Origin of the sequence: Streptantibioticus cattleyicolor NRRL 8057 = DSM 46488, from assembly GCF_000240165.1 — a bacterium.
GTDB classification, from domain to species: Bacteria; Actinomycetota; Actinomycetes; order Streptomycetales; family Streptomycetaceae; genus Streptantibioticus; species Streptantibioticus cattleyicolor.
In genome coordinates, this window is record NC_017586.1 from 910,722 (window position 1) to 964,729 (window position 54,008).

The following is a 54,008-nucleotide window of genomic DNA, read 5'->3' on the forward strand; positions in this document are numbered from 1 at the left end:
CGTCAGTGGCTCGAACGGCCCGGACAGCGCGCGCTCCCGTGCCGGCCGAGGTCCACATCGGCACGCCGGTACAGAAGCGGATCACGCGACATAGCGTCACAGTGACGATTCCAGGCGGTGCCCGTCAAGCGTCCCCCGTGATGTGGGACGGGGATCACCGCGTCCGCCACCGGCCCCGGCGGGCGGCGACGTACCGCGGCCGGGACCGCGCGCACGACCGTGACCGGCCGCGTCGTGGCTGGTAAGGGGGTCACCACCGGCTCACCGCCGGGCTCGCGGCGCCGGGCGGTCACGGGCCGACCGCCGCGCCGAGGGCGGCGATGACGTCGGCCTTCCGCGGTTGCCCGGCGGCCCGCCGGACGACCGCTCCGCCGCCGTCGAGGACGAGCACGGTCGGGGTCTTCTCCACCGCGAGGCGGCGGACGAGGTCGAGGCGGTCCTCGGCGTCGATCTCCACATGGGCCACCCCCCGCACCATGGCGGCGACTTCGCCGAGCACCCGCCGGGTGGCCCGGCAGGGGGCGCAGAAGGCCGTGGAGAACTGCACCAGGGTGGCCCGCTCCCCCAGCGGGCCGCCGATGTCCGCGGCCGTCAGCCGCCCTGCCGTCGCCGTCATGTCTCCTCCCGGTGAGTGCAGCGCCGGCGGACCGCCGTTTGATTCCCGGCTCCCCCACCGCGTCCCCCTTGCGGTGCCGGAGTGACGAGGATCTCGTCGCAAAGCGGGCACGCCGGGTGACAGCGGGCGCGTTGTCGGGGCACGATCCTGCGACGGCCGGAAGCTACGGCCGCGTAACTTCCCGCTAAGAGGTGTCCCGTCGTGGCTGAACTCGTCTATCCGCCGGTCATCGGTTTTGCCCGGTCCATGTTCCAGGTACAGGGGCTGCGCTTCGACATGGAGGGCACCGAGCACGTGCCGCGCCGCGGCGGCGCGGTGCTGGTGAGCAACCACATCAGCTATCTCGACTTCGTCTTCTGCGGGTTGGCCGCCCGGCCGGCCAAGCGCCTGGTGCGTTTCATGGCCAAGGAGGCGGTCTTCCGGCACAAGGTGGCCGGGCCGCTGATGCGGGCGATGAAGCACATACCGGTGGACCGCGCGCAGGGGGAGCACGCCTACGAGCGGGCGTTGGGGGCGCTGCGCTCCGGCGAGGTGGTGGGCGTCTTCCCGGAGGCCACCATCTCCCGGTCGTTCACGCTGAAGACGTTCAAGTCGGGCGCGGCCAGGCTCGCGCAGGAGGCCGGGGTGCCGCTGCTGCCGATGGCGTTGTGGGGCACCCAGCGGATGTGGACCAAGGGCCGGCGGCGGCAGTTGGGGCGCCACCGGTTCCCGGTGACCATCCGGGTGGGGGCGCCGCTGGAGTCCGGCCCGCACGAGCACGCCGAGTCGCTGACCGAGCGACTGCGGGCCCGGGTGCAGGAGTTGCTGGAGGCGGCGCAGAGCGCCTACCCGGGGCGCCCGGCCGGCCCGCACGACCGCTGGTGGCTCCCGGCCCACCTCGGCGGCACCGCGCCGACCCCGCAGGAGGCGGCCGAACTGGACGCGGCCCGGCGCTGAACGCGGACGGGGTGTCCCGGGGCGCGGCCCGGAACACCCCTGACGACACCGCCTAGCGGGCCATCTCCTCGGCGATCGCCGCGGCGAAGGCGTCCACGTCCTGCTCGGTGGTGTCGAACGAGCACATCCAGCGCACCTCGCCGGTCGGCTCGTCCCAGACGTAGAAGCGGTAGCGCTTCTGCAGCCGCTCGGTGACGTCCTTGGGGAGCACCGCGAAGACCTGGTTGGCCTGGACGGGGCGGACGACGCGTACGCCGTCGATGCCGCGGACCGCCTCGGCGAGCCGGGTGGCCATCGCGTTGGCGTGCGCGGCGCTGCGCAGCCACAGGTCACCGGCGAGCAGCGCCTCGAACTGCACCGAGACGAAGCGCATCTTGGAGGCGAGCTGCATCGACAGCTTGCGCAGGTGCTTCATGGCGTGCACCCGGTCCGGGTCGAGGACGACCACGCACTCGCCGAACAGCAGGCCGTTCTTGGTGCCGCCGAAGGAGACGATGTCCACCCCGGCGTCGGTGGTGAACGCGGCGAGCGGCAGCCCCAGGGTGGCGGCGGCGTTGGCCAGCCGGGCGCCGTCGAGGTGGACCGCAAGGCCGTGCTCGTGGGCCCGGTCGCTGATCGCCCGGATCTCCTCGGGGGTGTAGCAGGTGCCCAGTTCGGTGGTCTGGGTGATGGAGACCGCCTGCGGCTGGGCGCGGTGCTCGTCGTCGAAGCCCCACGCCTCCCGGTCCAGCAGTTCGGGGGTGAGCTTGCCGTCCTCGGTGGCCACGGCGAGCAGCTTGAGGCCGGCCACCCGCTCCGGGGCGCCGCCCTCGTCCACGTTGATGTGGGCGGAGGCGGCGCAGATCACCGAGCCCCAGCGGTGGGTGACCGCCTGGAGGGAGGTGACGTTGGCGCCGGTGCCGTTGAAGACCGGGTACGCCTGGGCGCGCGGTCCGAAGTGGCGGCGGACGATCTCCTGGAGGTGCTCGGTGTAGACGTCCTCGCCGTAGGCGATCTGGTGGCCGCCGTTGGCCAGCGCCAGCGCGGCGAGCACCTCGGGGTGGGCGCCGGCGTAGTTGTCGCTGGCGAAGCTGCGGACGTCCGGGTCGTGGCGCCGTACGGCGTCGGTGGCGGACGGGGCGGACAGCGGGTCGGTCAGGGGCGGGGCGTCAGCCACAGGCGGTTTCCGTTCACTTCCTCGGCAGGCCGGTCCCAGACGCCGGCGATGGTCTCGGCCAACTCGCCGACGTCGGTGAACCCGGCGAATTTGGCGTTCGGGCGCTCCCGGCGCATCTCGTCGTGCACCAGGGCCTTCACCACGACGATCGTAGCCGCGGCGCCCGGGCCCGACTCGCCGCCCGCCTTGCGGAAGGAGTCCGCGAGCGCCAGCGTCCACGCCTCGGCGGCGGCCTTGGCGGCGGAGTAGGCGGCGTTGCCCGCGGTGGGCTTGGTGGCGCCGGCCGCGCTGACCAGGACGAAGCGGCCCCGGTCGCTGCGCAGCAGGGCGTCGTGGAAGGCGAGCGAGGTGTGCTGGACGGTCTGGATCAGCAGCTTGTGCAGGATGGTCCAGTCGGCCGCGAGGTCGGTCTCCGGGAAGGAGGGCGAGCCGCGCCAGCCGCCGACCAGGTGGACCAGTCCGTCCACCCGGCCGTGGTTCTTCTCTACGCGGTCCGCCCACGCGCGGGTGGCGGCCGGGTCGAGCAGGTCGACGATGTCGCCGGTGACGTCGGCGCCGCCGGCCGCGTAACGGGCGGCGTCCACCGATTCGGCGAGGCGTTCGGCGCTGGAGTCGGCGCCCACCACGCGGGCCCCGGCCTCGGCGAGGGTGCGCAGCACCGCCCGGCCCGCCGGTCCGCCCGCGCCGGCCACCGCGATCACGGCACCGTCCAGCGCATCGGTCATCGCCTTCGCCTCCTGTTGTCTCTCGTGGCTCACGCGGCCACCTGTGTGGTGTCGTCGGCGGTGATGCCCTTGGTCGAGGCGATCACACTGCGCAACTTCTTCGCAAGGGCCTCGTAGAACATGCTGAGCGGGAACTCGTCCGGCAGCACGTCGTCCACGAGCTTGCGCGGCGGCTGGGTCAGGTCGAGGGCGTCGGGGCCCTTGGCCCAGCGGGACCCCGGGTGCGGGGCGAGGTAGCCGGCGACGAGGTCGTAGGCGGCGAACCAGTGCACCAGCTTGGGGCGGTCGATGCCGTCGCGGTAGAGCTGCTCGATCTCGGCGCACAGCCGCTCGGTGACCTCGGTGGCCCGGGCCCAGTCGATGCGCAGGGTGTTGTCGGTCCAGCGCAGCGCGTCGTGCTTGTGCAGGTAGGCGAAGAGCAGCTGGCCGCCGAGGCCGTCGTAGTTGCGGACCCGGTCGCCGGTGACGGGGAAGCGGAAGAGCCGGTCGAAGAGGATCGCATACTGCACGTGGCGGCCCTGCTCGTACCCTTCGGCCTCCAGTTTGACGGCCTCCTTGAAGGCGGTCAGGTCGCAGCGCAGCTCTTCGAGGCCGTACATCCAGAACGGCGCCCGCTGCTTGATCATGAAGGGGTCGAACGGCAGGTCGCCGTGGCTGTGGGTGCGGTCGTGGATCAGGTCCCACAGGACGAAGGTCTGCTGGGCGAGCTGCTGGTCGGCGACGAGGCGGGCGGCCTCCTCGGGCAGTTCGAGGCCGAGGGTGTCCACCGCGGCCTCGGTGACCTTGCGGAAGCGGGCCGCCTCCCGGTCGCAGAAGATCGCGCCCCAGGTGAAACGTTCCGGCACCTCGCGTACGGCGACGGTCTCCGGGAAGAGCACCGCGGAGTTGGTGTCGTACCCGCTGGTGAAGTCCTGGAAGGTGATCGGCACGAACATCGGGTTGTCGTACCGCGTGCGCTCCAGCTCCGCCAGCCACTCCGGCCACACCACGCGCAGCGCGACGGCCTCGAAGTTGCGGGCCGGGTTGCCGTTCTGGGTGTACATGGGGAAGACGACCAGGTGCTCCAGGCCGTCCCGGCGGTCGGCGGCCGGCTGGAAGGCGAGCAGCGAGTCGAGGAAGTCGGGCACCCCGAAGCCCTCGGCGGCCCAGCGGCGCAGGTCGGCGACGAGCGCCTCGTGGTAGGCCGCGTCGTGCGGCAGCAGCGGGGCGATGTCCCGCACCGCCGCGATCATCCGCTCCAGCTCCACCTCGACATCGGCGCGGCCGGGCGCGTCCTCGGCGGAGAAGTCGATGGAACCGTCCTTCGCCTGCCACGGTCGGATCACCTCGACGGCGTCCTTCAGCACGGCCCACGACGGGTGGAGCGCGACAGCTTCGGCGCCCCCCGTCGCCACAGACAGAAGGTTTTCCCTCATGACCCCTCCTCGACCGGAGATCCTTGCGTTAAGGCACCGTATCCGCGAGACCTTCCACGCCACAAGGGCCGTCTCGCACATTTATCCTGCCCCATCTCGAAGCGCACCGCGATTTTTCCTGTGCCGGGTGGCCTTGACGGAGGATTCTTTCCCGCGCCCGGCGGATTACGTCCGCTCGGCCGGGCGAAGGCGGCCGTGGCGGACGGCACCGCCTACTCTGGCGGGACGGATCCCCAGCAGGACGAGGCGAGCGAGGCGGCAGCGTGTCCTTCTTCACCATCGGCCACCGCGGCGTCATGGGCGTCGAGCCGGAGAACACCGTGCGGTCCTTCGTACGGGCGGCCCGCGAAGGGCTCGACGGCATCGAACTCGACCTCCACCTCAGCAAGGACGGCGAGTTGGTGGTGATGCACGACGCCACCGTGGACCGCACCACCGACGGCGGCGGCCCGGTCGGCGACCTCACCCTGGCCGAACTGCGCACGCTGGACGCCGGACGCGGCGAACGGGTGCCGGTCTTCGAGGAGGTGCTGGACGCAGTCCCCGGCCTGCCGGTGCAGGCCGAGATCAAGGACGTCGCGGCGGCCCGGGTGCTCGCCGGGGTGCTGCGTGAGCGCGGGCTGCTGGACCGGGTGAGCGTGCTCTCCTTCCACGACGAGGCGCTGCGCGAGATCCGCCAACTGCTGCCCTCGGTACGCACCGTGCTCGTCGCCGGACGGGCCGGCGCCGACATCGTGCGGCGCGCCGAGGCCGTCGGCGCCCGGCTGGTCAGCCTGGAGCTGCGCAAGCTCAGCCTGGACGTGGTCGAACGCTGCGGCGCGGCCGGGATCGACGTCATGGCGTGGACCGTCAACACCCCGCGCGACCTCGCCCTGGCCCACGCCCTCGGCCTGGTCGGCTGGGTGACGGACCTTCCGGGGACCAAGCGGGCCGCGGCGCGGCTCGGCCCGGCGCCGTCCGGTCGGCCGTAACACCCCGGCCGGCGGCGCGAAACACCACGTCAACAAAGGTCCACCATCCGGAACACGGGGCCGGACGTCTGGACAGTGCGCGCGCCGTGCTGCCACTCTCCCGCCATGCGTCCCGCCATCACCGCCCGCCGTTCCCGACTCGCCGTACTCGGCGCCGCCGCGGCGCTCGCCCTCGCCGCCGGCTGCGCCCCGCAACCGGAGGCCGACGGCGCCCAGGCCTCCGGAACGGGGACGGCGGCGGCCTCGTGCGCGCCCGGGGCGCTGCCCACCCACACCCGGGGCACCCTCACCATCGGCACCGACAAACCCGCCTACGCCCCGTGGTTCTCCGGCGACGACCCGGCCAACGGCAAGGGTTTCGAGTCCGCGGTGGCCTACGCGGTGGCCCAGCGGCTCGGCTACTCGCCGAAGCAGGTCACCTGGCGGACGGTTCCGTTCAACAACGCCATCACGCCTGGCGCCAAGTCGTTCGACTTCGATCTCAACCAGATCTCCATCAGTGACGAACGCCGTCGCGCGGTCGACTTCTCCTCGGGCTACTACGACGTGCGCCAGGCGCTCGTCGCGCTGAAGGGTTCGAAGATCGCGGGCGCCCGCTCCGTCGCCGACCTGCGCGGCGCCAAGCTCGGCGCGCAGGTCGGCACCACCAGCCTGGAGGTGCTGAAGAACGTCGTCCGGCCGGCCACGCCCCCGGCGGTCTTCCAGAAGAACGACCTGGCCAAGAGCGCGCTGCGGAACGGCCAGGTGGACGGCATCCTGGTGGACCTGCCGACCGCCTTCTACATCACCTCCGCCGAGGTCACCGACGCCAAGGTGGTCGGCCAGTTCGCCGGCGCCGGCGGCAGGCCCGAGCAGTTCGGGCTGGTGCTGGACAAGGGCAGCCCGCTGACCGGCTGCGTCACCAAGGCGGTGGACGCGCTGCGCGCCGACGGCACCCTGGCCGCGCTCGACAAGCGCTGGCTGGCCGAGGCCGCCGACGCCCCGGTGCTCAAGTGACCGGCACCGAGGCCGGGTCGGCCGTCACGGCGCCGGACGACGGCTACCGCCCCTCGGCCCGCCGCATCGCCCGCGAACGCCTGCGCCGCTCCCGCACCCGGCGCGCGGTGCTCATCGCCTCGGTCAGCACGGCGGTCACCCTCGCCGTGCTGTACTTCGTGATCACCGGCTCCCCCGGCTGGCCGCGCACCCGGGCCACCTTCCTCGACCCGCACTACGCGCGGGTGGCGCTCCCGCAGGTGCTGCGCGGGCTGTGGCTCAACGTCCGGCTGCTGGTGTGCTGCGGCGCGGTGATCCTGGTGCTCGGCATGGTGCTGGCGCTCGCCCGCACCCTGCGCGGCCCGGTCTTCTTCCCGCTGCGCGCGCTGGCCACCGCGTACGTCGACTTCTTCCGCGGACTGCCGCTGATCATCTGCCTGTTGGGGGTGGTCTTCGGGGTGCCCGCGCTGCGGCTGCGGGGGGTCACCAGCGACCCGGTGGTGCTCGGCGGCGCGGCGCTGGTGCTGACGTACTCGGCGTACGTCGCCGAGGTCTTCCGGGCCGGCATCGAGTCGGTCCACCCCTCGCAGCGCGCCGCCGCCCGCTCGCTGGGGCTCTCGGTCGCCCAGACCATGCGGTACGTGGTGCTGCCGCAGGCGGTGCGCCGGGTGGTCCCGCCGCTCCTGAACGACCTGGTCTCGTTGCAGAAGGACACCGGTCTGGTGTCGATCGCCGGCGCCGTGGACGCCGTCTACGCGGCGCAGATCATCACCGGCGAGAGCTTCAACTACACGCCGTACGTGGTCGCCGGGCTGGTCTTCGTGGCGCTGACGATCCCGATGACCCGGTTCACCGACTGGGTGACCGCCCGCACCAACCGCCGCCAGTCGCAAGGGGGAACGGTATGACCGAGCCGGTGCTGCGGATGGAGGCGGTCCGCAAGACGTACGGCGGCACGGTGGTGCTGCGGGACGTGGACCTGGCGGTGGCCCCGCACTCGGTCACCGTGCTGATCGGCGCCTCCGGCTCCGGCAAGTCCACGCTGCTGCGCTGCGCCAACCTGCTGGAGGAGATCGACGACGGCGCGATCTTCCTGGACGGCGAGGAGATCACCGATCCGCGTGCCGACCCGGACGCGGTACGCCGCCGCATCGGCGTGGTCTTCCAGGCGTACAACCTCTTCCCGCACATGACCGTGGTGGAGAACATCACGCTCGCGCCGCGCCGGGTGCACGGGGTTCCCCGGGCCCGGGCCGAGGCGGAGGCCCACGAGCTGCTGGCCCGGCTCGGGCTGCGCGACAAGGCGGGCGAGTACCCGGACCGGCTCAGCGGCGGCCAGCAGCAACGGGTCGCCATCGTACGGGCGTTGGCGGGCCGGCCCCGGCTGCTGCTGCTCGACGAGATCACCGCGGCGCTCGACCCGGAGCTGGTCGGCGAGGTGCTGTCGGTCGTCCGGGACCTGAAGGGGCAGGGCATGACCATGGTCATCGCCACCCATGAGATGGGGTTCGCCCGCGAGGTCGCCGACCAGGTGTGCTTCCTGGACGGCGGCGTGGTGCTGGAACGCGGCACCCCGGACGAGGTCTTCGGGGCGCCGCGGCAGGAGCGCACCCAGCGGTTCCTGCGGCGCATCGTGGCCGCCGGCCGGCTGTGAGCGCCGCGCTCAGCCGAGCGTCTTGACCAGCAGCTCGAACTCCAGGCCCGGGCGCTGCGGCAGCCCGAAGCGCTCGTCGCCGTAGGGGAACGGGGTGGTCCGGCCGGTGCGCCGGTAGCCGCGCCGCTCGTACCAGGCGATCAGCTCGTCGCGGACCGAGATCACGGTCATCTGCATCTCGGTGACGCCCCACTCCTCACCCGCGACGCGCTCGGCCTCGGCGAGGACCCGCCTGCCGAGGCCGCCGCCCTGCCGGGTCGGGGCGACCGCGAACATCCCGAAGTAGGCGTGGCCGTCCCGCCGTTCGAGCTGGCAGCAGGCGACCAGCTCGCCGTCCTGCTCCACGGCGACGACGCGGCTGCCGTCCTCGCCTATCGCCGCGGCCACGCCCTCGGGGTCGGTGCGCTGCCCGTGGAGGAGGTCGGCCTCGGTGGTCCACCCGGCCCGGCTGGCGTCCCCGCGGTAGGCCGACTCGACGAGGGCGACGAGGGCCGGCACGTCGGTGGCGGTCGCGGTGCGGAAGACGAGCGTGGGGACGGACATGCGGCGGGGATCCTCTCGGTGGCGCGGGTGGCGGACACCGGCAGGGTAACGCGGCGCGTATCGTCCGGCCCATGGTGAACGTACTCAGCAGCCGCGTCCTGCTGCGCCCCACCGACCTGGCACGTTCCCGGGCCTTCTACCGCGACGATCTGGGCCTCGCGATCTACCGGGAGTTCGGGCCGCACGAGGAGCGCGGCACCGTCTTCTTCCTCGGCGGCGGCTTCCTGGAGGTCTCCGGCCACTCCCCCACGCCGCCCGCCCCCGGCCTCGAACTGTGGCTCCAGGTGCCGGACCTCGCCGCCGCCCACGCCCGGCTCACCGAGCGCGGGGTGCCGGTGGTGCGCGAGCCGCGCCGGGAGCCGTGGGGGCTGCTGGAGATGTGGATCAGCGACCCCGACGGCGTGCGGATCGTCCTGGTCGAGGTGCCGGACGACCATCCGATCCGTTACCGTCCGTGATCTCGGACATGCGGTGCCCTCCGCGCCGACGTAGCCTGAAGCCATGGACTTCAGCGTCACCGCCGAGGAGGAGGCGCTCGTCTTCCGGCTGGCCGAACTCCTGGACGCCGACACCCGGCCCCGGGAGGCGGAGCTCATGGACGAGCTGGGCCCCGACATCGCGGAGCAACTCGACGACCTCGACGGGAAGGGATGGGTCGTCGTCCAGCACGCGCTGACCGGCGACCGCATGGTCGTCGACCTGACGTCACCGGCCTGGCAGGCGGTCCGGAACCGCCGCGACGCCGGCCGTTAGCGAACGCGGGGCGTCCGGTCCGCCGCCCGGGCGGGGCCGCCCGTCCCGCGCGGATCGGGCCCCGGCCGCGACGGGACCGCGTCCGCGGCGGACCGCCGGGCCTCCGGCGTCCCGGTCTCCCGCGGCGTGGACACCGTCGGGTGGGGCGTGACGCTGCCGATCGGGGCGAGGGGCTGCGGGGCACGGCGGCCATCGGGCGCGGAGAGGCCGACGGCCACGGTGACCGCGGTGGCCACGACGGCGAGCGCGCCGGCCGCGGAGAGCGCCGCGCGGCGGCGGCGGATGCGCCGGCCGCCGACGACGGCCGCGTCGACGACTCCGGGCAGCGCGGGCTCCGGCCGCGCGCGCAGGATCTCCTCGAAGGCGGCGTGCACGGCGGCCTCGTCGGGGTCGTGGCGTTCGTCCATACCCGGCCTCACCTCCCGGTCCGTTCGCCCGCCAGGCGTTCGACGATCTCGCGCAGCCGGGCGAGCCCGCGGGCGCTCTGGCTCTTGACCGTGCCCGGGGTCACCTGGAGCGCCTGCGCGGTCTGCTCGACCGTCCGGTTCTCCCAGAACCGCAGTACGAGCACGGCCCGGTAGCGGGGCGGCAGCTTCAGCAGGGCCTCGTGCATCATCAGTCGCAACTCCGGGGTGGCCGACACGGTAGCGGGCAGATCGGGTGGCTCGCCCACCGGCTCCTCCCGCCAGCCCCCCCTTGCGCCGCTGGTCGATGAAGGTGCGGGTGAGGATGGTGTGCGCGTAGGCGTCCACGTTGCCGTCGCGGCTGACCCGTCCCCAGGCCGCGTAGAGCTTCATCAACGCGGTCTGGGTCAGGTCCTGCGCCTGGTGCCAGTCCCCGCACAGCAGGTAGGCGCTGCGTCGGAGCTGTGCCTGCCGTGCCTCGGCGAATTCCCGGAACTGCCGCTCCCGGACCGCTTCCCTCACTTCCGACCAACCCTCCGCTCGCGCGCCTCCCCGCGCAGATACATACGGAGGGCGGGCCCCGCGGGGTTGCACGGCGCGGCACGGAGATTTTTCCCGCCGCGCCGTGCAACCCCGGCCGTGCCCGTTTCCGTACGTCTCTCACACCAGGGCAACCGCCCGTGACGCGGCGGCCCGTGATCCGAGACAGAGGAAGAGCGTTGTCGAAGCACCGCAAGATCACCCAGAACCGCCGCATGATGTACAGCCTGGCCGCCGGAGCGGCGCTGGTCGCCGCGGGTACCGGCGGCGTCGCCAGCGCCGCGACCCCCACCCCGGTGCCGGCCCACCAGGCCCACGCGGCCACCCCGGTCCCGGTCCCGGCGCACCACGCCGACGCCGCGACCCCGGTGCCGGTCCACCGTGCCGAGGCCGCGACCTCGGTGCACCACACCGAGCCGGCGGCCCACGCTCGCCACGCCCACGTGGAGAACGCCGCCCACCCCATCTCCGAACTGAGCGCCGCTGAGCGGGCGAACGCGGTGGGCTGATCCACCGAGGCGCACACCGGGGCGTGCGCCGCCTCCGTCGCGGCGTCAGCCGTGGAACGGCCCTCGGGCCACGCCGCCGTGGCGTGGCCCGAGGGCGGGGCGGCTCACGCCTCGGTGCCGTTGAGCGCCCGCACGCACGCCTCGGCCTCCTCCTCGCTGCCGAAGAAGGCGGCGCGGGCGCGACCGTCACCGGTGTCGATGTTGGCCAGGTGGCCGTCGGTGCCGACGACGTACCAACCGCGCTTGTCGCAGTGGCGGGCCTCGTACTCCAGGTAGCGCCGTCGGCTCATTTCGGCTCCAGTCGTCCGCAGTTGAAGCACTGCCACATGGAGCCGTTGAGCTGCATCGGCTGCCCGCAGGCGGGACAGGGCATGGCTTCTCCTCCCGGTCGTCACCAGGGTGACACGAACCGGTTACCCACGGTGGCGGAACGTTCTGTTCCGGCCGGGGGTCACCCGGTGGTGGAGGCGGCCGGGATGATGCGTTCGATGTGGTAGTCGAGGGTGGCCATGACGTCCTCCATCGTCCGGCGCCCCTGGACGACGTCCATGCCCAGGCCGACGACGCCGGAGACAAGGATGTCGGCCTCGCGCCCGGCGTCGAGGCGGCCGGGGGCGTCGCCGGCGCGCTGGGCGTCGCGGATCACCCCGGCGACGAACTCCTCCAGTTCGCCGGGTTCGCCGAGGAAGACCTCGGCCAGCTCCGGGTCCTCCACGGATCTGACGAAGTAGGCGAGGTGCACCAGGAGGGCGGTGCGCCGCTCCTCGTCCAGCGGGAGCATCTCCTCCAGCACCGCGCGCAGGATCTCCCGCGGCGTCGGCGTCCGCGCGTCGCCCAGCAGCCGCCTGCGGGCCCGCTCGCCGCTGACCTCGTGCAGATGGCGCAGGGCGAAGAGCAGCATCTGCTGCTTGGCCGTGAAGTAGTACTGCACCAGGCGCATCGAGAACCCGGCCTCCGCGGCGACCTGCCGCAACGTGACCGATTCCAGTCCGCTGCGCGCCGCGATCCGCCACACCGCCTCGGCGATCTGACGTCGCCGTTCCTCATGATCGACCAGTTTGGGCACCCGCCAAGCCTTCCATGCCGCCACCAGGGGACCGTGCGGGAAGGGTCCCGTTCGGGTTATGGTGCGATCGCATCATAAAAACGCGGGCGAGCCGCGTCGACCTACGGGGAGGACGACCATGACGGACGACGGGACCGGGAAGAAGGGGTCGGGGACGGGGAAGAAGGCGGGCGCCGTCGAGGTCGTCGGCTGGGTGGTGACGGTCCAGGGGTTCGGCTCCGCGCTCACCGAGGCGGTCTGGCACCACAGCTTCGGCGTGACCGGCCTCATCTCCCATGTGTGGCGCACCCCTTGGTGGGCCGGGCTGCTGGTGGGATGCGTGGGCGTGGCGCTGGTGGTGGCGGGCCGGAGGCGGACGGCCTGAGGCGGGCGGCGGGGGGACGGTGCCGTGCGGGCGGGCGTCGGCGCGCGGAGGTGCGGGGCGCGGGGCCGGCGGGGTGCGGCGGTCGAGGGCGCGGGCGGTTCGCGCGTGCGCCGCTCGTACACCCGTGCGCCAGCGTGCGCCCCGAACGGGGCGGGAAGGTCCCTTCCGGGTGCGGCGGGTGCCGTACGGGGAGGCGACATGCACGGACCGCTGCTCGTCAGCTGGCTGGTGGTGGCGATCGGGGCGGCCACCGGCGCGTTCTGCCTGCTGCGTCCGGCGTCGCGGCCCGGGTGTGCCGTACGCGCCGAGGGGCTGATGGGTCTCGGCATGGGGGTCATGGCCGTCCCCGGCTCGGTGCTCGACCAACGCCCGTGGGGGCCGCCGGTGCTGGCGGTGGCGTTCGGGGCGGCCGGGCTCCACGCGCTCGCGGTGGCCCGGCGCGCCCCGAGCCACCTGCACCACGTCGTCGGCGCCGGCGCCATGGTCTACATGGCCCTGGCGATGGCCGGCGCCCCGCACCCCATGACCGGCCCGATGGCGGGCATGACCCACGGTATGGCCGGGGTGCCGTGGCTCACCGCGCTGCTCCTCGGCTACTTCGCCGGCTACGCGATATGGACCGGCCTGCGCATCCTGCCCCCCGTGGCCCCCGTCCCGGCCACCGTCACCGGCCCGCCCCTGCTGCGCACCCCCGGGCTGGCGACGGCGTGCCGGACGTCGATGGCGCTGGCGATGGTCGCGATGTTGCTGACGATGTAGGGCCGCCGGGCGGGCCCACGTGGTGTGCGTCACCTTCGCACGGGGGGCGTACCCATCGGTAGCCGGGGCGCCTAGTCTGAGCGCCATGACGGTCCCGTTGGTGCTGCTCCTGATCGGCGCGCTGACCGCGGCGACGGCGCCCCGTCTGTTGTCCCGGGCGACGTGGCCGGACCGGGAGCCGGTACTGGCGTTGTGGGTGTGGCAATGCGTGGTCGCCGCCGTCCTGTTGTGCTGTGCGCTGGCGATGGCGTTGTGCGCCTCGGCGGCGTGGACCGCGGTGCGCTGGCATCTGTTCGCGCCGGCCCCGCGTGGTGTGGTGGAGGCCTACGCGCTGACCGCCTACGGTCCGTGGGCCAAGGTGGTGGCCGCGGTGCTGTTCGGCGGCGGTGCCTGGACGGTGGCGATGCTCACCCGCGAGGTGCGGGCCGCCCGGGCCGAACGCCGGCGGCGGCGTGGCGAACTGCGCGGCCGGGCGCCGCTGCTCCCCGGTGAGGGCGGGCACGCCGAGTCCGGGCACCGGCTGGTGATCCTGGAGGGCGAGCGCCCCGACGCGTGGTGGCTGCCGGGTCCGCGGCCCCGGCTGGTGGTCACCACGGCGGCGCTGCGCCGGTTGGACGGGCGGCAGTTGGACGCCCTGCTGGCGCACGAGCAGGGGCACGCCCGGGCCCGGCACGACTGGCTGCGGCACTGCGCCCACGCGCTGGCGGCCGGCTTCCCGCAGGTGCCGGTCTTCGCCGGGTTCGCGGGCCAGGTGCACCGGCTGGTGGAGCTGGCGGCCGACGACGCCGCCTCCCGCCGCTTCGGCCGGCTGACCACCGCGCTCGCCCTCGTCGGCCTCAACGAGGACCGCGGGGTCTTCGGCCCGTGCCCGACCGCGCTGGCCCAACTGCCGGGCCGCGTCGACCGGTTGCTGGACCCTGCGCCCCGGCTGCCCCGGGCGCACCGGATCCGGGTGTCGGCGCTGGCGCTGCTGCTTCCGGCGGTGCCGCTGCTGGTGACCGTCTCGCCGGCGTTGCGCGCGTTGTCGTAGGTGACGGTGGTCCGGCCGGCCGCCTGCCGTAAGCTCGGCGGCCATGCCGACCGACGTCCCCGTATCCGGCCCCGGCCCGGACCGCGCCGCCCGGGCGCGTTGTCTGCGCTGGACGGCCGGGCTCGCCGCGCTCTTCGCCGTACTCCTGGTCACCGTGGTCACCGTGGGCGGGCGCACCGTCCCGTTGCCGCCCGACGCCACCGTGGATTCCGCGCTGCACACCGCCGCCCTCGGGCATCCGGGGTGGACCCGGCTCGCCCTCGTCCTCACCGACTGGGTGTGGGGGCCGACCACGATGCGGGCGCTGACCGTGGTCGCCGCCGGCGTGTGCTGGCTGACCGGGCGGCGCCGCCAGGCGTACTGGGCGGTGACCGCGGCGGTGCTCGGCTGGACGGTGGAGACCGCGGTCAAGGCGGCGGTGGACCGGGCCCGGCCGCACTGGCCGCACCCGGTCGACACGGCCACCGGCGCCGCCTTCCCCTCCGGTCACGCGCTGGCCGCCACCACCGCGTGCCTGACGTTGTCGTGGCTGCTGCGTCTGTCGGGGCGGCGCGGGCGATGGTGGGCGCTCGCCGTGGTGGTGGGCGCCGGATCCGTGGCCGGCGTCGGCGTCACCCGGGTCTACCTGGGCGTGCACTGGCCCTCCGACGTGATCGGCGGCTGGCTGGCCGGGGCCGCCGTGGTCACCGCGACCGCGGCGTTCTGCGCACCCTGGCGGCGCGACGGCACACCGCACGGCCGCTGACCATCCCCCGGCCGGGGACGGGTCAGCGCACCGCCGTCCGCTCGTTCACCGTTTCCGGCGAATTCGGGAGAACGTACAGGCGCGGCCTCCACCCTGGGGCGTACCCTGCCGGTGCGATGACCGACTTTGCTGACGAGGCCCGCTCACGCGCCGCCCATCTGCTGCGGATGGCCAACACCACGGACGAGCGGATCCGCACGCAGATCATCGACTACGTGGACAGCACCCCGGAGCCTCCCCCGATGGGCCCGTACGGGATCGAGACCACCGGTTGTCCGCGCTGCCGGCGCACCATGTGGCGTCAGCAGGACCCGCGTGGGCCGCTGTGGGTCTGCGCCTCCTGCGGGTGTGTCACCGCTGAGCCGCAGGCGGCGGGCGATGCGGGCTCCGACGGCACCGCGCCGCCGTCCGCGCTGCGCCACGACGTTCCGGTGGCCGGCGGCCACGGCTGACCGCGCGGTGACCGTGGCGCACGGCCACGGCTCGTGGACCATGGAGTCATGTCTGACACCTTCACCACCCGCGTCGTAGAGATCACCACCGGTTCCGCCGAGACCGTGCACGACCTCACCGGTGCCTGCGCGGCCTTCCTGGACGAGGCGGCGGCCGGCCGGGACGGGCTGCTCAACGTCTTCGTGCCGCACGCGACCGCGGGTGTCGCGCTGATCGAGACCGGGGCGGGCAGCGATGACGATCTGCTGCGCCTGCTGCGGGAGTTGATCCCCGCCGACGACCGCTGGCGGCACCGGCACGGCAGCCGCGGCCACGGCCGGGACCACGTGCTGCCCGCCTTCGTCGCCCCGCACGCGACGTTGCCGGTGACCGGCGGCCGGCTCGCGCTGGGCACCTGGCAGTCGGTGGTGCTGGTGGACACCAACCGGGACAACCCGCGCCGCTCGGTCCGGCTGTCGTTCCTGGGGTGATCCGCGGGCGCTTCAGTGGTCGAAACCCACGTGCACGTGGTCGTGGTGGGTGTCGTCGGTGAAGAACTGGCCGGGCGTCGCCCCGCCGGACAGCGCCACCGGGCCGCCCACGTTGTAGGAGCCGGCGGCGGCAGCGTCCCGCATGAAGGCGGCGATCAGTGACCTGGGGGTGGCCGGGTCGACCACCGGGTGGCCGTCGACGCGCCAGACGTCGAAGGCCCGGCCACGGGGGTGGTCGCTGGGCCGGTCGGTGCCGAAGACGTGGAGCGGATGGCCGGAGCGCACCACGCTGACGTCGATCCGGTAGCGCCGGGCCAGGGTCAGCATGGCCGCGAGGACGCTGCCGTGCACGGTGCCGGCCCGGATGTCGTCGGCGGCGGCCGGGGGCAGCGCGATACGGGGTTCGGCGAGCACCCGCCGGGCGGCTTCGGGCAGCGTGGCGGCCGGGGGGCCGGGCCGGGCCGGACGCAGCTCGGTGACGGTCCAGCGTGGCTGCCCGGCCCGCAGCCGGACGTCCACCGTGGTGCCGCCGGCGGTGACGGATCCGGCGCCGGAGCGGGTCCACTGGCGGCAGACGACGAGCACGCTGGCGGAGTCGGCGAGGACGCCGCCGTACTGCGCGGTGACCACCTGGAGCGCGGCGGCGTCGGCCTCGGGGGCGAGCGGTCCGGCCTGGCCGGCGAGGGCGGCGGGCAGGCCGAGCGCGGCGACCCTGGCCCGGGCGTGCGCGGCCCCGGCGCCGCCGGGCGGCCAGGCGCCGAGGGCCTCGACGACCTGCACGGCACGGAGTTTGACGGCGGGGCGCACGTCGGAGGGGGACGGCCGCCAGGGCGTGGTGGGCGGCAGCGCGGACGGCGTCGGGGCGCCCGGGTGCCGGACCGGACCGGTGCCGCCGGAACAGCCGGTGAGCGCGGCGGCGGTGGCCCCGGCCGCGCCGAGCAGCAGGGCGCGGCGGCTCGCCGGGCCGGACCGGGCGGCGGCCGAGGGATGTTGACGGGCCATCCGGTCTCCTCGGGTTCCGCGTGGTCGGGAGGGCGGTCTGCTCCGGCCAGTGTGCCCGCGCCGGGTCGTGGCGTCCCGCCCGGCGGGCCGCGCGGGTGAGGTTGCCCGGGGTGATGCCGATCGGGCGGAGGGCGCGCGATGTCCCGGGGCGCGCGGAACCGTACCGGTCACCGGCGGCGTCCCGAGGAATACGGCCGGGTGGAAAGCGGCGGAGGAGCACCGGCCGGACCATGTCACGGCCCGGTGCTCTCGGGCATGATGGTCTCGTGCCGCGACGGTGGACGGTCTTCCCGCCGCATCACGGCGGGCCGTCGGCGAACCGGCGGCACGCGAGGCGGTTGGGGGGGACGATGGCCACACGACGGACGATGTCCTGGACGGCCGGAGGGCACGACGGGGGGTGGCGGGGCGCGGGTCGGCGCGACCGCCCCGGTGGCGGGGCCGGTACCTGGCCGCGTTACCGGGCGATCCCCCGCGTCGCCCGGTACGCAGCCGGGCCTCGTGACCCCCGCTGCTCCGGGGCCCGAGGCACGACGCTGAGTATATTGGCTCTGAGCCAGTCAACGCCGGAGTTACAGCATGTCCCCGCGAAGCCCAGCGGTCAATGAAGAATTGCGGCGCCGTTCCCGGGAACGGCTGCTCCAGGCGACGCTGGAACTGGTCGACGAACGCGGCTACGAGGCCACCACCTTGGCCGACATCGCCGACCGCGCCGGCACCGCCCGCGGTCTGGTCTCGTACTACTTCCCCGGCAAGCGTCCGCTGGTCCAGTCGGCGGTGCACCGGCTGATGCATCTGACGCTGGCCGCCGCGCTGGAACGGGAGCCGCGCAGCGAGGACGCGGACGAGCGGATGGCCCGCGCGGTCGACGCGATCCTCGGGCTGACGGCCAGTCACGCCACCGTGATGCGGACCCACATGGCCTCCATCCTCCAGCACGAGGGCTTCATCCAGTGCCCCGAGCAGCAGAAGCTGGCGGCCCTGCTCCAGGACACGGTGGCCCGGCGCGGCCCGAGCGACCCGGCGGCCGAATACCGGCTGCTGCGCGCGCTGTTGATGGGCGCGGTGGTGGCGCTGCTGCTGCCCGGCGCCCCGATGCCGCTGGCCAGCCTGCGTGCCGAACTGTTCCAGCGGTACGGCCTCGACTGGAAGCTGGGCGTCCCCCCGGAGGGCGACCCGCCCCGGCCGTGGCGTCCGGTGCCGTACGAGGTACGGGCCCCGGACGCGGACGACTGCGGCGAGCTGGGCCCGCCCGCCCGGCGCCGGGGCGGTGGCGTACCGGGCCCGGCCGAGACTCCGTAGCCCGGGGAGCGCGCGGCTCCGCCGTGAGCGCGGGGTGCGCCGTGGTGCGCCGGGGTACGGCGGACACGCGCCGGGGACGACCCCTGCGGCTCTCCCGTCCCGGTCCTCCCGGTGCCATGCTGGGGTCACCGGCGGACTTTCCGGACCAACCGCCGGAAAGGAGCCGGCCGTGCTGCGAGTCGCCGTTGTCGGATCCGGGCCCAGCGGGGTCTACACCGCCGATTCCCTGCTGCGTTCCACGTCCGTGCCGGATGTCGCGGTGGACGTGCTCGACCGGCTGCCGTGCCCGTACGGGCTGGTGCGGTACGGCGTGGCCCCCGACCACGAGAAGATCAAGTCGTTGCAGGGCGCGCTACGCCGGGTGCTGGAGGAGCCCTCGGTGCGGTTCGTCGGCAACGTGGCGGTGGGGCTGGACGCGCCGGGGCCGGCCCCGGCCGACCTGCTGCGCCTCTACCACGCGGTGGTCTACTGCGTCGGCGCCGCCACCGACCGGCAACTGGGCGTCCCCGGTGAGGAGTTGGCGGGCAGCTTCCCGGCCACCCGTTTCGTCTCCTGGTACAGCGCGCACCCCGACGCGCCGCACGAGAGGTTCCCGTTGGACACCGATGCCGCGGTGGTGGTGGGGGTGGGCAACGTGGCGGTCGACGTGACGCGGATGCTGGCGCGCGGCGCGGCCGAGCTGCGCCGTACCGACGTGCCGGAGGCGGCGCTGCGGGCGCTGGCCGGAAGCCGGATCCGGGACGTGTACATGGTGGGCCGGCGCGGTCCGTCGCAGGCCAAGTTCACCACCAAGGAACTGCGTGAGCTGGGGCTGCTGCCGGACACCGAGGTGGTGGTCGACCCCGAGGAGCTGGCGCTGGACCCGTACGTGTCGGGGCGGGCCGATCCGGCGGCGCTCTCCGCGACGGCCCGGCGCAACCTGGAGGTGCTGCGGGGGTGGGCCGACCGCGCTCCGGCCGACCACGCTGTGGCCGGTGACCGGGGCCGTCGCATCCATCTGCGCTTCTACCTGCGCCCCGAGGAGATCACCGGGGCCGGCGGCCGGGTGACCGGGGTCCGCTTCGAGCGCACCGTGCCGGACGGGGACGGCGGCGTGCGCGGCACCGGACGCACCGAGTGGTTCGGGGCCGGGCTGGTGCTGCGTTCGGTGGGGTACCGCGGGGCTCCGCCGGCCGGGCTGCCGTTCGACGCCGAGCGGGGGGTGGTGCCCAACGAGGGCGGCCGGGTGCTGCGGGACGGCCGGCGCTCCCCGGGCGAGTACGTCGCGGGGTGGATCAAACGCGGCCCGACCGGCGTGATCGGCAGCAACCGTCCGTGCGCCAAGGAGACGGTGGCCGCGCTGCTGGCCGACGCCGACGAGCTGCGCGGACGTCCGCTGCCCGGTGATCCGCTGGCGGGGCTGCGGGCGCTGGGGGCCTCCCCGGTGGGGTGGCCGGGGTGGCAGGCGATCGAGGCCGCCGAGCGCGAACTCGGCCGGCGGCTGGAGCGCGGCCCGGTGAAGATCCCCGACTGGCCGGGGCTGCTGGCCGCGGCCAAGGTGGGGTGACCGGCGCCGGTCAGCGCGTACCGGCGGCGGCCGGCGACGCCTGCCGTTCGGCCGCGGCCAGCACCGCGTCGAGCAGCCCGGGGAAGAGCGCCTCCAGATCGTCCCGGCGCAGCCCGTTCATCTTGGCGGTGCCCCGGTAGCACTGGCAGATCACCCCGGCCTCGCGCAGCACCCGGAAGTGGTGCGTGGAGGTCGACTTGCTCACCGTCAACTCCACCTCGGAGCAGGCCATTTCGGCCTCGGCGGCGGCCAGCGCGCGCACCACGCGCAGCCGCATCGGGTCCGACAGCGCGTGCAGCACCGCCTCCAGGCGGATCTCGTCGCGGCCGGGGTGGGGCAGGGTCCGGCCGGCCGGGGGCGGGGAAGACGGCATGTCCCCATGGTAGCGGCTGGTACGAGGAGCGTCGTAGTTTGACAGTTGCCGTAGTACGAGAGTTATCGTCGTACGCCTCGGCGATCGTCCGCCGGCCCCGCAACGAGGAGAACGCGTCATCGTGAGCACCCTGTTCGAGCCGTACACCCTGCGATCCGTGACCGTGCGCAACCGGGTCTGGATGGCACCGATGTGCCAGTACTCCGCGGCGCCGGAGGGCCCCGGCCAGGGCGTGCCCACCGACTGGCACTTCCAGCACCTGGCCTCCCGGGCGGCCGGCGGCGCGGGGCTCATCCTCACCGAGGCCACCGCGGTGAGCCCGGAAGGCCGCATCAGCCCCTACGACCTGGGCCTGTGGAACGACGCCCAGACCGAGGCGTTCCGCCGGATCACCGGCTTCCTCAAGGCACAGGGCGCCACCCCCGGCATCCAGCTCGCCCACGCCGGGCGCAAGGCCTCGACCGAGCGCACCTGGGTCGACCGCGGCGCCCCGATCGCCCCCGGCCAGGGGTACGGCTGGACCCCGGTCGCGCCGAGCCCGCTGCCGTTCACCGAGGGCCACCCCACGCCGCGGGAGCTGACCGTGGCGGAGATCGCGCGCCTCACCGAGCAGTTCGCCGAGGCGGCCCGGCGGGCGCTGGCGGCCGGGTTCGAGGTGGTCGAGATCCACGGCGCCCACGGCTACCTGATCAACGAGTTCCTCTCCCCGTACACCAACCGCCGCACCGACGAGTACGGCGGCTCGTACGAGAACCGCACGCGCTTCCCGCTCCAGGTGGTCGACGCGGTCCGCGCGGTGTGGCCGGAGGAACTGCCGCTGTTCTTCCGCATCTCCGCCACCGACTGGCTCACCGAGAACCCCGAGGACGAGCGGGACGGCTGGACCGGCGACGACACCGTGCGCTTCGCCGGTGACCTGCGGGCCCGTGGCGTCGATCTGCTGGACGTCTCCACCGGCGGCAACGCCCCGAACGCCGCCATCACGGTCGCCCCGGGCTACCAGGTGCCGTTCGCCACCCGGGTGAGGAACGAGACCGGGCTGCCGGTGGCCACCGTCGGCCTGATCACCGAGCCCGGCCAGGCCGACAAGATCGTCGCCAACGGCGAGGCCGACGCGGTGCTCCTCGGCCGTGAACTGCTGCGCGACCCTTACTGGCCGCAGCGTGCCGCCGCCGCCCTCGGCGCCCCGCTCCCGGTGCCGGACCCCTACCACCGGGCGCACTGACCGGCGCGGCGGCGGGGAGGCCCGGTGGGCCAGTAGAGTGACCCACCGTGGCTGGACGACCCTTGAACGAGATCGTCGAGGCGGACTGGGCCGAGGCGCTCGCGCCGGTGGCGGACCGGATCGCCGCGATGGGCGACTTCCTGCGCGCCGAGATCGCCGCGGGACGCACGTATCTGCCCGCCGGACAGCATGTGCTGCGCGCCTTCCAGCAGCCGTTCAAACAGGTGCGGGTGCTCATCGTCGGGCAGGATCCGTATCCGACGCCGGGTCACGCGGTGGGGCTGAGCTTCTCGGTCGCCCCGGACGTGCGGCCGCTGCCGGGCAGCCTGGTGAACATCTTCCGGGAATACCAGCAGGACCTGGGCCATCCGCCGCCGTCCAACGGGGATCTGACGCCGTGGACCCGCAACGGTGTGCTGCTGCTCAACAGGGCGCTGACCACCGCCCCGCGCCGCCCCGCCGCCCACCGCGGCAAGGGCTGGGAGGAGGTCACCGAGCAGGCGATCCGGGCGCTGGTGGCCCGTGGTACGCCGCTGGTGTCGATCCTGTGGGGGCGGGACGCGCGCAATCTGCGCCCGCTGCTCGGCCAGTTGCCGGCCATCGAGTCGGCGCACCCGTCGCCGATGTCCGCCGACCGCGGCTTCTTCGGCTCGCGGCCGTTCAGCCGGGCCAACGAACTGCTGGTCCGCCAGGGTGCCGAGCCGGTGGACTGGCGCCTGCCGTGACGACGCCGGGAAGGTAGTCTGCGCGGCGTGAGCACGCATTCGAATTCCCCTGCGGCCGGCTGGTACGCGGACCCGCACGGTACGCCGGACCTGCGCTGGTGGGACGGCTCGCAGTGGACCGAGCACGTCCACGCCGCCGTGCCGCAGCGGCAGCCGGCACCGCAGGCCCCGCCGGCCGCGCAGCCGCAGCCCGTCCCGCAGGCCCAGGCACCGCAGGCCCAGGCAGCGCAGTTCCCGGCACCGCAGGCCCAGGCACCGCAGCCGCCCGCCATGCCGCCGCACCCGGGCGCCCCGCAGGGGATGCCGCAGCGGGAGAACCCGTGGGAGCTGGGGGTCGACGGGGCGCACGACCCGGCGCGGATCCAGCGCCAGGTGCAGCACCAGGCGGGCGTGGCGCCCACCGCGGGCGGCGGCGGGACGCTCTTCACCGAGCCGGTGCTGGTGGTCAACCAGAAGGCCAAGCTGATCGAGGTCAGCAACGAGTACAGCGTCTTCGACCAGGCCGGACGGCAGATCGGCTCGGTGGCCGAGGTCGGGCAGAGCGCCGCCCGCAAGGTGGTGCGGTTCCTGTCCAACGTCGACCAGTTCCTGACCCACCGGCTGGAGGTGCGCGACGCCTACGGGCAGCCGGTGCTGATGCTCACCCGGCCGGCGAAGTTCATCAAGTCCAAGATGCTCGTGCAGCGCGCGGACGGCGGCCAGCTCGGCGAGATCGTGCAGCAGAACGTCTTCGGGAAGATCAACTTCGGCTTCGTGGCCGACGGTCGGCAGATCGGCGCCATCAAGGCGGAGAACTGGCGGGCCTGGAACTTCTCCGTCGTCGACCACACCGACACCGAGGTCGCCCGGATCACCAAGACCTGGGAGGGGCTGGCCAAGGCGGTCTTCACCACGGCCGACAACTACGTGCTCCAGATCCACCGCCCACTGGCCGATCCGCTGCTGAGCATGGTGGTCGCCTCCGCGCTCACCGTGGACACCGCGCTGAAGCAGGACAGCCGCTGACCATGGGCGGCGACCGGGTGCTGGGGGTCGACTCCGGTGGCTCCGGCGTGCGGATCACGCTGGCCGCGCTGCCCGCGCCGGGCGAGCCGGTGACGGCCGATCCGGCGTTCACCCGTGCCGTGTCCGATCCGGTGCCCGTCGGTCCGCGCGGCCTCGACGCCGAGCGGCTGCTGGCCCATGTCCTCCCAGTGGCCGAGGAGTTGACGGCGCGGGCCGGACGGCCCCGGATCGCCGCCGCCACGATCGGCGCCGCCGGGCTGGCCTCCCTCGGCACCGCGGTGCGTGAACGGCTCCCGGCCGCGCTGCGGAACGGCCTCGGGGTGGGCCGGCTGGCGCTGGCGGCCGACGCGGTGACCGCCTACGCCGGAGCGCTGGGCGTGCGGCGCGGGGTGGTGGTCGCGGCCGGGACGGGGCTGGTCGCGCTCGGCGCCGAACCGGGCGGCGGGGGGTGGCGGCGCGCCGACGGCTGGGGACACCTGCTCGGCGACTGCGGCGGCGGTGCCTGGATCGGCCGGGCCGGTCTGGAGGCGGCGTTGCGCGCCCACGACGGGCGCCCGGAGGGCTCGGCGGCGCTGCTGGACCGGCTGACCGCGCGCTTCGGCCCGGCGCCGGAGTTGCCGGGGACGCTCTATCCGCGCGCCGACCGGGCGGCGGTGCTGGCGTCGTTCGCCCCCGAGGTGGGGCGGTGCGCGGCGCACGACCCGGTGGCGGCGCGGATCCTGCGGCAGGCGGCCCGCCATCTGCTGGACGCGGCGGCGGCGGTGCGGCCGGAGCCGGTACGGACCGGGGACGGGTGGGAACTGGCGCTCACCGGCGGGCTGTTGAACCTCGGCGAGCCGCTGCTCGGCCCGGTGCGCGAGCTGGCGCCGCACGCGGCGCCCGGGGCACGACTGGTGGCGGCCGACGGCGATCCGCTGCTGGGCGCGGTGCGGATCGCGGCGGCGCTGGCGCACGGCGGGCCGATGCTGCCGGCCGACCCCCGGCTGCTGACGCTGCACTGAACCGGGGCCGCCCGCCCGCACGTTGCCGACGATCCGGACCAAACGGGACCTTCCGCAGCACCACGCCACCCGCCCGAACACCGGAACGCACAAAACCGTTAGCATGCGAGGCCATGAGCTCAGCCACTGGCCCCGCACCTGGCCTGCCCGTACGAATGCCGCGTCCACGACAGCCTGGACGGCACCGGCGGCCGGAGCCGCTGGCCGCCCCGCAGGGCGCGCCCGCCCTGGTCCTCGCCGTCCCCGGCGCCCCCTCCGCCGCGATCCGCTCGCTCGTCGAGGAGGTCGTGAGCATAGCCCGTTCCGAACTGTCCGGGCTGGACGCGCGGATCGGGTACCTGGACGCCCCCGGGGAGGACGAGGCGTTCCCGGCGCTGCGTGACGTGCTGGCCGGGGCCGGTGCCGAGGAGCGGGAGGACGGCGTCCCGGCGGCGGTCGTCGTGCCGCTGCTGGCCGGGCCGGAGCCGGCGGTGCTGGCCCGGGTGGCGCAGGCGGTCGCGGACAGCGGGGTGACCGCGGAGGTGACCGACGCGCTCGGTCCGCACCCGCTGCTCGCCGAGGCGCTGCACGTACGGCTCTCCGAGGCCGGGCTGGCCCGCGCGGACCGGGCCCGGCTGTTCACCGTGGCCACCGCGGCCGACGGCATCGTGCTGGTCACCACCGGCGGCCAGGAGGCGGTGTCGGCGGCCGGTGTCACCGGGTTGCTGCTGGCCGCGCGGCTCGCGGTGCCGGTGCTGGCGGCCGGGCTCGACGTGGACGGCTCGGTCGCCGCCGTCGCCGAGCAGCTGCGGGCCTCCGGCTCGACCCGGCTGGCGCTGGCGCCCTGCGTGGTCGGCCCCGAACTCCCCGAGGGGCTGCTGGCCTCCGCCGCCGAGCAGGCCGGCTGCGACACCTGCGAGCCGCTGGGCGCCTACCCGGCGGTGGGCAAGCTGGTGCTGGCGAAGTACACCACGGTGCTGGGCCTCGCCCCGCAGGCACCGCAGAGCGCGCCGGCCCACTGACCGGCGCGGCGTGACCGCACCAAACGGCCGGGGACGACATGTGCGCGTCCCCGGCCGTCCGGCTCGACGGCCGCATCCGGTCAGCGGAAGACCACGCAGGAGGCCGCCGCGACCGGCAGCGTGCCGGACCGGTGCGGGGTCCCGGTGGCCGGGTCGAGGTCGAACCAGGTCACCTCGCCGGAGCGTTCGTTGGCCGCGTACAGCCGGCGCCCGGCCGGGTCCAGGGTGAGGTGGCGCGGCCACGAACCGCCGCATCCGGTGCGCCCGGTGAGCTCCAGCCGGCCGCCGTCCGGGCTCACGGCCAGGACCGCGATCTCGTCCCGGCCGCGTACCGCGACCCAGGCGAAGCGGCCGTCGGGGGCGAGCACGATCTCCGAGGGGTGGTCGGTGCCGGGTTCGCCGAGCGGCTGGGTGTGGCCGGTGGGGCGCAGTTCGCGGGTCTCGCCGTCCCAGGCGGCGACGGTGATGCCGGCCCCGAGTTCCTCGACGACGTAGGCGTGGTGGCCGGCCGGGTGGAAGGTGAGGTGGCGCGGGCCGCTGCCGGGGCGCAGCGCGGTCTGGCGCCGTACCCGCAGTTCGCCGGTGGCCGGGTCGAGGGCGCACACCCGCACCGAGTCGGTGCCCAGGTCGACGGTGAGCAGGGTGCGCCCTCGCGGGTCCGGGGTGACCGCGTGCGCGTGCGGGCCCTCCTGACGCTCCGGGTGCGGGCCGTCGCCCTCGTGCCGCAGGACGTGGCGGAGCGCGGCGGGGGCCTGTTCGGGGTCGAGGGAGAGCACGCTGACGCTGCCGCCGGCGTAGTTGGCGGTGATCAGGTGGCCGTCGTAGAGGCACAGGTGGGTGGGGGCGCCGCCGCCGACCCGCACGGCCGGGGCCAGCAGCGCGGGGGCGTCCGGGTCGCGCAGCGAGAAGGCGGCGGCCTGACCGTGCTCCTCCTGCTCGCTGACCGCGTAGAGCACGCCGCCGTCCTGCGACAGGGCGAGGAAGGAAGGGTCGGGCACGGCGTCGGTGCGGCCGGTCACGGTGAGGGAGCCGTCGGCCGGGTCGACCGCCGCCACGGTGATCCCGGCCCCGCCGGCCGAGGTGAACGATCCGATGTACGCCCGCTGTCCGCTGCCGGTCACGAAGTTCCGTCCCCTGTACGCCTGCACGTACGTGTCCGTAGATGCCCGTAGCCGCCGGTGACGCGGTACGGCTGCCGCAGCAGACGGTAGTACGCGGGCCGCCGGGCGTGCCCAGGGCGGCGAAGGGCCGTCGGGGTGAAAAGGGGCGGTCGGAGCGAGTGAACGCGACCGACGGGCCGAATCCCAGACTTGGTGAACGCGGCGGCGCACTGTAACAAGACCGCGTCTTGCACACCGCGAGGGCGAGGAGCGCACGGTGAGGAATTTCGCACGCATCAGCGTGATGATGGCGGCGGCCGGCGGATTGCTGCTGGCCGCGGGGGGCACTTCGTCCGCTGCCGGGTGGCATGGCGGCTGGCTGCTCGATTCCGACGACGGTGGATGGCACGGCGACAGTTACGGAGATCTCAGCTCCGAATTCCGTTGCGGAAAGCGAGCGGAATTCTGTATCAACGGCGCGGTGGACAGCGGGAATGTGAAGGACGCGCAGAACGTCTACATCAACGGCAGCCCGAACGACAGCGGCGGCCCGACCAATATCAACGGCAGCGTCAACGTGGACAACACGATCAAGAACACCCAGCACAGCGACAACGTCCTGCAGGCGACCCACAAGGGCGTGCAGCGGCTGTGACGACCGGGCGGGAGCGGCCGTCCCCCGGTCCGGGCGGACGATCGCTCCCGTCGCGGGCCGGCTACAGCCGCGGCACCAGGCCGCCCAGGAGGTTCTGGACGGCGTTGGTGCTGCCGGCGGTGTTGCCGGTGGAGGCGTTGTGGCTGTTGGTGGAGCCGTTGGTGTTGTCGATGTTGCCGCTGCTGTTGGGATTTCCGTGGTTGATGAAATTCCCGCTGTTGACGCTGTTCCCGCTGTGCACCGGGCCGTTGACGCAGGGGTGGGGCATCGGCGACTTGTAGACCGGCGACTTGTAATGGATGTCGGCCAGCCGGTTGTTGCAGATGACGCCGGACGTCATGGCGGTGAGGGTGCCGACGTCGGCACCGAGTACGGAGGAGAGCAGGGACGACGGCTCCGGCCCGGTCTGGGCGTGCGCGGCCCCGGCGCCCGCCAGGATCAGCCCGCAGGCGCCGAAGACGGTTCCGGCGTGCACGACTCTTCTCACTGGTCGCTCCTTGTCGTTTCGGCGTCCCGCTACCCCGGCGTTTTCGCCGCCGTGGTACGCGTGCATTCTCCGACGGCATTGTCGGACCGGCTGCGGAAAAACCCCTCGGTGGAGAGAATCACGCGGATGGCGCACCGGCCGCCGGGGCGTCAGGCGGCCAGCGCCGGGCGGGGCGCGGCGTTGAGCGGGGCGTGGAGTTCGCGCAGCGCGGCTTCGAGGCCGTGCAGATGCACCAGGGCCGGGTGGTCCACGGCGGGCGCACCGGCCGGGTGGTGGGCCGCATCGGCCGCCTCGTGCGGGGCGAGCAGCCGCAGCACGGCCGTCTCCACCCGGGCGCAGGCGGCCACCAGCACCTCGTCGTGGCCGGCCGCGTGCTCGGCGACGGCCCCGGCGAGTCCGCGGACCTGCCGCGCGCAGTCGTCGAGCAGCGCGAGCACCCGGCGAGCCCGGGCCTTGCGGGCGCGCAGCGGGCTGAGCGGGTGCACCAGGGGCGCCAGCGTCAGGCGGACCCGGCCGAGCAGCAGGTCGAGCCGGGCGATGTGCGGGTGGAGCGGCTGCGCCGACCCGGCCGCGACGGTGGCGTCCCGCACCGCGTGCAGGGTGCGGCGGATCCAGGCGTCCGTGGTGGCGTGCGTGGTGACCGGGAGCACCAGGGCCACGGCGAGCGCCGCGCCGAGCGCCCCCACCCCGGTCTCGGTCAGCCGCAGGACGAGCAGGTCCGGGGTGAGGACCCCGAGGAGCCCGTAGAGCAGCCCGGCCATCGAGGTCACCGCGAACATCATCCAGCTGTAGGAGACCGGGGCGGCGTAGAAGATGCCGAAGACGCAGGCGGCGACGAGCGCCAGGGTGGGCACCGGGGCGCCGTTCAGCGGAACGGCCACCACCAGCCCCGCCACGATGCCGGTCACCGTGCCGAGGACCCGGCGGAAGCCGCGGACCAGCGTCTCACCGCGCGAGGAGGTGTTGACGAAGATCCACCACGCGGTGACCACCGCCCAGTACCAGCGCTGCTGGGAGACGAGTTGTCCGGCGCCGAGCGCGAAGGCGCAGGCGAGGGTGGCCTGGACGGCCTGGCGGGTGGTGACCCGGGCCAGTCCGCGCCCGCCCGGCGGGGTGAGGACGACGGGCGGCGGCTGCCGCCGCTCGTAGCACCACGCCCCGAAGCGGACCGCCGCGGAGGCGATCAGTCCGGTCGCCATGGCGGCGTAGAGCGCGGGCAGTTGGCCGGGGACGGCCCGCAGGAACTGCGCCATGAAGAACGCCATGAACGCGAAGATCCCCAGCGCGTTGCCCCGGGCTCCCCAGCGGCGGGCGTAGACCCCGGCGCCGACCACGGCGAGGAACGCGGCGTCCCGCGCCCATGGCACCGTGTGCAGCGCGGTGGCGAGCGCCAGCACCGGGGCGCCGACGACCGGCAGCAGCACGGTGGTGACCGCCTGCGCCCGCACCCCGGCGTCGGCCACCGTGAAGAGCGCGAGCAGCGCGGCGAGTCCGCCGACGATCGCCCCCGGCAGGGTGTGGCCGACCAGGTAGGACGAGGTCACCGCCGCACCCACGCCGAGGACGGCCCGCAGCGCGGCACGCAGCCGCGTCCGCCCCGGATCCGGAGCCACCAACATCCTCTTGAGCACAGCTTTCCGCCCCCTGGGTGTCTCGGTACGTCCTGATATGAAAAAGGCGCCGCGGGATCCGCAGCGCCATCGACCCCTCCATGACAGCACCCGTGGCCCCACTGGCTCAAGAGATCGCTCGCAGGATGTGCCATTGGCCCAGCACGGGCGGGGCCGGCACGGCCAGGGGCGGGCCAACGGCCCAGGTCGCGGCGGGGACCGCCGGGGCGGGCGGGCCGTTGGTAGAGTCGCAGCGCCCGACCCCGCACGCCAGGACCTAGGAGACCGCCGCGCCATGGCCGTGGACGAGCTGGACGCCAGGATCCTGCGGTTGCTGCTGGAGCAGCCGCGAACCAGCGTCCGGGAGTACGCCCGCATCCTGGGCGTGGCCCGGGGCACCTTGCAGGCGCGGCTGGACCGGCTGGAGCGGGACGGGGTGATCACCGGTTACGGGCCCCGGCTGTCGCCGGCCGCGCTGGGCCACCCGGTGACGGCGTTCCTGCGGATCGAGGTGACCCAGGGCAACCTCAACGACGTCGGGGCGCGGCTGGCCGCGGTGCCGCAGATCATCGAGGTCTTCTCGGTCACCGGCGACGGCGACCTCCTCACCCGGGTGGCAGCCCGCGACAACACGCATCTGGAGGACGTCATCCAGCGGGTGATCAGCATGCCCGGCGTGGTCCGCACCCGTACCGAGGTGGTGCTGAGGGAGCGGGTGCCGCACCGGATGCTGCCACTGGTCGAGTCGGTGGGGCGGGGCGCGGCGCGGCCGGCACCCCGGCACACCCCGGCCCACCGCACGCCGCCGGGCGACCCGGGTCCGGCCGGCTGAGCCGCGCTTGGCAAGCTGGTGGCCATGGACACCCGCGCGGTCATCTTCGATCTGGACGGCACGCTGGTGGACAGCGAGCCGGCGTACTACGAGGCGGGCCGGCAACTGCTGGCCCGGTACGGGGTGGACGGCTACTCGTGGGAGCACCACGCCCGGTTCGTCGGCATCGGCACCGAGGAGACGCTGGCGGCGCTGCGCGCGGAGTACCGGATCGCGGCCCCGGTTCAGGAGTTGCTGGCCGGGAAGAACCGGATCTACCTGGAGTTGGCGGGGCGCACGGTGCGGGCGTTCCCGGGGATGCGTGAGCTGGTGGAGCGGCTGCGGGCGGCCGGGGTGCCGATGGCGGTCGCCTCGGGTTCGTCGCCGCGGGCGATCCGCGCGGTGCTGGCCGGCACCGGGCTGGACGGGGCGTTCGCGCTGACCGTCTCGGCGGAGCAGGTGGAGCACGGCAAGCCGGCCCCGGACGTCTTCCTGGCCGCGGCGGAGCGGCTGGGCGTGGCGCCGGAGCGGTGCGTGGTGCTGGAGGACGCGGCGCCGGGTGTGACGGCGGCGGCCCGGGCCGGCATGCGGTGCGTCGCCGTACCGTATCTGCCCGAGCAGGCGGACGATCCGGCGTTCGCCTCGGCGGACCTGCTCTTCCCGGGCGGGCAACGGGAGTTCGACGCCGCCCGGACGTACGCGTGGATCATGTCCTGACCCCGGGGACGCGGGCCGCCGTACCGGGCGGCGCGGCGGGAAGCCCACGGGGCCGCCCGACGTTGGTAGAAACGTGAACTACTTTGCGGACGCCGAGGCACCGGGGGCCACCGGGGCCGTCACCGAGGTCGAGGTCGCCGTCATCGGGGCCGGCCAGGCGGGGCTGTCGGCCGGCTACTTCCTGCGCCGCGCCGGACTGCGGCCGGGGACGGACTTCGTGCTGCTGGACCACTCCCCCGGCCCCGGCGGCGCCTGGCAGTTCCGCTGGCCCACGCTCACGTACGGCAAGGCGCACCGGGTGCACGACCTGCCGGGGCTCGCGCTGACCGGGGCCGACGAGGGGCGCCCGGCCGCCGAGGTGGTGGCCGGCTACTTCGCGGCCTACGAGGACGCCTTCGGCCTGCGGGTACGCCGCCCGGTGCACGTCGGCGAGGTGCGTGCCGCACCGGACGGCCGGCTGCTGGTGGTCTCCGCCGCCGGAACCTGGTCGGCGCGGGCGCTGATCAACGCCACCGGCACCTGGGACCGCCCGTTCCTGCCGCACTACCCCGGCCAGGAGAGCTTCCGGGGACGCCAACTGCACACCGCCGGGTACCGGGGGCCGGAGGAGTTCGCCGGGCAGCGCGTGATCGTGGTCGGCGGCGGCGCCTCCGGCACCCAGCACCTGCTGGAGCTGGCCGGCGTGGCGGCCCGTACCACCTGGGTCACCCGGCGCCCGCCGGTCTTCGTCACCGGCCCGTTCGACGCCGGGCGCGGCCGGGACGCGGTGGCCCGGGTCGAGGAACGCACCCGGCGCGGGCTCCCGCCGCGCAGCGTGGTCTCCGTCACCGGGCTGACCTCGACCCCGGCGGTCGAACGGGCCCGGGCGGCCGGGGTGCTCCGGCGGCTGCCGATGTTCGACCGGGTCACCCCGGACGGCGTGGCCTGGGCCGACGGACGCGAGATCGAGGCCGACGTGATCCTGTGGGCCACCGGGTTCCGCGCCGACCTCGCCCATCTCGCCCCGCTGCGGCTGCGGGAGCCCGGCGGCGGGATCCGGATGGCCGGCACCCGGGTGGTCAAGAACCCGCGCGTCCACCTCATCGGCTACGGCGGCTCGGCGAGCACGATCGGCGCCAACCGGGCCGGGCGCGCCGCGGTGCGGGAGATCACCGCGCTGCTCGGGATCGGCGACCGAACACACGAACACGGGAGCGAACGTTCGCCAGAACGCGTGTACTGACACCCAAGTGGCCCCACGGCACCACCGGGGCCGGTGATGCTTGCGGTGTGCGGGTGACGAGCCGCGGACCGTCACCGGCACCACCCCGGCCATGTCCCTTACTGCGCCGGGGAGTTCGGTCCCACAACGCTATGCGCAAGGAGAAACCCGATGAACCTCGTCACCAGCCTGCTCGCCGGCGTCCTGCACTTCCTGGGCTGGCTGATCTGAGCTGACCTGACGCGACGGAACGGCGCCCCCCACCCCTCGTCCCGGGGTGGCGGGGCGCCGCCCGCGCGGCTCAGCGGTCCAGCGGACGCCCCGCGGTCTCCGGCAGCACCACGTAGACGGCGGCCGAGACCAGGCAGAGCACCGCCACGTACCACGGGAACCACTCGGCGTGGCCGGCCTGCTGGAACCAGGTGCCGACGTACGGCGCCGTACCGCCGAAGACCGCCACCGTCAGCGAGTAGGGGAAGCCGATGCCCGCGGCGCGCACCCGGGCCGGGAAGACCTCGGCGTTGACCGCGGCAGCCACCGAGGTGTAGCCGGTGAGCAGCACCATCCCCGCACACCCCACCAGCACCAGCGACAGCAGCGAACCGGTGAGCAGGTGCAGCAGCGGCACCACCAGCACCGCGAACCCCACCGCGAAGCCGATCAGCAGCGGCTTGCGGCCGATCCGGTCGGAGAGCATCCCGCCGAGCGGCTGGAGCACCGCGAAGAACGCCAGCGTGATGGTGCCCGCGGTCAGCGCGTCCCCCTTGCCGAGCCCCGCGTGGACGGTGGCGTAGGTCGGCAGATAGGTGGTCCAGGTGTAGTACGCGATGGTGCCGCCGACCGTGATGCCGCAGATCAGCAACGACTGGCGGGGGTGGCGGCGGAGCGCCTCGAAGAGCCCGGGGCGCGGCGCCCGCTGCTGCTCCTCACTGCGGGTCTCCACCGCGCCGCGCCGGATCCACAGCCCGACCAGCGAGATCACCGCGCCCACGGCGAACGCCACCCGCCAGCCCCACGAGGTCATCTGCGCGTCGGTCAGCACCTGCGCGAGCAGCGCCGCGAGCCCGGAGGCGACGAGCTGCCCGGCGGTGGTCGACACGTACTGGAAGCTGGAGAAGAGCCCGCGCCGGCCCGGACCGGCCGACTCCACCAGGAACGTGGTGGACGCGGCGAACTCCCCGCCCACCGACAGCCCTTGCAGCAGCCGCGCCACCACCAGCACCACCGGGCCCAGCACACCGGCGCTCGTGTACGTCGGCGTCACCGCAACCAGCAGGCTGCCGCCGCCCATCAGCACGATGGTCACACTCAGCGCCGCCCGCCGGCCGAGCCGGTCGGCCACCGCGCCCATCAGCAGCCCGCCGACCGGCCGCATGAAGAAGCCGACCGCGAAGACCGCGAACGTCGACAGCAGCGGCACCAGGGAGTTGCCGGCGCCCTTGGGGAAGATCTGGCCGGCGAAGTAGACGGCGAGGAAGGAGTAGGCGTACCAGTCGTACCACTCGACGGCGTTGCCGACGGAGGCCGCGGCGAGCTGCCGCACCGGCAGCCGTGCCGGGGAGGCGGCGGGACGGGACTGTGCTATCGGGGCCGAACCGGTCATCTCGTGCGGATCCTTCTGCGGCGGGACGTGGACCGGCCATTCTCCGCCGCGACCCCGTCCCGCGTCTGCGGGCCGCGGGTAAATTTCACATGGCAAGATCGCGGAACGCCCCGCGGACCACCGGCGGCGGCGCGCGTCCCCCGGGAGGCAGCATGCGGGTAGCCCTCTTCATCACCTGCGTCAACGACGCGCTCCATCCGGACACCGGGCGCGCGGTGGTCCGGCTGCTGGAGCGGCTCGGGGTGCGGGTGGAGTTCCCGGCCGCGCAGACCTGCTGCGGCCAGATGCAGTACAACACCGGTTACCGGCACGAGAGCGAGCCGTTGCTGCGCCGCTTCGCCGAGGTCTTCGCCGGGTACGACGCGGTGGTCGCCCCGTCCGGTTCGTGCGCGGCGATGGTCCGGGACGCCTACCCGCGGATCGGTGCCCGGGCCGCCGCCGAGGGGCGGGGCGGCCGGCTGGCCGAGCTGGCGGCGTCGGTGGCGCCCAAGGTGTTCGAGCTGTCGGAGTTCCTCGTCGACGTCCTCGGGGTGGTGGACGTCGGCGCGTACTTCCCGCACACCGTGGCGTACCACCCGACCTGCCACGGGCTGCGGCTGCTCGGGCTCGGCGACCGGCCGCTGCGGCTGCTGCGCGCGGTACGCGGGCTCACCCTGGTCGAGCTGCCCGGTGCCGAGGAGTGCTGCGGCTTCGGCGGCACCTTCTCGGTGAAGAACCCCGCGGTGTCGGTGGCGATGGGGCGGGACAAGGTGGCCGGTGCCCGGGCCTCCGGAGCCGAGGTGCTGTGCGCCGCCGACAACTCCTGTCTGACGCACATCGGCGCCACCGCGAGCCGGCTCGGCGGCGGCCCCCGGATGCTCCACCTCGCCGAGATCCTGGCCCGCACCGAGGCCGACGGCCCCGCCCTCGCGGCCCCGGCCCGCCCGTCCCGCACGGAAGGAGGCGTTCAATGACCGCCGTACCGCTGGGCATGCCCGCCTTCCCGCGCGCCGCCGAGTCCGCCGTAGGCGACCCGGTGCTGCGCGGCAACCTGCGCCACGCCACTCACACCATCCGCGCCAAGCGGGCCCGGGCCGTCGCCGAACTCGACGACTGGGCGCGGCTGCGGGCGGCCGGCGCCGCCGTCAAGGACCGCACGCTGCGCCATCTCGGCCATTATCTGGAGCAGTTGGAGGCGTCGGTCACCGCGGCCGGCGGCCAGGTGCACTGGGCCGCCGACGCCGCCGAGGCCAACCGGATCGTCACCGGCCTGGTGCGGGCCACCGGCGAGCGCGAGGTGGTCAAGGTCAAGTCGATGGCCACCCAGGAGATCGGCCTCAACGAGGCGCTGACGGCGGCCGGGATCACCGCGTACGAGACCGATCTGGCCGAGCTGATCGTGCAGCTCGGCGACGACCGGCCGTCGCACATCCTGGTCCCCGCGATCCACCGCAACCGCGGCGAGATCCGCGACATCTTCCTGCGCACCATGGCCCGTTGGGGCCGTCCGGCGCCGGACGGGCTGACCGACGACCCCGCGCAGCTCGCCGAGGCGGCCCGGCTGCATCTGCGGGAGAAGTTCCTGCGGGCCAAGGTGGCGGTCTCCGGCGCCAACTTCATGGTGGCCGAGACCGGCACGTTGGTGGTGGTGGAGTCCGAGGGCAACGGGCGGATGTGCCTGACCCTGCCCGAGACGCTGATCTCGGTGGTGGGCCTGGAGAAGGTCGTGCCGACCTGGCGTGACCTGGAGGTCTTCCTCCAGTTGCTGCCGCGTTCGTCGACCGCGGAGCGGATGAACCCGTACACCTCGATGTGGACGGGGACCACCGCCGGCGACGGCCCCGGGGCGTTCCATCTGGTGCTGCTGGACAACGGGCGCACCGACGCCCTCGCCGACCAGGTCGGCCGGCAGGCGCTGCGCTGTATCCGCTGCTCGGCCTGTCTCAACGTGTGCCCGGTGTACGAGCGGGCCGGCGGCCACGCCTACGGTTCGGCCTACCCCGGGCCGATCGGCGCCATCCTCACCCCCCAACTGCGCGGTACGGCCACGGCGTTGGACGCCTCGCTGCCGTACGCCTCCTCGCTGTGCGGCGCCTGCTACGAGGTGTGCCCGGTGGCCATCGACATCCCGGAGGTCCTGGTGCACCTGCGGGAACGGGTGGTGCAGGGCGGTGCGGTGACCCGGCAGGGGGCCAGGGTGACGATCCGCCCGGCCAAGGGGCACGCGGCGGAGCGGGCGGCGATGCGGGCGGCCCGCTGGGCGTTCCAGCACCCCCGGGCGCTGCGCGCCGCCGAACGGCTCGCCTCCCGCACCCGCGCCGCGCACCCGTCCCGGCTGCCGTCGCCCGGTCCGGCCGGCGCCTGGTCGCGCGGGCGTGACCTGCCGGCGGTGCCCGCGGAACCGTTCCGCGACTGGTGGCAGCGCACCCGCGGCGGACGGCAGGAGGGCACCCGGTGACCGACGCCCCCCGTCCCGGCAGCCGGGAGGTGATCCTCGGCCGGATCCGCCGCGCGCTGGCCGACGTCCCGGCCGCCGAACGCCCCCGCGACGTGCCGGTGGACCGCGGCTACCTGCGTACCCACGGCGACCTCACCCCGGACCAACGGGTCGGCCTGCTGGCCGTCAACCTCGCCGACTACCGGGCGGTGGTGCACCGTTGTCCGGCCGGGGAGGTGCCCGCCGTGGTGGCGGCGCTGCTGGAGGCACGCGGGTCGCGCACCGTGGTGGTGCCGTCCGGCGTCCCCGAGGGGTGGACGGCGGTGGCCCGCCGCCGGATGGACGTCGTCGGGGACGATCCACACCTGACGCCCCATCAGCTCGACCTGGTCGACAGCGTGCTGACCGGTTGCGCGGTGGCGGTCGCGGAGACCGGCACGCTGGTGCTGGACGCCTCCCCCGACCAGGGGCGCCGGGCGATCACCCTGGTGCCCGACCACCACGTCTGCGTGGTGCGGGCGCCGGAGCAGGTGGTCGCCTCGGTACCGGAGGCGCTGGAACGGCTGGTGCCGTCCCGCCCGTTGACCTGGATCTCCGGACCGTCGGCCACCAGCGACATCGAACTGGACCGGGTGGAGGGGGTGCACGGGCCGCGGGTACTGGAGGTGGTGCTGGCCGAGGGGTGAGCGGGGCGGCCGTGGCCTCACGCGCCCGTCCTCACGCGGCCGGGACCGGCACGGGCGGGGGCGGGCCGACGTAGCGGGCGGCGGGCCGGATGATCTTGCTGTCCGCGGCCTGCTCCAGGATGTTGGCGCTCCAGCCGACGACCCGGGCGACGGCGAACGTCGGCGTGAACATCGTGCGTGGCAGCCCGCACAGCTCCATCACCACCCCGGCGAAGAACTCCACGTTGATGTGGAGTTCGCGGCCCGGCTTGAGTTCGGCGAGTATCGCCTCGGCACGCTCCTCCACGGCCACCGCGAAGTCGACCAGAGGTCCGCCGAAGCCGCGGGCGACCTCCTTCAGCAGCCGGGAACGAGGGTCTTCGGTGCGGTAGACGCGGTGACCGAAGCCCATCAGGCGTTCCCCGGCCAGGACCCGCTCGCGCAGCCAGGCGTCGATGCGGTCGGGGGTGCCGATGGCCTCCAGGGTGTCGAGCGCCCGGCTGGGGGCGCCGCCGTGCAGCGGACCGGAGAGCGCGCCGATCGCCCCGGTCAGGCAGGCGGCGAGATCGGCCCCGGTGGAGGCGATCACCCGGGCGGTGAAGGTTGACGAATTGAATCCATGGTCAATGGTTGACATGAGGTATTGCTCGATCGCCCGGGCCCGGGCCGGGTCCGGCTCCTCGCCGGTGAGCATGTACAGGTAGTTGGCGGCGTGCGGCAGGTCGGCGCGGGGCGCCACCGGTTCGAGCCCCTGGCCCAGCCGGTGCAGCGCGGTCACCAGGGTGGGCACCAGCGCGCAGGCGGCCAGCGCGTCGTCGGCCCGTCGCTCGGGCGTCAGGTCGTACAGCGGCGCGAAGCCGGCCACCGCTCCGGCCAGCGAGAGCGCGGTGCGCAGCCCGGCGAGCGGACCGGCCGCGGCGGTGGCCCGTGCCACGGCGGGCAGCGCGGCCAGCACCTCGGGGGGCGCGGCGCGCACCGCGGCGGTGCGCGCGGTGAACTCCGCCCGCGCGGCGGCGTCCGGCAGCGTGCCGTGGTGCATCAGGTGCCAGACGTCCTCGAAGGTGCGGGTGCGGGCCAGTTCGACGGCGGAGTACTGCCGGTAGTGGTAGAAGCCCTCGCGCCCGCGCACGTCGCCCAGTTCGGTGTCGGTGACGACGACTCCCGCGAGCCCGCGCGGTACGTCGGGTGACACGCTCGCGGACGGTCGGGTGGCAGCGGTCGGCATGGTGGTGCCCTCCTTCGGCGTTCTTCCTCGCCCTCCAGGAACATTGATCTAGACTCTCCACTCTTGACGAATCTTCTGTCAATATTGATTCAGTCAACATGAAGGCGGCATGCCGCCCGGTGATGCGATGGGATGGCCTCCATGACCCACCACGACGAGCCGAGCACCCGGCCGGCCCGGCTGAGCACCAAGGAGGCCGCACGGCGGCTCGGGGTCAAGCCCGAGACGCTCTACGCCTACGTCAGCCGTGGCTTGCTCACCAGCCACCGGTCCCCGGGCGGCCGGGGCAGCACCTTCGCCGCCGACGAGGTCGACGCGCTGCTGCGTCGCAACCGGCGCCCCCGATCCGCCGCCCCCGACCCCGCCTCCCGTACCCCGGCCGACGCCGTCACCGTCCCCACCGGCATCACCCTCATCGAGGACGACCGCTACTGGTTCCGCGGGGTGGACGCGGTGGAGTTCGCCACCCACTACGGCTACGAGGAGACCGCCGAGTGGCTGTGGACCGGCGAGCTGCGCCCTGGGATCCGCTTCACCGCGCCGCCCGAACCGCTCGCCGCCGCCGAACGCGCCGTCGCCGCGCTCCCCGAGCACAGCGGCCCAACCGACCGGCTGCGTGCCGCCACCGTGGCCGCCGCGGCGGCCGATCCGCTGCGGTTCGACCTCACCCCGGACACGGTGCTCACCACGGCCCGGGGCCTGATCGCCACCCTCACCGACGCGCTGCCGCCGGCCGGCGGCCGACGCCGTGAGCCGGGCGGCACGGTGGCGTACCGGCTCTGGTCGCGGCTGGCCCCGGACGGCGCCGACGACGCCTCGGTCCCGGTGGTGCAGGCGGCCCTGGCGCTCCTGGCCGACCACGACCTGGCCGCCTCCACGCTGGCCGCCCGGGTCGCCGCCTCTGCGCGGGCGCATCCGTACGCCGTCGTCTCGGCCGGACTCGGCGCGCTGGAGGGCCCGGTGCACGGCTCCGCCAGTGGGCTGGCCCACCGGATGCTCGCCGAGGTGCTGCAACGCGGCAGCGCCGGCGCCGTCGTCTCCGACCTGCTGCGCACCGGACGGCGGGTGCCCGGCCTTGGCCACCGCCTCTACCGCGGTGAGGACCCCCGGGCCCGGATGCTCTTCGGGCTGCTGGAAGGGGTGCCGGCCGCCGCCGACGCGCTGGCCGCGGCGCGCGAGGTGGTCCGCGCCGCCGACCGCGACCTGGCCGTGGGCGCCAACGTCGACCTCGCCCTCGCCGTGCTCTCGGTCGGCGCCGGCCTGCCGCCGGAGGCCGGTGAGACCCTGTTCGCCGTCTCCCGTACGGCCGGCTGGATCGCGCACGCCCTGGAGGAGTACGCCGAGCGCCCGCTGCGGATGCGTCCGCGCGGGCAGTACGACGGCCCGGCCCCGGGGCAGCCGCTGCCGCGTCCGGCGCGGTGACGGCGGCCCGGGGCCGGGGCGGTCAGGCCACCGCGGCGGTGTCCGCCGGGCCGGTGCCGGCGGCCGGTTCGCCGGAGGGTGCCAGCCGTGCGTCGCGGCGCACCAGGGCCGCGTACCGCCCGCCGAGCGCGAGGAGTTCGTCGTGCGTGCCGCGTTCGGCGATCCGGCCGTGGTCGAGCACCACGATCTGGTCGGCGTCGCGCACGGTGGAGAGCCGGTGCGCGATGGTGATCGTGGTGCGTCCGGCCGCGAGGGCGTCGATGGCCTCCTGCACCGCGTGTTCGGTACGGGTGTCCAGGGCGCTGGTGGCCTCGTCCAGGATGAGCACCGGCGGGTCGCGCAGGATGGTCCGGGCGATGGCCAGGCGCTGCTTCTCGCCGCCGGAGAAACGGTAGCCGCGTTCGCCGACCACGGTGTCGTAGCCGTCGGGCAGGGCCGCGACGTGGTCGTGGATCTGCGCGGCGCGGGCGGCGGCGACCAGTTCCTCGTCGGTGGCGTCCGGTTTGGCGAACCGCAGGTTGTCCGCGACCGAGGCGTGGAACAGGTACGTCTCCTGCGAGACCACCCCGACCGCCGAGGCGAGGGTGTCGAACGCCAGGTCGCGTACGTCGACGCCGTCCAGCGTGACCCGGCCGCCGGTGACGTCGTAGAGCCGGGGCACCAGGTAGCTCAGGGTGCTCTTGCCGGATCCGGTGGCGCCGACGATCGCCAGGCTGCCGCCGGGCGGCACCGTCAGGTCGATGCCGCGCAGGACGGGGTCGCCGCCCGCCGGATCGTAGGCGAAGTCCACGTCCTCGAACCGGACTTCACCACGTACCCGGGCGAGCCGGACGGGGTCGGGGCGCTCGGTGATGTCCACCGGCAGGTCGAGGTATTCGAAGATCCGCTGGAAGAGCGCGACCGAGGTCTGCACCTGCACGCCGGTCTGCAACAGGCTGACGGTGGGCCGGAACAGGCCCTGCTGGAGGGAGACGAACGCCACCAGCGTGCCGATGGAGACCGCCGGGCCGCCCACGTGCAGCGCGACCCCGGCCGCCCAGTAGAGCAGCGCGGGCATGGCGGCCATGACGATGCCGATGGTGGACATCCGCCAGCGGCCCGCCATGTTGGACCGGACCTCCAGCCCGACCAGTTGCTCCGACTCCCGCTCGAACGCCTTGGTGAGGGAGTCGGCGCGGCCCATGGTGCGGCCCAGCAGGATGCCGCTGACCGAGAGCGACTCGGTGACGATCGCCGACATCGCGGCCATCTGCTTCTGCCGCGCCGTGGTGATCGTCTTGCGTTCCCGGCCGACCCGGCGGCTGATCCACGCGAACGCCGGAAGGAGCAGCAGCGAGACCACGGTCAGCCGCCAGTCGAGGGCGAGCATGGCCACGATCGAGGCGACGACGCTGGTGAGGTTGGAGACGATCGAGGTGGCGGTGGAGGTGACGGTGGCCTGCATCCCGCCGATGTCGTTGGCGATCCGCGACTGCACCTCACCGGTGCGGGTGCGGGTGAAGAACGACAGGGACATGCGCTGCAGGCGCGCGTAGACGGCCGTGCGCAGGTCGTGCATGACGCGCTGGCCCACCGTGGTGGAGATCAACGTCTGGAGCACGCCGAAGACGCTGTTGAGCACGGCCGTGACGATCATGCCCAGGGCCAGCAGGCTCAGCAGCCCGATCCGGTCGTGCGGGATGGCGACGTCGAGGATGGCCCGCAGCAGGAACGGCGAGGCCACGGAGACCAGCGAGGAGGCGGCCACCAGCAGGCCGACCACGGCCAGCCGGCCGCGGTAGGGGCGGAAGAGCCGCAGGATGCGCCGGACGTCGGCGGGCTCACCGGGGTTGGCGGGGTCCTTGGGGGGCGGGGTCCAGTCGGGTTCGTCGGGTTTCATGGGCTCCTTCGGGGGCCGGGTGCGACGGGCGCCGGGGACGCGGGCGGCCTCGCGTGACCGGCGTGACGGGCGTGAGGGCAGCCCGCGGCGACGACGACACAAGCGAGCATAGTTCATTGTTACCTATGCTCACAATGAATACGGTCCTGATATCGTATGAACATGGTCACCGACCCCGCCGAACCCGCCGGAAACCTCCCCGAGCAACTGCTCCGGCTCACCCGGCGGCTGCACCGCGCCCAGAAGCGGCACCTCGAACCGCTGGGCATCACACCCGCCATGGCCCGGCTGCTGCGGGTGGCCGCCCACCACGACCGGCCGCCGCGCATGGTCGACCTCGCCCAGCGCCTCGACGTCGTCCCGCGCGCGGTGACCACGCTCGTGGACGCCCTGGAAGCCGGCGGGCTGGTCCACCGCCTCGCCGACCCGGCCAACCGCCGGGTGGTCCGCGTCGCGCTCACCCCGGACGGCGAGGCCACCCTCGACCGACTGCGGACCGCCCGCCGGGTCGCCGCCGAGGAACTCCTGGCGCCGCTGACCCCGGCCCAGCGCACACACCTCGCCGAGCTGCTGGAGACCCTGGTCGGCGCGGACGACAACGCCTGCTGAGCGCGGCAGCCGCCTAGTTGAGCATCCCCAGCGCCGCCATCGTGCCGATCCCGCCGGCCCCCAGGAAGAGCGGCATCAGCACCTTGACCTCCACCCAGCTGCCCGCCCGGAACCGCATGAAGTGCGGCGGCCCCACCGGGTACCAGCGCTTGCGGCCGATGGGTATGGGCCAAAGGATCGGACACCCGGAGACCGTGATCGCGTCGCCCAGGCAGTGCACCAGCGCGCCGAGCACCACCGGCAGCCCGATCCACATGTACTGCTGTCCCGGCTGGTCGAACAGCCACGTCCGGCCGTTGCCGGGGTCGTCGAGCACGCCGGCCAGCAGCCACGCGCCGGTGGCCCCCAGCAGCCACACCAGGATGTGGCTGGCCCCCCGAACCTGCCGCCACAGCAGCCCGTCCACGGCGAGCACCAGGTGGACGAAGAGCACCGCGAGCACCCCCCAGCGCCCGCCGTACACGGAGATCGCCGAGGCCCCGGCGCCGCACATCACCGCCCACGGCCAGGTGTGCGTCAGCGTGCGGTGACCACCGTTGCGCCGGGGGTCGCCCTTCATCCGGGTCGCGTTGTAGACGGCGTGCGAGATCTTCTCCACCACATCGCACAGGGCGTGCGACAGCGGCCCGAACGCCTTCGATATGGTGGCCGGCTTGTGGTCCAGGTCGGGGGCGAGCGCGGCGCCGGCGCAGGTCAGGGCGCCCACCACCAGCGTCGGCCAGGGCATGGGGTGGCCCAGCTGGGCGGCCACCCAGCCCACGCCCACCCAGGCCGCGGCCCCGGACAGTGAGTGCGCCGGTCCCATCATGGTCGGCCCGCCCCCCTTCGGCCCGTCCGTGACGGGTTTCCTTCGTGCCGCCGGGGCGAGGCGGCGCGTTGCCGTCGGCCGGGCGGGAGTTGACGTCGGTACGGCCGCCCAGCCTAGCGGCGGATGATCTTCGCACGTACGGCCGGTTCCGCCCCGGGGGCGGAAGCCAGGCAAGATGGGAGCGTGACCCTTATCGATCAGATGCCTGCGACCGCGGATCCCGACGCCCTCTTCGAAGCCTTCTCCGGATGGGCCGAGGAACGGGGTATCGCCCTGTATCCGGCCCAGGAGGAGGCGCTGATCGAGGTGGTCTCCGGGGCCAACGTGATCCTGTCCACGCCGACCGGCTCCGGCAAGAGCCTGGTGGCGGCGGGGGCCCACTTCGCCGCGCTCGCCCGGGACGAGGTCACCTTCTACACCGCGCCGATCAAGGCGCTGGTGTCGGAGAAGTTCTTCGACCTGTGCAAGCTGTTCGGCACCGAGAACGTCGGCATGCTCACCGGCGACGCCTCGGTCAACCCGGACGCCCCGGTCATCTGCTGCACCGCCGAGGTACTCGCCTCCATCGCGCTGCGCGACGGCAAGGACGCGGACGTGGGCCAGGTGGTGATGGACGAGTTCCACTTCTACGCCGAGCCCGACCGCGGCTGGGCCTGGCAGATCCCGCTGCTGGAGCTGCCGCAGGCGCAGTTCCTGCTGATGTCGGCGACGCTCGGCGACGTCGCCCGGTTCGAGGCGGACCTCACCCGGCGCACCGGCCGCCCCACCGCCGTGGTCCGCTCGGCCACCCGTCCGGTGCCGTTGTCCTACGAGTACCGCACGACACCGATGACCGAGACGCTGACCGAGCTGCTGGAGACCCACCAGGCGCCGGTGTACATCGTCCACTTCACGCAGGCGGCGGCGGTCGAACGCGCGCAGGCGCTGATGAGCATCAACATGTGTACGCGCCAGGAGAAGGACGCGATCGCCGAGCTGATCGGGAACTTCCGTTTCACCACCAAGTTCGGCCGCAACCTGTCGCGTTACGTACGGCACGGTATCGGCGTCCACCACGCCGGGATGCTGCCGAAGTACCGGCGCCTGGTGGAGCGCCTCGCCCAGGCCGGACTGCTGAAGGTGATCTGCGGCACCGACACCCTGGGCGTGGGCGTCAACGTGCCCATCCGCTCCGTGCTGTTCACCGCGCTCACCAAGTACGACGGATCGCGGGTGCGGGTGCTGCGGGCGCGCGAGTTCCACCAGATCGCCGGACGGGCCGGGCGGGCCGGCTTCGACACCTCCGGCCTGGTGGTGGCGCAGGCCCCCGAGCACGTCATCGAGAACGAGAAGGCGCTGGCCAAGGCGGGCGACGACCCGAAGAAGCGCCGCAAGGTGGTGCGCAAGAAGGCCCCCGAGGGCTTCGTCAACTGGTCGCAGCAGACCTACGAGAAGCTGATCGCCGCCGAACCGGAGCCGCTGACCTCCCGCTTCCGGGTCACGCACGCCATGCTGCTGTCGGTGATCGCCCGGCCGGGCAACGCCTTCGACGCCATGCGCCGGCTGCTGGAGGACAACCACGAGCCGCGCGGCGCCCAGCTCAGGCACATCCGGCGGGCCATCGCCATCTACCGCTCGCTGCTCGACGGCGGCGTGGTGGAACGGCTCGACACACCCGACGCGGAGGGGCGGATCGTCCGGCTCACCGTCGACCTCCAGCAGGACTTCGCCCTCAACCAGCCGCTGTCCACCTTCGCCCTGGCCTCGTTCGACCTGCTCGACCCCGAATCGCCGTCGTACGCGCTCGACATGCTCTCGGTGGTCGAGTCGACCCTGGACGACCCCCGGCAGATCCTCGCCGCCCAGCAGAACAAGGCCCGCGCCGAGGCCGTGGCCCAGATGAAGGCCGACGGCGTGGAGTACGAGGAGCGCATGGAACTGCTCCAGGACGTCTCGTACCCCAAGCCGCTGGAGGAACTGCTCTTCCACGCCTACGGCGTCTACCGCAAGAGCCACCCCTGGGTCGGCGACCATCCGCTGTCGCCCAAGTCCGTGGTGCGCGACATGTACGAACGGGCCATGGCCTTCACCGAGTTCATCGCCCACTACGAACTCGCCCGGGCCGAGGGCATCGTGCTGCGCTACCTGGCGAGCGCCTACAAGACGCTGGAACACACCGTCCCCGAGGACCTGAAGTCCGAGGACCTCCAGGACCTGATCGCCTGGCTCGGCGAGATGGTGCGCCAGGTCGACTCCAGCCTGCTCGACGAGTGGGAGCAGCTCGCCAACCCGCAGGAGGAGACCGCCGAGGAGGCCGCCGAACGCGCCGACCACGTCAAGCCGGTCACCACCAACGCCCGCGCCTTCCGGGTGCTGGTACGCAACGCGATGTTCCGCCGGGTCGAGCTGGCCGCCCTGGAGCGCTACGACGAACTGGGCGAACTCGACGCCGCCTCCGGCTGGGACGCCGACGCCTGGGCCGACGCGATGGACGCCTACTGGGACGAGTACGACGACCTGGGCACCGGCCCGGACGCCCGCGGCCCCAAGCTGATCCAGATCGAGGAGGACCCGCGGCACGGGCTGTGGCAGGTCCGCCAGGTCTTCGCCGACCCGGCCGGCGACCACGACTGGGGCATCTCCGCCGAGGTCGACCTGGCCGCCTCCGACGAGGAGGGCCGCGCGGTGGTGCGGGTCACCGCCGTGGGAGCCCTGTGACCGCGTCCCGGCCCGGGCTGGGTACGCTGACGCCGGCCCGGACTGCTCCGGCCGACGGGCTCCGGGTGCCCGGTCCGCGGGGCCGGGCCGAAGGCGCGGCGGGCCGGACGCGCCGTCCGGGCGGCCCCGGCCCGGCCGACAGGGAAGAAGGGACGCGACGGTGACGACCAACCCCGCCGAGCGGCTGGTGGACCTGCTCGATCTGGAACGGATCGAGGAGAACATCTTCCGCGGTCGCAGCCCCCAGGAGCGCCTCCAGCGGGTCTTCGGCGGCCAGGTGGCCGGCCAGGCGCTGGTCGCCGCCGGCCGCACCACCGACGGCGACCGTCCGGTGCACTCGCTGCACGCGTACTTCCTGCGCCCCGGGCGGCCCGGCGTGCCCATCGTGTACCAGGTCGAACGGGTCCGCGACGGGCGCTCGTTCACCACGCGCCGGGTGGTCGCGGTCCAGCAGGGCCGCACGATCTTCAACCTCACCGCCTCCTTCCACCTGCCCGAACCGGGCTTCCACCACCAACTGCCGATGCCGGAGGTCCCCGGCCCGGAGAAACTGCCGAAACTCGCCGACGAACTGCGCGAACACCTCGGCACGCTGCCCGAGGCCATGGAACGCATGGCCCGCCGGCTCGCCTTCGACATCCGCTACGTGGAGCGGCTGCGCTGGACCCCCGAGGAGGTCCGGGGCGCCGAACCGCGCAGCGCCGTGTGGATGCGCGCGGTCGGCCCGCTCGGCGACGACCCGCTCGTCCACACCTGCGCCCTCACCTACGCCAGCGACATGATGCTGCTGGACGCGGTGCGGGTGCCGATCGAGCCGCTGTGGGGACCACGCGGCTTCGACATGGCCTCGCTGGACCACGCCATGTGGTTCCACCGCCCGTTCCGCGCCGACGAGTGGTTCCTGTACCAGCAGGAGTCCCCCGTCGCCGGCGGCGCCCGCGGACTGGCCCGGGGCCAGATCTACGACCGCGACGGCAACCTGCTGGTCTCGGTGATGCAGGAAGGACTCTTCCGCCCGCTGTCCTGACCCTCCCGCGCCCCCGTCCGGCCGGGCCTGAACCGGTGCCCGTCCGGCCTGTCACCCCCGCGCGCCGCCGGCCCTTGCGGCCCGGCGTAGTTGACTGACGCCATGCAGCCCTGCGTCTTCTGCGCCGTCATCGTCGGCGAGGTACCGAGCCACCGGGTCTACGCGGACGAGACCGCGGTGGCCTTCCTCGACGCCCGGCCCATCTTCCCCGGCCACTGCCTGGTGGTCCCCCGCCTTCACGTCCACACCCTGACCGATCTCCCCGCACCCGACATCGGCCCCTTCTTCACCCGCGTCCAGCGCGTCACCTCGGCCGTGGAGCGCGCCATGGCCGCCGCGGGCTCCTTCGTCGCGCAGAACAACCGGGTCAGCCAGTCGGTCCCCCACCTCCATGTCCACATCGTGCCCCGCAACCCCAAGGACGGTCTCCGGGGCTTCTTCTGGCCGCGCGGTCGCTACGAGGACGAGGCCCACGCGAGCGCCGTCGCCGACCGGTTGCGGGCGGCCCTCGCCGACTGAGGCACCATCTCCGTGCCCCTCGCCCCCGGCCGCTCTGGCATAGTCACCCCCATGCTCACCATCGGTACCGTCGTGGTCGGCTGCTCGGACGTCCGGCGAGCCGCCGCGTTCTGGAGCGCGGCCCTCGACTACGTCCCCCGTGACGGCGAGACCACGGACGACTGGACCGTCCTCGTCCCGGCCCGCGGCCCCGGCGCCGCGATCGCCCTCGACCTCAGCGAATCCCCGGTCCAGGAGTATCCGCGGGTGCACCTCGACCTGTACACCGCGGAACCGGAGGCAGAGATCGACCGTCTGCTGGCACTCGGCGCCGAGCGCGTCGGCTGGGACCTTTATCCGCCGGACCCCGACTTCGTGGTGCTCGCCGACACCGAGGGCAACCGCTTCTGCGTGATCGACACCGGTCACCACTGACCCGGTGGCCGTCGGTGGCCGGCGCCCCGGGCGGACTGCCGGAGCGGGGTTCGGCGGCCGGCCTCAGCGGTGCGGGGTGTGGCCGTGGTGGGCGGGCTTGCGCCGTTCCACCGGGCGGGCACCGAGCGGTCGGCGCGGCGCCTGGTGCCCTCCGGTGGCCAGCATCCGTATCTCGCCCCGGTCGCTTATCTCCGCGCGGACTATTCCGGTCTCGTCCATGTAGATCGGGTGGCCGCCGGCGCCCTTCAGCTCCGTGCGCCTGACGACGACCACGTCGCTCCCGGCGCCTGTCGGTGCCTCGAAGACCAGCTCGTAGATCTCGGGGTAGCTCATAAGGTCCCTCCTGGCTGAGACCGCCCCCACTCACCCGTCCACCCCAGTGGACCATATGCTGGTTATCCGTAAAAGGCGGCGCTATGCCATGTGTGCCCGTTTTCCGGGGCACGACCGGGCGGATCCCGTTTGTGGCACGGCCCGGGCGGCGTCGAGATTTTTCGTTGAACCCCGCACGGAGCGGCTCCCCATTCCGCCCCGCACGGGTCCGCCCTCCCGTCAAACCGGGCCCGCCGGGAAGCTTTCCGGAGCCGGCGGTGCCGCCCTCAGCGGACGTCGATGGCGAACGTCCGGGAGACCTCGCGGATCCTGGGGTGCTTGTCCTGCGGCGAGGCCCCCTCGGTGAGCACGCCCCGCAGTTGCAGGATCCCGCGGTGCTGCGCCCGGATCCCCAGGTTGAGCCAACCCCCGCCGTGGTAGGCGCCGCGCGAGCAGGCCGTCGTCCGCCAGCCGCCACGTCCCGCCCGCTGCTGTATGCAGAACCGGTTGAACGTATAGTTGTCGTCCGTCGCCCTCCCCCCGGCGTGTATGCGTCCGCCCACATGGACCGTGTGCGGTCCTGCCGCGAAGTACATGTCGGACTTCGCCGACGCGGTCGTCGTGGCGAGCCCGAAGGCGGTGACGCCGATTGCGGCGACGACGGCGACGCGGAGCGATTGGCGCTTGCGGTTCTTCATCTTCTCCCCTTCGTCGACACCGTTTCCCGGCAGCGGGACACCGGTCACGCGTCCTGGCCCGGTCACGGTGTGCGGTGGCCTTACGGCTTGTACGCCGGCCTCTTCGGCCGGGACGGACAACGTAGCCGTGCTCATCGTCGCCCATGACTCCACGGCGACCGGACACGGGGCCGGATTTCGCCGCCTCCGCACACCACCCCGCGGCCCGGCCACCACCCGGTCGGAGCCCCGGAGTCGCCGGGTCAGCGTCGCCGCAGCCATCGCCGCAACGCGGTGGGCCTGCGCGGGCCCCTCGGCCGAGCGCCTTGCCCCGGCCGCGCGACCGGATGCCGAGCACCGGCGTCCCGGTCGCCCGGGGTGCGCGGCAGGGTGGGCCGGGCCGTAGGAGGCGACGCCGATGAGGGCGCGGGATGCGGAGGCGCCGCCGTCAGGGATGCGGTCGGGGGCGCGGAAGACGTGGGCAGCGGCACGGCGGGCCAGGGGCGGGCGGCCTGGTGGCCGCGTCGGTGCCGAAGGGCATCGGGGCGGAGCGTGTCCGTCGCCATCGGTTCGGGGCCGCCCGGGAACGGCTCCCGTGGTACGCCACCCGGCACGACCGGCCTCGCCATGCCTGGCCGAGCCGACACCGGCCCCGTCACACCTGGTCTTGCCGACACCGGCCTCGACGGAGTCGGCCGCACACCTCCCGGCCCCGTCGGACCGTGGGGTGACAAACCCCGGATCGCCGGGCCGGACACCCACGGGCCAGGTGTCCGCGGAGTTGTGCGGACGGGCTCGGGAGGCACCGAGGCGGTCGCCGAGGGCCCCGGCGGTGTGGGCGGAAGGCGTACGGGCTCGGATCGGGGTACAGGGGCGGGTCGGGCGGACCAGGTCGGCGCCGGCCCGGGCGAAGCGGGCCCGGGCGATACCGGCGGTTGCTGCGGGACCGGCTGCCGTGTCCCGGCGTCCAGCCCGAACAGCTCGGGCGTACCCATCTCCCTCGCGGCGTTGCCGACGGCACCGGGGCCCACCGGCTCGGGCCACGTCTGGGCGGGTACCGGGGGCTGGGGCACGGTGGGCCAGAGTTGCGTGGGCCGGGGTTCGCGATCGGTGAGCCACGGGCGGGTGGCCTCCGGTGGTGTCGGCGGTGACGGGTTCCGCACGATTCGCTGCCTTCCCGGGTCCCAGGGCGCCGGAGACGGGTGCGTCGGCGGGGCCGGCTGATCGGTGGGGAACGTGGTGTCCGCTCCGCCCGGGGTCAGGCCGCTTGCCGCCGTCTCCCAACGCCCTTGCTGCGATGTCGGTTCGCGCCTACCCCGACCCGACGGCTCGCGCACATCGTGGGCACCGCCCGGCGCGGGGCGGGTGAGCCTGGCCCGGTGCAGTGCGAAGCCGAGGGCCGCGCGGGCGGTGTCGATCTCCTCGGGCGCCTCCGCGAACGGTGACACCGCGGGTGGTTCGGCCGCGAGGGACGCGGTCGGCGAAGGGGCGCGGGACGGGTGGAGACCGCACAGGTAGGCGTGCTCGACCGGGTCAGTGACGAGGTCGGCGGTCTCCTCGGGTCCGAGCAGGGCGCACCAGGCGGCTGCTTCGTGCCATGCGTCGGTGGCGTCGGCCACCATCCGCTCGGTCCTGCGGGCCCGCCAGCCTTCGGCTCGGCGGTCTTCCCCGGCCTCCAGCCGGGCCCGGGCTTCCTCGGGCAGCCGACCGGTGAGCCACGAGATGCCGGTGCGGGCGAATTCCCGTACCTCTTCGGCGGGGTAGAGCCACACCACGGCCCGGTACCGGTTGAGGTACCACTGGGCGGGCCGGAAGCAGCCGAGTCTGGCCAGTTTCACGAAGCGGTCCCGGCTCACCTCGATCATCTCCGCGCCGCTGAAGGTGCCGACCAGCTGGATCCGCTCCAACAGCGTTTCGGGGAAGCCCTCTTCGCTTCCGAGACGGGCGATCTCGGCATGGCTCACCATGCGCCGCCCACCGGGACCGGGAACGGTGGAAATATGGCCGAGTTGTACCGCGAGCTCGAAGGCCGGCCGTTCCAGTCCGAGCGCCGCCCGGGCGAGCGTCTGGGAAAGGACGGCCGCCCCTCCGCCGCCCGGCGCGCTTCCCGCCCCACCGACACACCCGGCCCTCGTCCGGCCCCGCAGGCTCTCCCGTACCGCCATGACGACCTCCCCGTTGCGTTGCGCCCATCGATCGATCACCGACAGTGACGAATGTAACCCCTCGATCGGACACCACGGCAAGGGCTGTGGATAACTCTCCGCGATCGGAGATTCACCCTGTGGATAACTCCGGAAGACCGTCGAACCGGAGTAACACTGGTCACGGGCCGCTGGATTGACGGCGGTCCGGATCGGTGACAGCCGATGGAACGGGGGATGACGATGAACGGGTTTCCGCAAGGGAACGGCACGCCGGGACGTGCCGGCCGGATGTCGCGGGGCGTGACCGGGGCGCGGACGAAGGGGCTTCGGGTGGTCGGGCCTCGGCTGAAGTGGCCCCGGCTAAAGGGACTTCAGGCCGCTGATGACGTGGCGCAGCAGCCCCACGTCGGGCGGTTCGGCTGGCGGCTCCGGGCCGCCGACGCGTATCCGGCCGCTGCGCAGCAGATCGCCGAGGAGCACTCGTACCACCCCGAGCGGAAGGTCGGCCCGCGAGGCGAGTTCGGCCACCGAGAGCGGGCCTGGGCGGCAGAGTTCCAGCAGGGCGAAGTGGTCGTCGCCGAGGGCGTCGGGCGTCCCGGGCAACGGGGCGCCGGCGGTCCGCGCGGGGTCGGTCTTCTGCGCCGGCCGCACCACGGCCACCGGGTCGATCCCGGCGGCCCGTGCGTCGTCGGGGCTGGTGCGACCGCGGGTCACGGTGTAGGGGCGCACCATCGGTCCGGCTTCGTCGTCGTACCACAGCGCGCCCGGTTCACCCCGCGTCCCGCTCACGGTCGGTCACATCCCGGGTCTGCTGTCGCCGTTGCGGGCCTCGACGGCGAGGTGTTCGCCGACCCGGTGGACGAGCAGGGTCATCTCGTAGGCGATCTGCCCGACATCGGCGTTGGCCCCGGTCAGCACGGACAGGCAGCTGCCGTCCCCAGCCGCGGTGACGAAGAGGAATCCGTCGTCGAGTTCGACCATGGTCTGGCGCACCGATCCGGCGCCGAAGTGGCGCCCCGCGCCCTTGGCCAGGCTGTGGAAACCGGAGGAGACGGCGGCCAGGTGCTCCGCGTCCGCGGGCTCCAGCTCACGGCTCTTACCGGTCACCAGTCCGTCGGTCGACAGCACCAGGGCGTGCCGTACTTCCTTCACGCGGTCCGTCAGGTCGTCCAGCAGCCAGCCGAGCCCCGCGTTCCCTTCCGGCCTGGTGGTACGGGCACTGCTCACGGTGTTCCCCCGTCTTCCTCTCTCGACTTCGTCAAGGCCGCCGATTCCGAGCGCCCTCGAGCGATTCCCCGGGCGAAGGCGGTCATCGTGGAACGGGCCGCCTCCGGTGATCGTTCCCGCTGGGCCCGGTACGACTCCTCCGCCGTGTCCGGGTCCGTTGTCGCTGATGTGCCGTGTCGTGCGTCTGTCGTGTCAGGTGGTGCGTGGTGCCGTGGTTCGTGGTGCGGGCCGGGCGTTCGGGCCGGCTCGGGCGGAGCGGTCGTGCCGGGCGTGCTGCGTGCGCGGGCGTCCTCGCGCCGGTCGCCCGGCGGAGTGCGCCCTGGTCCGGCCGGCTCACCGGAGCGATCCGGGTGGCCGTCCGGGCCGACGGTCGCGTCCGCCCGCCCTCCGGGGTCCCGGTGGTACCGGCGGTCGTCCGCGGTCCTGCTGTGTTCCAACGTCTCCGGGCGGGTCCGCCGTGGCGCCAGGCCGCTGTTGCGGGTGCGGCGCGGCAGACCGGCCGCGGTGGTGGGCGCCGCGGTCGCCGTCTCGGTGTCGGCCCTCTTCCCGTCGGCCGTGTCCGCTCCGGTCGTCCCCGGTGTCTCCACTGCGGATGCCCGTCCGACCGTACCGCTCGCGTGGGCCCCTTCGGCAACCCCCGCAGCCGCCTGCGGGCCCCCTTGCGCGCCCCCGACCGACGCGGTTTCGGCCACCGCTTCCGGCTCGCGCCCGGTGCCGACGCGCACCGCGGCGCGCCTGGCCCGCTCGCGGCGAGCGGTCGCGGTGGATCTGAAGTCGTCGGGGCCGGTGTTGTGTTCGGTGCCGTCCGCCACCGGCACCAGCAGATCGTCGGGGAGGTGCACCACGGCCACGGTGCCCTGGCCCGGGGCGGGACGCAGGACGACGCGGATACCGTGCCGGGCGGCCAGCCGGCCGATGGTGAACAGGCCGAGGCGGTCGGTCTCGGGCAGGTCGGCTCCCCGGGCGGCGTCCTGGAGTTCACGGTTGGCCTGGGCGACGCGTTCGGCCCCCATACCCAGGCCCTGGTCCTCGACCTCGATCACGAAGCCGGCCTCCGAACGCGATCCGTCGACCACGACCTGGGTGTCCGGCGGGGAGAAGGAGCAGGCGTTCTCGAGCAGTTCGGCCAGCAGGTGGAGCACGTCGGCGACAGCGCCGCCGGTGAGCGCCATACGCGGCATACGACGCACCACGATGCGCTGGTAGTCCTCGATCTCGCCGACCGCCGCCTTGACCACCTCGACCAGTCGGACGGGGCGCCGCCAGGCCCGGCCGGGTGCGTTGCCGGACAGGATGAGGAGCCCTTCGGCGTGGCGGCGCATGCGGGTGGTCATGTGGTCGAGCCGGAAGAGGTCGGCCAGTTCGGCCGGGTCCTCGGTGCGGCGTTCCATCTCGTCGATCAGGGTGAGTTGGCGGTGCAGCAGCACCTGGCTGCGCCGGGCCAGGGTGGTGAAGACGGCGGCGACACCGCGGCGCAGCCGGGCCTGTTCGACGGTGGCCTGGACGGCGGCCCGTTGAGCGATGCCGAATGCGCGGGCGACTTGGCCGATTTCGTCGTTCCCGAGCCGTAGTGCCGGGCCGCCGCCGTGGACGGCGGTCCGTTCGGCCTCGGCGATCTCCTCCAGGGAGGCGCCCTCGCGCAAGGTGCGCAGGAGTACGGGGAGCCTGCGTCCGGAGAGTTCCTCGGCGGCGTCCCGCAGCGCGGTGAGCCGGGTGGCGATGCGCCTGCTGATACGGAGGGAGATGAGCAGTGAGGCGATGACGGCGAGGAGACCGAGGAGGCTGACGCCGGCGGCGCGCACGAGCACGGACATGCCGGTGTCATGGGCGGTGCGGCCGACGTCACGGGCGGCGTCGGTGTCGATGGTGCCGAGTTGGTCGAGTGCCGCGTCGGCGGTGTGCCGCCATTCGTCGGCGGGCAGGCCGGCCGCCGCGGTCAGCGGGGAGGAGCTGCGGGCGGTCTCCTCCATGGTGAACAAGGTGGAGCCGATGTCGCCGGTCTCGAACCGGTCGAGCCGGGTGGCCTCGGAGGCGGGAAGTTCGGCTTGGTAGACGTGGTGCAGCAGGCGCCGGCCGTCGACGGTGCCGAGGAAGTCACGGAACTGTCCGTCGGTCATGCCGCCCGCGAGACGGCCGCCGGTGACCATCGCGTCCTCTCGGGAGAGGAGTTCACGGGCACGGGAGAGTTCGACGACGACGGAGGAGCGGTGGGCGACCTCGCCGCTTTGCAGGTCGGTGAGGGAGGTGCGCAGCCGGAAGCCGGGGTCGATGAGGTTGGAGTAACCGCTCAGGATGTCGGACCAGTTGGTGGTCCGGGCGCTGACCTGGCGGCGGAGCCGGGGCAGGGTGTCGAGGGCGGTGAGCAGTTCGGCGAAGTGCTGTTGCTGGGTGGTGCTGAGGACGGTGTGGGAGGTGCGGTGGCGGGCGTGGTCGCGCAGGAGTCCCAGTCGGGTGTCGGTGACCCGGCTCAGGCGGGTGAAGTCGGCGGAGCCGGTGCGCCCGTCGGATGCGGTGTA

At 73.9% G+C, this 54,008-nt stretch carries 57 protein-coding genes and 1 pseudogene (1 of these 58 only partly in view); 34 read left to right on the forward strand and 24 right to left on the reverse strand.

Going from position 1 to position 54,008, the window contains the following annotated elements; genetic code table 11:
• Positions 1 to 289: 289 nt before the first annotated feature.
• The gene (locus SCATT_RS03700; RefSeq protein WP_014141588.1) at positions 290 to 616 is read right to left on the reverse strand and encodes a TlpA family protein disulfide reductase; all 327 of its coding nucleotides are present in this window, start codon (positions 614 to 616) and stop codon (positions 290 to 292) included.
• A gap of 201 nt (positions 617 to 817) precedes the next feature.
• Between SCATT_RS03700 and SCATT_RS03705 the strand changes: the two genes are divergently transcribed.
• A complete protein-coding gene (locus SCATT_RS03705) occupies positions 818 to 1,552 on the forward strand; it encodes a lysophospholipid acyltransferase family protein (RefSeq protein WP_014141589.1) in 735 nt (244 codons plus the stop codon).
• A gap of 52 nt (positions 1,553 to 1,604) precedes the next feature.
• On the opposite strand, the gene SCATT_RS03710 is transcribed toward SCATT_RS03705, so the two are convergent.
• The 3 genes from SCATT_RS03710 to SCATT_RS03720 are packed head-to-tail and all read right to left on the reverse strand — an operon-like array spanning position 1,605 to position 4,848.
• Complete coding sequence (locus SCATT_RS03710; protein ID WP_014141590.1) at positions 1,605 to 2,708, reverse strand: threonine aldolase family protein; 1,104 nt, start codon at positions 2,706 to 2,708, stop codon at positions 1,605 to 1,607.
• Positions 2,687 to 3,433 (reverse strand): SDR family NAD(P)-dependent oxidoreductase, encoded by a 747-nt coding sequence (locus tag SCATT_RS03715; protein WP_014141591.1) that lies wholly within the window; start codon positions 3,431 to 3,433, stop codon positions 2,687 to 2,689. Before SCATT_RS03715 ends, SCATT_RS03710 begins: the two co-directional genes overlap by 22 nt.
• Before the next feature lie 29 nt (positions 3,434 to 3,462).
• Entirely contained in the window at positions 3,463 to 4,848 is a 1,386-nt protein-coding gene (locus tag SCATT_RS03720; protein ID WP_014141592.1) for a DUF6421 family protein, read from the reverse strand.
• A gap of 263 nt (positions 4,849 to 5,111) precedes the next feature.
• On the opposite strand from SCATT_RS03720, the gene SCATT_RS03725 reads away from it, so the two are divergent.
• The 4 genes from SCATT_RS03725 (at position 5,112) to SCATT_RS03740 (ending at position 8,448) form a co-directional block, all read left to right on the forward strand.
• Complete coding sequence (locus tag SCATT_RS03725; RefSeq protein ID WP_014141594.1) at positions 5,112 to 5,819, forward strand: glycerophosphodiester phosphodiesterase; 708 nt, start codon at positions 5,112 to 5,114, stop codon at positions 5,817 to 5,819.
• 105 nt (positions 5,820 to 5,924) lie between these two features.
• Entirely contained in the window at positions 5,925 to 6,815 is an 891-nt protein-coding gene (locus SCATT_RS03730) for an ABC transporter substrate-binding protein (RefSeq protein ID WP_014141595.1), read from the forward strand.
• Complete coding sequence (locus SCATT_RS03735) at positions 6,812 to 7,702, forward strand: amino acid ABC transporter permease (protein WP_014141596.1); 891 nt, start codon at positions 6,812 to 6,814, stop codon at positions 7,700 to 7,702. Before SCATT_RS03730 ends, SCATT_RS03735 begins: the two co-directional genes overlap by 4 nt.
• Positions 7,699 to 8,448: an amino acid ABC transporter ATP-binding protein gene (locus tag SCATT_RS03740; protein ID WP_014141597.1), complete on the forward strand. Its 750-nt coding sequence runs from the start codon at positions 7,699 to 7,701 to the stop codon at positions 8,446 to 8,448. The genes SCATT_RS03735 and SCATT_RS03740 overlap by 4 nt, the downstream gene beginning before the upstream one ends.
• A gap of 9 nt (positions 8,449 to 8,457) precedes the next feature.
• Here SCATT_RS03740 and SCATT_RS03745 read toward each other — a convergent pair whose 3' ends face one another.
• A complete protein-coding gene (locus SCATT_RS03745) occupies positions 8,458 to 8,991 on the reverse strand; it encodes a GNAT family N-acetyltransferase (RefSeq protein ID WP_014141598.1) in 534 nt (177 codons plus the stop codon).
• 71 nt (positions 8,992 to 9,062) lie between these two features.
• Between SCATT_RS03745 and SCATT_RS03750 the strand changes: the two genes are divergently transcribed.
• Positions 9,063 to 9,449, forward strand: a complete 387-nt coding sequence (locus tag SCATT_RS03750; RefSeq protein ID WP_014141599.1) for a VOC family protein — start codon at positions 9,063 to 9,065, stop codon at positions 9,447 to 9,449.
• Positions 9,450 to 9,492: 43 nt separating this feature from the next.
• Positions 9,493 to 9,744, forward strand: coding sequence for a hypothetical protein (locus SCATT_RS03755; protein ID WP_014141600.1), 252 nt, complete (start codon positions 9,493 to 9,495; stop codon positions 9,742 to 9,744).
• Here the strand turns inward: SCATT_RS03755 and SCATT_RS35970 are convergent.
• On the reverse strand, positions 9,741 to 10,151 hold the full coding sequence (locus tag SCATT_RS35970) for a hypothetical protein (RefSeq protein ID WP_078590614.1): 411 nt from the start codon (positions 10,149 to 10,151) through the stop codon (positions 9,741 to 9,743). The two genes, SCATT_RS03755 and SCATT_RS35970, sit on opposite strands and share 4 nt — an antisense overlap.
• Before the next feature lie 8 nt (positions 10,152 to 10,159).
• Positions 10,160 to 10,670: pseudogene (locus SCATT_RS35975) on the reverse strand (SigE family RNA polymerase sigma factor).
• Between the two features lie 197 nt (positions 10,671 to 10,867).
• On the opposite strand from SCATT_RS35975, the gene SCATT_RS03765 reads away from it, so the two are divergent.
• A complete protein-coding gene (locus SCATT_RS03765; RefSeq protein ID WP_014141603.1) occupies positions 10,868 to 11,197 on the forward strand; it encodes a hypothetical protein in 330 nt (109 codons plus the stop codon).
• Positions 11,198 to 11,301: 104 nt separating this feature from the next.
• Here the strand turns inward: SCATT_RS03765 and SCATT_RS03770 are convergent, their stop codons facing one another.
• Complete coding sequence (locus SCATT_RS03770) at positions 11,302 to 11,487, reverse strand: hypothetical protein (protein WP_014141605.1); 186 nt, start codon at positions 11,485 to 11,487, stop codon at positions 11,302 to 11,304.
• A gap of 161 nt (positions 11,488 to 11,648) precedes the next feature.
• Entirely contained in the window at positions 11,649 to 12,287 is a 639-nt protein-coding gene (locus SCATT_RS03775; protein ID WP_231905038.1) for a TetR/AcrR family transcriptional regulator, read from the reverse strand.
• 94 nt (positions 12,288 to 12,381) lie between these two features.
• Between SCATT_RS03775 and SCATT_RS03780 the strand changes: the two genes are divergently transcribed.
• The 6 genes from SCATT_RS03780 (at position 12,382) to SCATT_RS03805 (ending at position 16,084) form a co-directional block, all read left to right on the forward strand.
• On the forward strand, positions 12,382 to 12,627 hold the full coding sequence (locus SCATT_RS03780) for a hypothetical protein (protein ID WP_014141607.1): 246 nt from the start codon (positions 12,382 to 12,384) through the stop codon (positions 12,625 to 12,627).
• A gap of 198 nt (positions 12,628 to 12,825) precedes the next feature.
• Positions 12,826 to 13,386, forward strand: coding sequence for a DUF5134 domain-containing protein (locus SCATT_RS03785; protein WP_014141608.1), 561 nt, complete (start codon positions 12,826 to 12,828; stop codon positions 13,384 to 13,386).
• 85 nt (positions 13,387 to 13,471) lie between these two features.
• Positions 13,472 to 14,416 carry a M56 family metallopeptidase gene (locus SCATT_RS03790; RefSeq protein WP_014141609.1) on the forward strand — a complete coding sequence of 315 codons (945 nt, stop codon included), beginning with the start codon at positions 13,472 to 13,474 and terminating at the stop codon, positions 14,414 to 14,416.
• Positions 14,417 to 14,459: 43 nt separating this feature from the next.
• Positions 14,460 to 15,161, forward strand: coding sequence for a phosphatase PAP2 family protein (locus SCATT_RS03795; protein ID WP_014141610.1), 702 nt, complete (start codon positions 14,460 to 14,462; stop codon positions 15,159 to 15,161).
• Positions 15,162 to 15,277: 116 nt separating this feature from the next.
• A complete protein-coding gene (locus SCATT_RS03800) occupies positions 15,278 to 15,613 on the forward strand; it encodes a hypothetical protein (RefSeq protein ID WP_014141611.1) in 336 nt (111 codons plus the stop codon).
• Between the two features lie 48 nt (positions 15,614 to 15,661).
• A complete protein-coding gene (locus tag SCATT_RS03805; protein WP_014141612.1) occupies positions 15,662 to 16,084 on the forward strand; it encodes a secondary thiamine-phosphate synthase enzyme YjbQ in 423 nt (140 codons plus the stop codon).
• A gap of 12 nt (positions 16,085 to 16,096) precedes the next feature.
• Here SCATT_RS03805 and SCATT_RS03810 read toward each other — a convergent pair whose 3' ends face one another.
• Positions 16,097 to 17,086, reverse strand: a complete 990-nt coding sequence (locus SCATT_RS03810) for a hypothetical protein (RefSeq protein ID WP_014141613.1) — start codon at positions 17,084 to 17,086, stop codon at positions 16,097 to 16,099.
• 579 nt (positions 17,087 to 17,665) lie between these two features.
• Here SCATT_RS03810 and SCATT_RS03815 point away from each other — a divergent pair.
• Both SCATT_RS03815 and SCATT_RS03820 read left to right on the forward strand, forming a co-directional pair.
• Entirely contained in the window at positions 17,666 to 18,388 is a 723-nt protein-coding gene (locus SCATT_RS03815; RefSeq protein WP_231905039.1) for a TetR/AcrR family transcriptional regulator, read from the forward strand.
• Positions 18,389 to 18,557: 169 nt separating this feature from the next.
• The gene (locus SCATT_RS03820; RefSeq protein ID WP_014141615.1) at positions 18,558 to 19,934 is read left to right on the forward strand and encodes a ferredoxin--NADP reductase domain-containing protein; all 1,377 of its coding nucleotides are present in this window, start codon (positions 18,558 to 18,560) and stop codon (positions 19,932 to 19,934) included.
• Positions 19,935 to 19,944: 10 nt separating this feature from the next.
• Here the strand turns inward: SCATT_RS03820 and SCATT_RS03825 are convergent, their stop codons facing one another.
• On the reverse strand, positions 19,945 to 20,307 hold the full coding sequence (locus tag SCATT_RS03825) for an ArsR/SmtB family transcription factor (protein ID WP_014141616.1): 363 nt from the start codon (positions 20,305 to 20,307) through the stop codon (positions 19,945 to 19,947).
• 121 nt (positions 20,308 to 20,428) lie between these two features.
• On the opposite strand from SCATT_RS03825, the gene SCATT_RS03830 reads away from it, so the two are divergent.
• The 5 genes from SCATT_RS03830 (at position 20,429) to SCATT_RS03850 (ending at position 25,264) form a co-directional block, all read left to right on the forward strand.
• Entirely contained in the window at positions 20,429 to 21,532 is a 1,104-nt protein-coding gene (locus SCATT_RS03830) for an NADH:flavin oxidoreductase/NADH oxidase (protein WP_014141617.1), read from the forward strand.
• Between the two features lie 47 nt (positions 21,533 to 21,579).
• On the forward strand, positions 21,580 to 22,257 hold the full coding sequence (locus tag SCATT_RS03835; protein ID WP_014627456.1) for a uracil-DNA glycosylase: 678 nt from the start codon (positions 21,580 to 21,582) through the stop codon (positions 22,255 to 22,257).
• Between the two features lie 27 nt (positions 22,258 to 22,284).
• On the forward strand, positions 22,285 to 23,262 hold the full coding sequence (locus tag SCATT_RS03840) for a phospholipid scramblase-related protein (RefSeq protein WP_014141619.1): 978 nt from the start codon (positions 22,285 to 22,287) through the stop codon (positions 23,260 to 23,262).
• A 2-nt stretch (positions 23,263 to 23,264) separates the two neighbouring features.
• A complete protein-coding gene (locus SCATT_RS03845; protein WP_014141620.1) occupies positions 23,265 to 24,263 on the forward strand; it encodes an N-acetylglucosamine kinase in 999 nt (332 codons plus the stop codon).
• Positions 24,264 to 24,376: 113 nt separating this feature from the next.
• A complete protein-coding gene (locus tag SCATT_RS03850) occupies positions 24,377 to 25,264 on the forward strand; it encodes a sirohydrochlorin chelatase (RefSeq protein WP_173405621.1) in 888 nt (295 codons plus the stop codon).
• Positions 25,265 to 25,344: 80 nt separating this feature from the next.
• Here the strand turns inward: SCATT_RS03850 and SCATT_RS03855 are convergent, their stop codons facing one another.
• Positions 25,345 to 26,412: a lactonase family protein gene (locus tag SCATT_RS03855; protein ID WP_014141622.1), complete on the reverse strand. Its 1,068-nt coding sequence runs from the start codon at positions 26,410 to 26,412 to the stop codon at positions 25,345 to 25,347.
• A gap of 229 nt (positions 26,413 to 26,641) precedes the next feature.
• On the opposite strand from SCATT_RS03855, the gene SCATT_RS03860 reads away from it, so the two are divergent.
• The gene (locus SCATT_RS03860) at positions 26,642 to 27,019 is read left to right on the forward strand and encodes a hypothetical protein (RefSeq protein WP_014141623.1); all 378 of its coding nucleotides are present in this window, start codon (positions 26,642 to 26,644) and stop codon (positions 27,017 to 27,019) included.
• A 61-nt stretch (positions 27,020 to 27,080) separates the two neighbouring features.
• Here SCATT_RS03860 and SCATT_RS03865 read toward each other — a convergent pair whose 3' ends face one another.
• Together SCATT_RS03865 and SCATT_RS03870 are read right to left on the reverse strand one after the other, a co-directional pair.
• Positions 27,081 to 27,506, reverse strand: a complete 426-nt coding sequence (locus tag SCATT_RS03865; protein WP_014627457.1) for a hypothetical protein — start codon at positions 27,504 to 27,506, stop codon at positions 27,081 to 27,083.
• Positions 27,507 to 27,655: 149 nt separating this feature from the next.
• On the reverse strand, positions 27,656 to 29,125 hold the full coding sequence (locus tag SCATT_RS03870; protein ID WP_014141625.1) for an FUSC family protein: 1,470 nt from the start codon (positions 29,123 to 29,125) through the stop codon (positions 27,656 to 27,658).
• 286 nt (positions 29,126 to 29,411) lie between these two features.
• Here SCATT_RS03870 and SCATT_RS03875 point away from each other — a divergent pair, with 286 nt between their 5' ends.
• The 3 genes from SCATT_RS03875 (at position 29,412) to SCATT_RS03885 (ending at position 31,866) form a co-directional block, all read left to right on the forward strand.
• Entirely contained in the window at positions 29,412 to 29,948 is a 537-nt protein-coding gene (locus SCATT_RS03875; protein WP_014141626.1) for an Lrp/AsnC family transcriptional regulator, read from the forward strand.
• A gap of 24 nt (positions 29,949 to 29,972) precedes the next feature.
• On the forward strand, positions 29,973 to 30,644 hold the full coding sequence (locus tag SCATT_RS03880; protein WP_014141627.1) for an HAD family hydrolase: 672 nt from the start codon (positions 29,973 to 29,975) through the stop codon (positions 30,642 to 30,644).
• Between the two features lie 73 nt (positions 30,645 to 30,717).
• Positions 30,718 to 31,866 (forward strand): NAD(P)-binding domain-containing protein, encoded by a 1,149-nt coding sequence (locus tag SCATT_RS03885; RefSeq protein ID WP_014141628.1) that lies wholly within the window; start codon positions 30,718 to 30,720, stop codon positions 31,864 to 31,866.
• 280 nt (positions 31,867 to 32,146) lie between these two features.
• On the opposite strand, the gene SCATT_RS03890 is transcribed toward SCATT_RS03885, so the two are convergent.
• Positions 32,147 to 33,448 carry an MFS transporter gene (locus tag SCATT_RS03890; protein ID WP_014141629.1) on the reverse strand — a complete coding sequence of 434 codons (1,302 nt, stop codon included), beginning with the start codon at positions 33,446 to 33,448 and terminating at the stop codon, positions 32,147 to 32,149.
• 152 nt (positions 33,449 to 33,600) lie between these two features.
• On the opposite strand from SCATT_RS03890, the gene SCATT_RS03895 reads away from it, so the two are divergent.
• Genes SCATT_RS03895 through SCATT_RS03905 form a run of 3 tightly spaced genes read left to right on the forward strand, consistent with a single transcriptional unit; the run spans position 33,601 to position 36,550 of the window.
• The gene (locus SCATT_RS03895) at positions 33,601 to 34,401 is read left to right on the forward strand and encodes a (Fe-S)-binding protein (RefSeq protein WP_014141630.1); all 801 of its coding nucleotides are present in this window, start codon (positions 33,601 to 33,603) and stop codon (positions 34,399 to 34,401) included.
• A complete protein-coding gene (locus SCATT_RS03900) occupies positions 34,398 to 35,885 on the forward strand; it encodes a lactate utilization protein B (protein WP_014141631.1) in 1,488 nt (495 codons plus the stop codon). The genes SCATT_RS03895 and SCATT_RS03900 overlap by 4 nt, the downstream gene beginning before the upstream one ends.
• Positions 35,882 to 36,550 carry a LutC/YkgG family protein gene (locus tag SCATT_RS03905; protein WP_014141632.1) on the forward strand — a complete coding sequence of 223 codons (669 nt, stop codon included), beginning with the start codon at positions 35,882 to 35,884 and terminating at the stop codon, positions 36,548 to 36,550. The genes SCATT_RS03900 and SCATT_RS03905 overlap by 4 nt, the downstream gene beginning before the upstream one ends.
• Positions 36,551 to 36,581: 31 nt before the next feature.
• Here the strand turns inward: SCATT_RS03905 and SCATT_RS03910 are convergent, their stop codons facing one another.
• Positions 36,582 to 37,754 (reverse strand): citrate synthase, encoded by a 1,173-nt coding sequence (locus SCATT_RS03910; RefSeq protein WP_014141633.1) that lies wholly within the window; start codon positions 37,752 to 37,754, stop codon positions 36,582 to 36,584.
• 132 nt (positions 37,755 to 37,886) lie between these two features.
• On the opposite strand from SCATT_RS03910, the gene SCATT_RS03915 reads away from it, so the two are divergent.
• Complete coding sequence (locus SCATT_RS03915; RefSeq protein WP_014627461.1) at positions 37,887 to 39,176, forward strand: citrate synthase; 1,290 nt, start codon at positions 37,887 to 37,889, stop codon at positions 39,174 to 39,176.
• Between the two features lie 22 nt (positions 39,177 to 39,198).
• Here SCATT_RS03915 and SCATT_RS03920 read toward each other — a convergent pair whose 3' ends face one another.
• The gene (locus SCATT_RS03920; protein WP_014141635.1) at positions 39,199 to 41,055 is read right to left on the reverse strand and encodes an ABC transporter ATP-binding protein; all 1,857 of its coding nucleotides are present in this window, start codon (positions 41,053 to 41,055) and stop codon (positions 39,199 to 39,201) included.
• Between the two features lie 162 nt (positions 41,056 to 41,217).
• On the opposite strand from SCATT_RS03920, the gene SCATT_RS03925 reads away from it, so the two are divergent.
• Positions 41,218 to 41,664, forward strand: a complete 447-nt coding sequence (locus SCATT_RS03925) for a MarR family winged helix-turn-helix transcriptional regulator (protein ID WP_014141636.1) — start codon at positions 41,218 to 41,220, stop codon at positions 41,662 to 41,664.
• 13 nt (positions 41,665 to 41,677) lie between these two features.
• On the opposite strand, the gene SCATT_RS03930 is transcribed toward SCATT_RS03925, so the two are convergent.
• Positions 41,678 to 42,472 carry a metal-dependent hydrolase gene (locus SCATT_RS03930; RefSeq protein ID WP_014141637.1) on the reverse strand — a complete coding sequence of 265 codons (795 nt, stop codon included), beginning with the start codon at positions 42,470 to 42,472 and terminating at the stop codon, positions 41,678 to 41,680.
• Positions 42,473 to 42,655: 183 nt separating this feature from the next.
• On the opposite strand from SCATT_RS03930, the gene SCATT_RS03935 reads away from it, so the two are divergent.
• The 4 genes from SCATT_RS03935 to SCATT_RS03950 all read left to right on the forward strand — a co-directional run bounded on the left by SCATT_RS03935 (position 42,656) and on the right by SCATT_RS03950 (position 47,129).
• Entirely contained in the window at positions 42,656 to 45,169 is a 2,514-nt protein-coding gene (locus SCATT_RS03935; RefSeq protein WP_014141638.1) for a DEAD/DEAH box helicase, read from the forward strand.
• A gap of 160 nt (positions 45,170 to 45,329) precedes the next feature.
• On the forward strand, positions 45,330 to 46,196 hold the full coding sequence (locus tag SCATT_RS03940; RefSeq protein WP_014141639.1) for an acyl-CoA thioesterase: 867 nt from the start codon (positions 45,330 to 45,332) through the stop codon (positions 46,194 to 46,196).
• A 102-nt stretch (positions 46,197 to 46,298) separates the two neighbouring features.
• Entirely contained in the window at positions 46,299 to 46,715 is a 417-nt protein-coding gene (locus tag SCATT_RS03945) for an HIT family protein (RefSeq protein WP_014141640.1), read from the forward strand.
• A 51-nt stretch (positions 46,716 to 46,766) separates the two neighbouring features.
• Positions 46,767 to 47,129, forward strand: coding sequence for a VOC family protein (locus SCATT_RS03950; protein ID WP_014141641.1), 363 nt, complete (start codon positions 46,767 to 46,769; stop codon positions 47,127 to 47,129).
• Between the two features lie 63 nt (positions 47,130 to 47,192).
• Here the strand turns inward: SCATT_RS03950 and SCATT_RS03955 are convergent, their stop codons facing one another.
• The 6 genes from SCATT_RS03955 to SCATT_RS03975 all read right to left on the reverse strand — a co-directional run.
• Complete coding sequence (locus SCATT_RS03955) at positions 47,193 to 47,462, reverse strand: DUF6296 family protein (protein WP_014141642.1); 270 nt, start codon at positions 47,460 to 47,462, stop codon at positions 47,193 to 47,195.
• A gap of 266 nt (positions 47,463 to 47,728) precedes the next feature.
• Positions 47,729 to 48,139 carry a hypothetical protein gene (locus SCATT_RS03960; RefSeq protein WP_041824406.1) on the reverse strand — a complete coding sequence of 137 codons (411 nt, stop codon included), beginning with the start codon at positions 48,137 to 48,139 and terminating at the stop codon, positions 47,729 to 47,731.
• A gap of 242 nt (positions 48,140 to 48,381) precedes the next feature.
• Positions 48,382 to 50,283: a DUF6397 family protein gene (locus SCATT_RS40705; protein WP_014141643.1), complete on the reverse strand. Its 1,902-nt coding sequence runs from the start codon at positions 50,281 to 50,283 to the stop codon at positions 48,382 to 48,384.
• 342 nt (positions 50,284 to 50,625) lie between these two features.
• A complete protein-coding gene (locus SCATT_RS03965; protein WP_014141644.1) occupies positions 50,626 to 51,054 on the reverse strand; it encodes a DUF742 domain-containing protein in 429 nt (142 codons plus the stop codon).
• A 6-nt stretch (positions 51,055 to 51,060) separates the two neighbouring features.
• Positions 51,061 to 51,492 (reverse strand): roadblock/LC7 domain-containing protein, encoded by a 432-nt coding sequence (locus SCATT_RS03970; protein ID WP_014141645.1) that lies wholly within the window; start codon positions 51,490 to 51,492, stop codon positions 51,061 to 51,063.
• Positions 51,489 to 54,008: the 3' portion of a nitrate- and nitrite sensing domain-containing protein gene (locus tag SCATT_RS03975; RefSeq protein WP_014141646.1), read on the reverse strand. 213 nt of this gene lie beyond the right edge of the window; 2,520 of the gene's 2,733 nt are visible here — the last part of the coding sequence; the start codon falls outside the window, past its right edge — the gene reads right to left on this strand; the stop codon is at positions 51,489 to 51,491. Before SCATT_RS03975 ends, SCATT_RS03970 begins: the two co-directional genes overlap by 4 nt.

Excerpts from the sequence above, each read along its gene's own strand:
- SCATT_RS03805 (WP_014141612.1), top strand. The coding sequence starts at position 15,662 with ATGTCTGACACCTTCACCACCCGCGTCGTAGAGATCACCACCGGTTCC.
- SCATT_RS03750 (WP_014141599.1), top strand. The coding sequence starts at position 9,063 with ATGGTGAACGTACTCAGCAGCCGCGTCCTGCTGCGCCCCACCGACCTG.
- SCATT_RS03730 (WP_014141595.1), top strand. The coding sequence starts at position 5,925 with ATGCGTCCCGCCATCACCGCCCGCCGTTCCCGACTCGCCGTACTCGGC.
- SCATT_RS03895 (WP_014141630.1), top strand. The coding sequence starts at position 33,601 with ATGCGGGTAGCCCTCTTCATCACCTGCGTCAACGACGCGCTCCATCCG.
- SCATT_RS03700 (WP_014141588.1), bottom strand. The coding sequence starts at position 616 with ATGACGGCGACGGCAGGGCGGCTGACGGCCGCGGACATCGGCGGCCCG.
- SCATT_RS03795 (WP_014141610.1), top strand. The coding sequence starts at position 14,460 with ATGCCGACCGACGTCCCCGTATCCGGCCCCGGCCCGGACCGCGCCGCC.
- SCATT_RS03810 (WP_014141613.1), bottom strand. The coding sequence starts at position 17,086 with ATGGCCCGTCAACATCCCTCGGCCGCCGCCCGGTCCGGCCCGGCGAGC.
- SCATT_RS03790 (WP_014141609.1), top strand. The coding sequence starts at position 13,472 with ATGACGGTCCCGTTGGTGCTGCTCCTGATCGGCGCGCTGACCGCGGCG.
- SCATT_RS03785 (WP_014141608.1), top strand. The coding sequence starts at position 12,826 with ATGCACGGACCGCTGCTCGTCAGCTGGCTGGTGGTGGCGATCGGGGCG.
- SCATT_RS03910 (WP_014141633.1), bottom strand. The coding sequence starts at position 37,754 with ATGCCGACCGCTGCCACCCGACCGTCCGCGAGCGTGTCACCCGACGTA.
- SCATT_RS03850 (WP_173405621.1), top strand. The coding sequence starts at position 24,377 with ATGAGCTCAGCCACTGGCCCCGCACCTGGCCTGCCCGTACGAATGCCG.
- SCATT_RS03755 (WP_014141600.1), top strand. The coding sequence starts at position 9,493 with ATGGACTTCAGCGTCACCGCCGAGGAGGAGGCGCTCGTCTTCCGGCTG.
- SCATT_RS03740 (WP_014141597.1), top strand. The coding sequence starts at position 7,699 with ATGACCGAGCCGGTGCTGCGGATGGAGGCGGTCCGCAAGACGTACGGC.
- SCATT_RS03920 (WP_014141635.1), bottom strand. The coding sequence starts at position 41,055 with ATGAAACCCGACGAACCCGACTGGACCCCGCCCCCCAAGGACCCCGCC.
- SCATT_RS03960 (WP_041824406.1), bottom strand. The coding sequence starts at position 48,139 with ATGAAGAACCGCAAGCGCCAATCGCTCCGCGTCGCCGTCGTCGCCGCA.
- SCATT_RS03815 (WP_231905039.1), top strand. The coding sequence starts at position 17,666 with ATGTCCCCGCGAAGCCCAGCGGTCAATGAAGAATTGCGGCGCCGTTCC.
- SCATT_RS35970 (WP_078590614.1), bottom strand. The coding sequence starts at position 10,151 with ATGGACGAACGCCACGACCCCGACGAGGCCGCCGTGCACGCCGCCTTC.
- SCATT_RS03770 (WP_014141605.1), bottom strand. The coding sequence starts at position 11,487 with ATGAGCCGACGGCGCTACCTGGAGTACGAGGCCCGCCACTGCGACAAG.
- SCATT_RS03880 (WP_014141627.1), top strand. The coding sequence starts at position 29,973 with ATGGACACCCGCGCGGTCATCTTCGATCTGGACGGCACGCTGGTGGAC.
- SCATT_RS03900 (WP_014141631.1), top strand. The coding sequence starts at position 34,398 with ATGACCGCCGTACCGCTGGGCATGCCCGCCTTCCCGCGCGCCGCCGAG.
- SCATT_RS03825 (WP_014141616.1), bottom strand. The coding sequence starts at position 20,307 with ATGCCGTCTTCCCCGCCCCCGGCCGGCCGGACCCTGCCCCACCCCGGC.
- SCATT_RS03890 (WP_014141629.1), bottom strand. The coding sequence starts at position 33,448 with ATGACCGGTTCGGCCCCGATAGCACAGTCCCGTCCCGCCGCCTCCCCG.
- SCATT_RS03925 (WP_014141636.1), top strand. The coding sequence starts at position 41,218 with ATGGTCACCGACCCCGCCGAACCCGCCGGAAACCTCCCCGAGCAACTG.
- SCATT_RS03780 (WP_014141607.1), top strand. The coding sequence starts at position 12,382 with ATGACGGACGACGGGACCGGGAAGAAGGGGTCGGGGACGGGGAAGAAG.
- SCATT_RS03915 (WP_014627461.1), top strand. The coding sequence starts at position 37,887 with ATGGCCTCCATGACCCACCACGACGAGCCGAGCACCCGGCCGGCCCGG.
- SCATT_RS03930 (WP_014141637.1), bottom strand. The coding sequence starts at position 42,472 with ATGATGGGACCGGCGCACTCACTGTCCGGGGCCGCGGCCTGGGTGGGC.
- SCATT_RS03945 (WP_014141640.1), top strand. The coding sequence starts at position 46,299 with ATGCAGCCCTGCGTCTTCTGCGCCGTCATCGTCGGCGAGGTACCGAGC.
- SCATT_RS03875 (WP_014141626.1), top strand. The coding sequence starts at position 29,412 with ATGGCCGTGGACGAGCTGGACGCCAGGATCCTGCGGTTGCTGCTGGAG.
- SCATT_RS03955 (WP_014141642.1), bottom strand. The coding sequence starts at position 47,462 with ATGAGCTACCCCGAGATCTACGAGCTGGTCTTCGAGGCACCGACAGGC.
- SCATT_RS03870 (WP_014141625.1), bottom strand. The coding sequence starts at position 29,125 with ATGTTGGTGGCTCCGGATCCGGGGCGGACGCGGCTGCGTGCCGCGCTG.
- SCATT_RS03745 (WP_014141598.1), bottom strand. The coding sequence starts at position 8,991 with ATGTCCGTCCCCACGCTCGTCTTCCGCACCGCGACCGCCACCGACGTG.
- SCATT_RS03845 (WP_014141620.1), top strand. The coding sequence starts at position 23,265 with ATGGGCGGCGACCGGGTGCTGGGGGTCGACTCCGGTGGCTCCGGCGTG.
- SCATT_RS03720 (WP_014141592.1), bottom strand. The coding sequence starts at position 4,848 with ATGAGGGAAAACCTTCTGTCTGTGGCGACGGGGGGCGCCGAAGCTGTC.
- SCATT_RS40705 (WP_014141643.1), bottom strand. The coding sequence starts at position 50,283 with ATGGCGGTACGGGAGAGCCTGCGGGGCCGGACGAGGGCCGGGTGTGTC.
- SCATT_RS03800 (WP_014141611.1), top strand. The coding sequence starts at position 15,278 with ATGACCGACTTTGCTGACGAGGCCCGCTCACGCGCCGCCCATCTGCTG.
- SCATT_RS03950 (WP_014141641.1), top strand. The coding sequence starts at position 46,767 with ATGCTCACCATCGGTACCGTCGTGGTCGGCTGCTCGGACGTCCGGCGA.
- SCATT_RS03715 (WP_014141591.1), bottom strand. The coding sequence starts at position 3,433 with ATGACCGATGCGCTGGACGGTGCCGTGATCGCGGTGGCCGGCGCGGGC.